We start from the raw sequence: 56,546 nt of genomic DNA, 5'->3' as shown, positions 1-56,546 counted from the left end.
CGGGACTACGCGGTGTATGTCGAGCCCAACGTGTGGATGCGGCACCCGCTGTGAGGCGGCCCCGCGCCGCACCCGAGTGCCCGACTCGGGGCGGCTACCACCCCAAGTCCCCGACTCGGGACGGCTACCGCCCGTACGGGTACCCCTGCTGATAGGGCTGGCCCTGCGGGGCCATGGCCGCTCCGTACGCGGGCTGGGCGGCCGGGATCTTCTTGTCGAACACCGCGCTCAGCAGCAGCACCGTCGCCGTCAGCAGGGTCACCAGGATGGCGATGCCGAACAAGGCGTCCCCGTCGCCGTCGGGCGTGATCACCGCCCACGGCAGGATCGCGCACTCGTACAGCGCGAACGAGCCGAAGGCCACCCAGTCCGAGGAGAGGCCGCGGCGGGTCGCCACGTACAGGAAGGGCACCCACACCAGGAAGCCCAGCGAGCCCCAGACCAGGGCCACCCATGCGAGCCGCTGGAACCAGCCGGCCGTCAGCTGTCTCTCCGCGCCCGCCCCGGTCGGCATCGTCGGCATTGTCATGTCGCCCCCCAAGTCACCAGGGGCCAAGGGTAGGACACGGAAAGGCCGCTGCAGAGCATCGCTTCTTTACTGTGACATGAGTGAATCTTGTGCCTATGGGGGCCCTGCGTTTCCCGATCGGTGACAGGCCGCGGGTTACCGTGCGTTCCGATCAGGTGCTGGACGTCGAGCCGAGGCCGTATCGTCGCACCGGATCAGGGGATTTCAGCCGGACACGACCGTACGCAGCGAGAGCGCCGTACGCGAAGAAGCGAACGATGGGGTGGGGATGGCCGAGCACCGGCAGTCCAGAAAGCGCAGATACATCACGTGGGGAGTGGCCGGCGCGGCCGTCCTCGCGGGGGCCGGGATAGCGGCCCAGACGTCGATGGCGGCCACCACCTGGCCCGCCCAGAAGACGTACACCGGCCGCGCCTTCGACGCCTGCACCGCGCCCTCGCTGGCCGCGATGAAGGCCTGGAAGACCGACGGCTACTACGGGGGCGCCGCCGTCTACGTCGGCGGCAAGAACCGCGGCTGCGCGCAGCCCAACCTGACGGCTTCCTGGGTGAAGTCGGTCAGCACGGTCGGCTGGAAGCTGATCCCGATCTACGTGGGTGCCCAGCCGTCCTGCCAGACCGGTTCCAGCCCCGAGAAGCTCACCGCCGCCACGGCCGCCTCCCTGGGCGCGACCGACGGCGCGGACGCGGTCGCCAAGGCCTCGGCGCTCGGCATGAAGGCCGGCAGCCCGATCTACCTCGACATGGAGCCCTACGACATCACCAACAAGGCGTGCAACGACGCCGTGTTGACGTATGTGCGCTCCTTCACCAAGACGCTGCGCGCCAAGACGTACCGGGCCGGCTACTACGGCTTCAGCAGTTCCAGCGCCAAGGCCGTGGCCACCGCGACGAACAAGACGGACCTGCCGGGCAACCTCTGGTACGCCCTGTGGGACAAGAAGGAGACCACGACCACCGACTGGCCGTGGGGCGCCACCCAGTACACCGACCACAGCCGTGGCCACCAGTACATGGTGAACAGCAAGGAGACCCGCGGCGGCTACACGATCACCGTGGACCGCGACGCGTGGGACGCCCCGGTCGCCATCGTCGGCTGAACCGGATCGTCCCCGTGAGGGGTGTCCCGCGCGCGCGGGGCTGAGCCCTCGCACCGAAGAGCGGGCGACGAGCGCGCGCGGCGGTGCCCGAAGTCCCGGTGAATCGTTGGTCGAATGGGTTGGCCCCAGCCGCACCACTGCCTAACATCGATCACCGCAAGACTTTGTGCACCGTCGCACAATCTCCTCGGGAGGTTTCCCTTGCACCGCCGTCGTCGCACCGCGCTTCTGCTGTCCGCCGCGATCGTGGCGGCCCCTCTCCTCGCCGCCTGCGGGAACGACGCGCATCCCGGCGCGGCGGCCGTCGTCGGCGACCAGCGGATCACCGTCGCGCAACTGGAGAGCCGGGTGAACGAGGTGCGCACGGCCCAGCGGGCCGCGGTCACCGACGACGCCCAGTACGCGCAGGCTGTCGCCCAGACCGGCTCCCTGGCCCGCGACACCCTGCACGGCATGGTCCTCGACAAGGTGCTGCACCGCGCCGCCGAGGACGCCGGCATCACCGTCAGCCGCCGGGAGGTCCAGGAGATGCGGGCCGGCCTGGAGCAGCAGGCGGGCGGCGCGAAGGGCCTGGAGACGGCGTGGCTCCAGCAGTACGGCATTCCGCCGCAGCGTCTCGACGAGAACCTCCGCCTTCAGCTGGAGGCCCAGAAACTTGCCACCGAGCTCGGCACGAACACCAGCCAGCCCGCCTTCTGGAGCGCGCTGTCCAAGGCGTCCAAGGCACTCGATGTGGATCTCAACCCGCGCTACGGGAACTGGGACGCGCAGAAGGTCGCCCGCGTCGACGCGAAGACGCCCTGGGTACGGGAGATCTCGGCGGCCGGGACGCAGCAGACGACGTGACGACGTGACGATGTGATCGTACGACCGGGCGGTCCTTCCTGTGGATAACTCGAGGGGCCGCTGACGGGCGTGGGTTACGTTCGGGGTGTGAACGCCATCAGCTCCGCAGCTGCCCCCGCCACGGACGACGCCCCCGGCCGCGTCGTCCTGCTCACCACCAGCCACCGCGTCGCCCCCGGCCTGCTGTCCTGGCCCGCCTGGCAGGCCCTGCGCACGGCGGACCGGGTGCTGTGCGCGGACGGCACGCATCCGCAGCTGCCCTATCTGCGCGACGCGGGCGTCACGGTCGAGGAGACCTCCCCGACCGCCGAGGAATTGCTCGACGCCTGCGCCGGCGGCCGCACGGTCGTGGTCGTGGCCACCGGCGAGGGCGAACCGGCCCTCACCGACGGTCTGGCCCGCCTGGCCGGCTCCGGCCGCGTGTCCATGCCCGACCTGGAACTGCTCCCCGCCTCCTACGACCTCCCGGGTGCCCGGCTCCTCGACCTCGTCCAGGTCATGGACCGGATCCGCGCCGAATGCCCGTGGTCCTCCCAGCAGACCCACAAGGGCCTGGCGAAGTACGCGGTCGAGGAGTCGTACGAACTGGTCGAGGCGATCGAGGACGGCGACCACGACGAACTCCGTGAGGAGCTGGGCGACGTCCTGCTCCAGGTCGTCTTCCACGCCCGCATCGCCGAGGAGGACGAGGAGTCCCCGTTCTCCGTCGACGATGTCGCGGGCACGATCGTCGCCAAGCTCATCCACCGTCACCCCCATGTCTTCGGCGACGCCACGGCCACCACTCCGGAGGAAGTGAAGGAGCACTGGCTGCGCACGAAGGCGGCGGAGAAGCGGCGGGATTCGGTGACCGACGGCGTCCCCCTCCACCAGCCCGGCCTGGCCCTCGCGGCGAAGCTGGTGTCCCGGGCCCGCACGGCACGCCTGGAGGTACCGCTGCCGTCGGCCGAGGGCATCGGCTACGAACTGCTGGCCCTGGCGGCACGAGCCGAGTCGGAGGGCGTCGACCCGGAGGCGGCCCTGCGCGCGGCGGCCCGGGCGTACCGGGACGCGATCCGGGGTGTCGAGGGGGTCGATGGTTAGTACGGTGAGCTCCTGATCCGGTCGTTCGTGGGGTGCGGGGGCTTGTATGGAACGGGAGTCGGAGGAGCTGGCGGCCTGGGCCGCGGAGGTGCTCAACCGGGGGCTGCTGTCGGAGAACCGGGAGGAGATCCGACGGGCGTTCGTCGGTTGGTTCGTGCGACATGGGGGAGCCGGGTCCGTTCCGGCGCAGATCACCTCTCCGTTCGAAGGCCCTGACCGCCCTGACGGCACTGACGACCCCGACGGTTCTGAGGGCCCCGACGCTTCCCGGCGCTCCGACGGCTCCGACGGCTCCGACGCTTCCAACGGCTCCAACGGGCTTAACGGCTCCGGTGGCTCCGGTGGCTCCCGTGGTCCTGAGGAGGCGCTCGTCGAGGTCGAGGGCCGGCACTTCGGGGCCTGGCTCCAGTCCGGGAAGGGAGGGGCGCTCACCGATCTGTTCGAGCTGATCGACCGCTTCGAGCAGACTCCTTGGCTGCCCGAGCCCACTTCCCACCGTGCCGGCCCCACAGCCCGGTCCTCCGGGCCCGCTGCCCAGGTGCCCGATCCCACCACCCGCTCTCCCGAGCCCGCTGCCCAGGTGTCCGGGCGCACTGCTCAGCACGCCGGGCACCCCACCCGCTCTCCCGAGTCCACTGCCCAGCTCTCCGGGCCCGCCGACCGGCAGTCCGAGCCTCCTGTGCAGCTCTCCGGGCACCCCACCCGGTCCCCCGAGCCCACCGCCCAGCTTTCCGGGCCCGCTGACCGGGCTTCCTTCGGTGACACCGTCGGCTATTACGGCGGCAACTACCTCGGCCCTGTCGTGGGCGTTCTGAACCAGCACACCTATGCCACGCCGCCCGGGGTCTTCGTGGTGCCCGACCCCGCAGGCTGGCCCACGGTGGAGGACGCCGACCTGGTGACCCTGGGCGTTCGGCCCGCCGGGCGGCGCTCGGCGGATCAGGGGCTGCCGCCGTACGTGCCCCGCGACATCGACGAGACGCTGCGGGGCTGGACCGCGCGGGACGGGCTGCTGGTGATCACGGGCGGCCCGCTCACCGGCAAGTCGCGGACGGCCTGGGAGGCCGTGGTCCGTGAGTCGGGCCCCGGAACCCGGGTGTACGCGCCGGCCCCCGGCACGGACCTGCGCGGACTGCCCGCCCTGCTGCGCGGCCGGCACGGCACGTACGTGCTGTGGCTGGACGAGTTGGAGGGCCACCTCGGCGAGCACGGCCTGACGGTGGGCCTGCTGGCCGAACTGAAGGCGCTCGGGGTCCCGGTGGTGGCCACCATGGGCGACGACGCCTACGACACGCACCGCTTCGAAGGGGGTACCGCGTCCCGCCTGATGACGCTGGCACGGTCGGAGCGGGTGAGATCGGGGTGGAGCGAGCGGGAGGTCGAGCGGCTGACCGGCCTGCGCGACGACCGGCTCCGCGAGGCACTCGACCGGCGCGGCGCCACCAGCGTCACCCAGTACCTGGCCATCGGCGCGGAACTCCGGGCGCAGTGGCAGCGGTCCGGACGCTCCAACAGCCCCCACCGGTACGGCCATCTGCTGATCCGGGCCGCGACGGATCTCGCCCGCTGCGGCGTCACCGGGGACATCCCCCGCCGGCTGCTGGAGGAGGCGTGCCGGAGCCACCGGGCGGGCCGGCCGGCGGAGCCCCCGGACACGGAGTCGTTCCAGGAAGCGGTCGACTGGGCCGTCCAGCCGCTGCACGGGGTCACCGGGATGCTGGTTCCGGGAGCGCCGCTCCGGGTGGGGGAGAGCGAGGAGACCTGGCGGCCGTACGGCTCGCTGGTCGCCGACGCGCAGCAGGAGGCCGAGAGGGCGGTCCCGGAGGCCGTCTGGCGCTGTGCGCTGGAGGGGACGAAGTACGACACCGGGGTGCACCTGAACGTCCGGGCGACCGCCCATGCCGTCTTCTCGGCGAGGGCACGGGACGGCGACGCCGGGGCGATGCACATGCTGAGCCTGCTCTCCGAGAACGAGGCGACGGCGCTGGACTGGCTGCGCAAGGCCGTGGACGCGGGGAAGACGGAACTGGCGGGACAGGTCGGCGAGCGGCTCCTCGGGCAGGGGGAGGCGGAGGAGGCGCTGCCTTATCTGCGGGCGGCGGCGGCGGAGGCGGCGGCGAAGCCCGACGGCCCGCGGGCGCGGCTGGTCGGGCAGGCGCACCTGGTGCTGGCCGAGCAGTGGCTGCGCACGGCCGCGGACAGCCGTGACATGGCGGCGACACACCTGCTGGGGGATCTGCTGCTCGGGCGTGGCGACCTCAGCGAGGCGATGGACTACTACATCAACGCCGAGATGGCGGGATACGCCCCCGTCGCCCGGAGCGCGGCCGTGTCCTTCCTGTTGAGTCACGAGGAGGAAGCCGCCGAGGTACTGCTGGCCCGCGCCGCCGCCGACGGCGACGAGCGGGCCGCGGATTTGCTGGCCGACATCCGCAAGCCGCGGCAGAGCCTGGAGGAAGCCGCCGACTACTTCGCCGGTGACGGCATGCTGGACGCCACGCACCAGGCCGTCGTCGCGGAGAAGGAGGGGTTCCCGGAAGAGGCCCGCCAGGGGTACGAGCAGGGTCATGCCCGGGGCGACGCCTACGCCGCCTACCGGCTCGCCCTGCTCCTCGAGAGGCAGGACGACCCCGGCGAAGCCGTCCTCTGGTACCGCAAGGCCGCCGGCATGGGGCACCCGGCCGCACGGAAGGCCCTCGCGGAGCGCGGCGAGGACACCGCTACGGTCGGGGAGTGACCGAGCAGCCCGACACAGACAATCCGGACCGCACCGCTCCCGAACTCTTCACCTGGGAGTTCGCGACCGACCCCTACCCCGCCTACGCCTGGCTGCGCGAGCACGCGCCCGTGCATCGCACCGTTCTTCCCAGCGGGGTCGAGGCCTGGCTGGTCACCCGGTACGCCGACGCGAAACAGGCCCTCGCCGACCAGCGGCTCTCCAAGAACCCGGCGCACCACGACGAACCGGCGCACGCCAAGGGCAAGACCGGCATCCCCGGTGAGCGCAAGGCCGAGCTGATGACGCATCTGCTCAACATCGACCCGCCGGACCACACCCGGCTGCGACGGCTCGTGAGCAAGGCCTTCACCCCGCGCCGGGTCGCCGAGTTCGCGCCCCGGGTCCAGGAGCTGACGGACCAGCTCATCGACCGGTTCGCCGCCGAGGGGAAGGCCGATCTCATCCACGACTTCGCCTTCCCTCTCCCCATCTACGCGATCTGCGACCTGCTGGGCGTCCCGCGTGAGGACCAGGACGACTTCCGCGACTGGGCGGGGATGATGATCCGGCACGGCGGGGGCCCGCGGGGCGGTGTCGCGCGGTCGGTGAAGAAGATGCGCGGCTATCTGCTGGAGCTCATCCACCGCAAGCGCGCGGAGCTTCCCGCCGACCCGGCTCCCGGCGAGGACCTCATCTCGGGTCTGATCCGTGCCTCGGACCACGGCGAGCACCTCACCGAGAACGAGGCCGCCGCCATGGCCTTCATCCTGCTGTTCGCCGGCTTCGAGACGACCGTCAATCTCATCGGCAACGGCATGTACGCCCTCCTCACCCACTCCGAGCAGCGCGAACGCCTCCAGCGGTCGCTCACCGAGGACGACGGGGACCGCGGCCTGCTCGAAACGGGAGTCGAGGAACTCCTGCGCTACGACGGCCCCGTGGAACTCGCCACCTGGCGGTTCGCGACCGAGCCGCTGAGCATCGGCGGGCAGGACATCGCGCCGGGCGACCCGGTGCTCGTCGTGCTGGCGGCCGCCGACCGTGACCCGGCGCGCTTCTCGGACCCCGACACCCTCGACCTGTCCCGCCGTGACAACCAGCATCTCGGCTACGGCCACGGCATCCACTACTGCCTGGGAGCCCCGCTGGCCCGGCTGGAGGGCCAGACCGCGCTGGCCACCCTGCTCACCCGGCTGCCCGATGTCCGACTGGGCGTGGATCCGGCCGAGTTGAGATGGCGCGGGGGGCTCATCATGCGCGGACTGCGGACTCTGCCGGTCGAGTTCACTCCGGCGCATTCCGGCTCATAACCGATCCGCATCTGATCGGATGTCAGCCGGAGTGTGACCGTTCGGCGGAGCAAAGGTGACCGACACTCAAGTCTGTGATCTTCACGTGATCTGCGCGGCATTAACTTGTGACAAGTGATCGTCTGCCGATACGTTCTCTCGTCAGCGCGACGCATCGGTTCCACCCGCCGCGCCGGTCAGTGCTGTCCAGAGAAAGGCCCCTCGCATGCTCTCCGGGAACGGTCGTCACCGTCGCCCCCGCCAGGCCCCGGCCCTCCTTGTCGCGGCCGGAGTGACGGGCTCCGCCATCGCCATCCCGCTGCTCGCCGCCTCCGGCGCCAGTGCGGCGGACGGCACGGTGTGGGACAAGGTGGCGCAGTGCGAGACCGGCGGCTCGTGGAGCGCCGACGAGGGCGGTGGCGAGTACGGCGGCCTGAACCTCACCCAGAAGGACTGGGAGGCGAACGGCGGCCTCGACTACGCGACCAGCCCCGACCTGGCCAGTCGCAGCCAGCAGATCGCCGTCGCGCAGAAGGTGCTCGCGGCCGAGGGGATCGGCGCGTGGGGCACCTGCGGGCTGACCTCCGGGCTCACCCAGGAGAACGGCGCGCTGAACGTGGACACCGGCGTGGCGGACGACTCGTCCGACTCATCCGGGTCCTCCGGATTGTCCGACCTGTCCAGGGGGTTGTCCGGATCCTCGGGCTCGTCGTCCGACGAGGACTCCTCGTCCGACTCGTCCGACTCGTCCGCTGATTCCTCCGGTTCGCCTTCGGCGTCCGCTTCCTCCCCTTCGTCCTCTTCCTCCGCCGCAGCGGAGGACTCCGGGACGTCCGGCGGTTCCGGCGGCCGGAGCGACGGCTCGACGGGCGACAGCTCGCCCACGGCGACCCCGGGTGCGGACGACTCGGACAAATACGTCCAGGACGAAGGTTCTTGGAGCCTCGTCGACACGGGCTCCCTCGGCTCGGGCAAGCACCGCGGCGCCACCGCGGACGAGGCCGCGACCAAGAGCGCGACCGACACCGGCGCGGACGGCACCACCACCGCCTCCGCCGGCCGGCACGCCGCGGCCACCTATGTCGTCCAGGAGGGCGACTCCCTCGCGTCCATCGCCGACTCCCTTGGTATCGACGGCGGATGGCGCGCCCTCTACGCCGAGAACCAGGACCTCATCGGCGTCGACCCGAGCAACATCGCCGCCGGTCAGACCCTCGACACAGGGGTGGAATAGGGCGCAAAGCCCAAGAAAAACAGCGGGAGTTCACGTCACGCTTCGCGCCGAATGTCCGGTTTGGTGAAAGTGTGGGATGAGTCTCAGAAGCCCTGATCGTCTTTGAAATTCCGCCGATCGCGTGTCTACGGTCGAGGCCGCTCGGCAACCCGAGCCCCGGCCGTCGCAACGCCGAATCCTGCCAGCGGCGAACCGGGAACAGTCGTCGCGCAAGCGCCGTAGGCAGGAGCGGGGGACCCAAGGTAAGTGCCGCGCCGGTCGGTTGACCGGAACGGCTCGGGGTGAAGCCACACCTCCCACGGAGCAGCGCTCCGAAGGGCGAGGAAGTGGCCGGGCAACTCACACGGCCCGAACCCGACAGCTCACCTCGCAGGCGTCGGTGAGGGGATCCACCATGCTGTTTTCCGGTAAGGGCAAGCACCGCCGTCCGTCCAAGGCCACCCGCGTCGCCACGCTCGCCGGCGTCACCGGCGTCGCCATCGCCGCCCCGCTGATGGCGGCCGGCAACGCCTCCGCCGCCACCGCCTCCGAGTGGGACGCGGTCGCCCAGTGCGAGGCCGGCGGCAACTGGTCCATCAACACCGGCAACGGTTACTACGGCGGTCTCCAGTTCTCGGCGTCCACCTGGGCCGCGTACGGCGGCACCGCCTACGCCTCCACCGCCGACCAGGCCTCCAAGTCCCAGCAGATAGCGATCGGCGAGAAGGTCCTCGCGGGTCAGGGCAAGGGTGCCTGGCCGGTCTGCGGCACCGGCCTGTCCGGCGCCGCCTACAACGGCTCGAGCGCCGACTCCTCGGGCTCCGGCTCGTCCAGCTCCTCCGGCTCCTCCGGTTCGTCGAACAGCGGCAGCACCAGCAGCCGCTCGACCGACGAGCAGAGCTCCTCCCGCTCCACCGACCGCCCGGCCGCCTCCAAGACGGTCACCACCCCGACCGGCAAGAAGGTCAAGAAGGGTGACGGCGAGTACAAGGTCGTCAAGGGCGACACCCTCAGCTCCATCGCCGAGAAGCACAAGGTCAAGGGCGGCTGGGCGAAGCTGTTCGAGCTGAACAAGGACATCGTCACCGACGCCGACCTGATCTACCCGGGCCAGCAGCTCCACCTGAAGTGACATCGCGGGCTGAAGTGACACTGCGGCCTGCCGTGACACCGCGCCTGCCGTGACACCGTGCCTGTGTGACGCGGCATCCGAAGTGACACCTGGCCCCCAGAGAAGCCACAGCGCCCTCATATCCGAGGTCGGCACACTGAAGACCTCGTGAGGGTCTCCCCCCGTCCCCACGGGCTCCCCGCTCCGGTGCGTGTTCCCCCGTACGCACCGGAGCGGGGTTTCTCTTTGCCCGTTCGTCACTTCCTGTCGGCTTTTCTCGGCCACCCCCTTTGTTCCGGGCGGAAACAATAGGTACCGTCTGTCTGTCCACGGGACGGTCGGTCGGCTGCCGACGGTCCCGGGGCGGTTAGGCTCTAGTCGCAAGGCTCAGCAAGGGCTCATCAAGGCCCCTGGGCCCCGCACAACCAGCGTCACATCCCAAGAAGGAGATGCTCGTGCCGTCCATCGACGTCGTCGTAGCCCGGGAAATCCTGGACTCCCGAGGCAACCCCACGGTCGAGGTCGAGGTCGGCCTCGACGACGGCAGCACGGGTCGTGCCGCCGTTCCGTCCGGTGCCTCCACCGGTGCCTTCGAGGCCATCGAGCTCCGCGACGGTGACCCCAACCGCTACCTCGGCAAGGGTGTCGAGAAGGCCGTCCTCGCCGTCATCGAGCAGATCGGCCCGGAGCTCGTCGGCTACGACGCCACCGAGCAGCGCCTGATCGACCAGGCCATGTTCGACCTGGACGCCACCGACAACAAGGGCTCGCTCGGCGCCAACGCCATCCTCGGCGTCTCGCTCGCCGTCGCGCACGCCGCCTCCGAGGCCAGCGACCTGCCGCTGTTCCGCTACCTGGGCGGCCCCAACGCGCACCTGCTGCCGGTGCCGATGATGAACATCCTGAACGGCGGCTCGCACGCCGACTCCAACGTGGACATCCAGGAGTTCATGATCGCCCCGATCGGCGCGGAGTCCTTCTCCGAGGCCCTGCGCTGGGGTGCCGAGGTCTACCACACCCTCAAGAAGGTGCTGAAGACCAAGGGCCTGTCCACCGGTCTCGGCGACGAGGGCGGCTTCGCCCCGAACCTGGAGTCCAACCGCGCCGCGCTCGACCTCATCATCGAGGCCATCAAGCAGGCCGGTTACGTCCCCGGCGAGCAGATCGCGCTCGCGCTCGACGTCGCCGCGTCCGAGTTCTACAAGGACGGCGCGTACGAGTTCGAGGGCAAGTCCCGCTCGGCCGCCGAGATGACCGAGTACTACGAGGAGCTCGTCTCCGCGTACCCGCTGGTCTCCATCGAGGACCCGCTGTACGAGGACGACTGGGCCGGCTGGAAGGTCATCACCGACAAGCTGGGCGACAAGGTCCAGATCGTCGGCGACGACCTCTTCGTCACCAACCCCGAGCGTCTGGCCCGCGGCATCGAGGAGGGCTCCGCCAACGCCCTGCTCGTCAAGGTCAACCAGATCGGTTCGCTGACCGAGACCCTCGACGCCGTCGAGATGGCCCAGCGCAACGGCTTCAAGTGCATGATGTCCCACCGCTCCGGCGAGACCGAGGACGTCACCATCGCCGACCTCGCGGTCGCGGTGAACTGCGGTCAGATCAAGACCGGCGCCCCGGCCCGCTCGGACCGCGTCGCCAAGTACAACCAGCTGCTGCGCATCGAGGAGATCCTCGACGACGCCGCGGTGTACGCCGGCCGCAGCGCCTTCCCGCGCTTCAAGGGCTGAACCCTCCCGCGCGTCCGCTCCGCGGACCTCGGGCACGGCAAGGGCCGACGCCGCCGACCCTAACCGGGTCAAGGCTCCGCCAGTCGTACGTACGTCCCCGTACCGGTCCCGTACCGTGTGCGGGGACGTACGCACGTGTGAGACGGGAGGCGGGAAACAGTGGCCGTGAAGGACCGGGACCGTTTCTCCACCGCGACCAGGATCAAGCTGCTCGGCGAGCAGACCGCGGCCCGGGTCTACCGCTCCCAGACCAAGCGCCAGGCCCGCCGCTCCCGGCTCACCGGCCGTGCCGCGCTGCTCGCGCTCGTTGTGTGCACGCTGATCGTGGCCCTGGCCTACCCGATGCGCCAGTACGTCTCCCAGCGTGCCGAGATCGCCGATCTGGAGCGCGAGAAGCAACAGGCCGGCGAACGCGTCGAGCAGCTGCGCGACCTCAAGGCGCGCTGGCAGGACGACGCCTACGCCGAGCAGCAGATCCGGCAGCGGCTGCACTACGTGCTGCCGGGGGAGACCGGGTTCGTGGTGATCGACCCGGACGCGGCCAAGCAGTCCCGCGCCGACCTCGGGGCGGCCGACCGCCCCTGGTACTCGAACGTCTGGGACGGCGTCGACAAGTCCGACGCCTCCGACCAGTGAACCGACCGGCAGCCAGAACCGGCAGCCAGAACCCGCCCGGAGCCGGCCCGGAGCCGGTCCCGGGACCGGTGGCCGCAACCGGTAGCCAGAACCGATAGAAAGACAGGCATGGAAACGCCCCCGCCGACCACCCCGCGCACCGAGCCCACCGACGCGGACGTCGAGGCCTTCAAGCAGCAGCTCGGACGGCCGCCGCGCGGTCTGCGCGCGATCGCGCACCGCTGCCCGTGCGGTGAGCCGGACGTCGTGGAGACGGCCCCCCGCCTGCCCGACGGCACGCCCTTCCCGACGCTGTACTACCTGACGTGCCCGAAGGCCAACTCGGCCATCGGCACGCTCGAGGCGAACGGCGTGATGAAGGAGATGACGGAACGGCTCCAGGCCGACCCGGAGCTGGCCGCCTCCTACCGCGCCGCGCACGAGGACTACATCCGGCGCCGCGACGAGATCGAGGAACTGAAGAACTTCCCGAGCGCCGGCGGCATGCCGGACCGGGTGAAGTGCCTGCACGTGCTCGTCGCGCACTCCCTGGCGGCCGGCCCGGGCGTGAACCCCCTCGGCGACGAGGCCCTGGAGATGCTTCCTCAGTGGTGGCGCAAGGGCACGTGTGTGGTGCCCGCCGAGCGGGACGACACGAAGCCGGCCGCCCGATGACCCGGGTCGCCGCCGTCGACTGCGGCACGAACTCGATCCGCCTCCTCGTCGCCGACGCCGACCCGGAGACCGGCGAGCTGGTCGACCTGGACCGCCGGATGACGATCGTCCGCCTCGGCCAGGGCGTCGACCGCACCGGACGGCTCGCCCCCGAGGCGCTGGAGCGGACCTTCGCGGCCTGCCGGGAGTACGCGGCCGCCGTCAAGGAGTACGGCGCGCAGCGGCTGCGCTTCGTCGCCACGTCCGCCTCCCGGGACGCGGAGAACCGGGACGAGTTCGTGCGCGGGGTGCTGGACATCCTCGGCGTCGAGCCCGAGGTCATCACCGGCGACCAGGAGGCCGAGTTCTCCTTCACCGGCGCCACGAGGGAACTCAAGGGGCGCGCCGACCTGGCCAAGCCCTTCCTGGTGGTGGACATCGGCGGCGGCTCGACCGAGTTCGTGGTCGGCGACGACCGGGTGCGTGCCGCGCGCTCCGTCGACGTGGGCTGCGTACGGATGACGGAGCGGCACCTGGTCGTGGACGGGAAGGTCACCGACCCGCCCACCGCCGGGCAGATCGCGGCGATGCGCGCCGACATCGAGGCCGCTCTCGACCTCGCCGAGCGGACGGTCCCGCTGCGTGAGGCGCACACCCTGGTCGGCCTGGCCGGCTCGGTGACGACGGTCGCGGCGATCGCCCTGGGACTGGACGCGTACGACTCCACGAAGATCCACCACGCGAGGATCGGTCTCGACCGGGTCAGGAGCATCAGCGACGACCTTCTCCGCGCCACCCACGAGGAGCGCGCGGCGTATCCGGCGATGCACCCGGGCCGGGTGGACGTGATCGGGGCGGGCGCGCTCGTCCTGCTGGCGATCATGGAGCGGATCGGCGCGCAGGAGGTCGTCGTGAGCGAGCACGACATCCTCGACGGCATCGCCTGGTCGATCGCGTGACGCCGGCGGAGCCGCTACTTGCACTCTGCTGAGCAGGCAGGATGCGCGTATGAGCAGACCCGAGGGGCCCTTCGTGGCCCCTCGGACGCGTTCCGGGGGCACCCTCTCGGGAAAGTTCGTGAAGTTCTTCACAAGGAATTCGGCCCTGTCGGAGGACAGGGGCGTCCCCGTTGACCCTTCCGGGGGCCCTACACCCCTGTGAACGTGTTCAAAAGAGGCGTGCGCGGACGTATCGCGGAGGTCCGCGGAAGGGGTCTTCGGTGGCCCTCACGGAGCCCTTCCGAGCCCGGAGAGGCAGCTCACGCGGCATTGACAACGCCACGCCCTACACGCTGGTTCCCGCTCCGCGCCATGACGTGGATCACGCGGGTCGCGGAGGATAGCACACACCCCCCGGAAGCTTGTGAAGGGGCGCACGAGCGACCCCCCTCGAGCGGGTGGATACTCGATGGCATGAGCACCACGGAGCGTCCCAGGATCCTCGTAGTAGGCGGTGGGTACGTAGGCCTGTACGCAGCTCGGCGCATCATGAAGAAGATGCGCTACGGCGAGGCGACCGTCACGGTCGTCGACCCCCGGTCGTACATGACCTACCAGCCCTTCCTCCCCGAAACCGCCGCCGGCAACATCTCCCCGCGCCACGTCGTCGTCCCGCTGCGACGCGTGCTGCCCAAGGCGGAGGTCCTCACCGGCCGGGTCACCACCATCGACCAGGACCGCAAGGTCGCCACGATCGCGCCGCTGGTCGGCGAGGCGTACGAGCTGCCCTTCGACTACCTGGTGATCGCGCTCGGCGCGGTCTCCCGCACCTTCCCGATCCCCGGCCTCGCCGAACAGGGCATCGGTATGAAGGGTGTCGAGGAGGCCATCGGCCTGCGCAACCACGTCCTCGAGCAGCTCGACAAGGCCGACTCCACGACCGACGAGGAGATCCGCCGCAAGGCGCTCACCTTCGTCTTCATCGGCGGCGGTTTCGCCGGCGCGGAGACCATCGGTGAGGTCGAGGACCTGGCCCGGGACGCGGCCAAGTACTACAAGACGGTGTCCCGCGAGGACATGCGCTTCATCCTCGTCGACGCCGCCGACAAGATCCTTCCCGAGGTCGGCCCCAAGCTGGGCCAGTACGGCAAGGAGCACCTCGAGGGCCGCGGTGTGGAGATCTACCTCTCCACCTCCATGGACTCCTGCGTCGACGGCCACGTGGTGCTGAAGAACGGCCTCGAGGTCGACTCCAACACCATCGTGTGGACGGCCGGCGTCAAGCCCAACCCGGTGCTGGCCCGCTACGGCCTGCCGCTGGGCCCCCGCGGTCACGTCGACACGGCCCCGACCCTCCAGGTCCAGGGCACCGACTACATCTGGGCCGCCGGCGACAACGCCCAGGTCCCGGACGTCGCCGCCCGCAAGGCCGGTGTCGAGAACGCCTGGTGCCCGCCGAACGCGCAGCACGCGCTGCGACAGGCCAAGGTCCTCGGCGACAACGTGATCTCCGGCATGCGGGGCTTCCCGCAGAAGGAGTACTCGCACGCCAACAAGGGTGCGGTGGCGGGCCTCGGCCTCCACAAGGGCGTCGCGATGATCGTCATGGGCAAGATGAAGATCAAGGTCAAGGGCCGTCTCGCCTGGTACATGCACCGCGGCTACCACGGCATGGCGATGCCGACGTGGAACCGTAAGATCCGTGTCTTCGCCGACTGGACGCTCGGCATGTTCCTCAAGCGCGAGGTCGTGGCGCTGGGTGCGCTGGAGTCCCCGCGCGAGGAGTTCTACGAGGCCGCGAAGCCGGCGCCGGTCGCCGCGAAGCCGGCCGCCGAGAAGACCGAGAACGAGAAGGCCAAGGCCTCCTGACCCTCGGTCACCCGACCTGCGGTCACCCGACTCCGGTCACCTGACCCTCGGTCACCCGACCTGCGGCCTCCGGGCCACCGGTCACTGAAGCGCCGCCGAAGGGGCCGTCCGCCATCCGTGGTGCGGACGGCCCCTTCGGCGTGCGCCGAGCGTGTTCCCGAGCGGATGCCCGAGCCCGCCCCCGAGCCCGCCCCGAGCCCGCCCCCGGGCCCGTGACCGGGTGCGAGGCCGGCCCGAGCCGGCGGTCGCGCCGGGCCCTCGCGCCGAGCGCCGGCGGCGACGCGTGCCCTGTGCATGTATTTTGCCGAGCCATGACGGCCGCGCGGGACTGGACGGCGCGCTCTTCCGTGTTTACGTGGTGTCAGGACATTGCGGGATCACCCGTCACGGAGGTGTGCATCATGGCTGACGTCGCGCCGCGGCTCCATGCCCTCGTCGAGCAGTTGCTGGGAGCCCCCTTCCCGGTGCGCGTCCGCGCCTGGGACGGTTCGCAGGCGGGTCCGCCCGGTGCGCCGACCCTCGTGGTACGCAATCGCCGGGCCCTGCGCCGCCTCCTCTTCAAGCCCGGCGAACTCGGCCTCGCCCGCGCCTGGGTGGCCGGCGACCTGACGGTCGAGGGGGACCTGTACACCGCTCTCGACCTGCTCTCCGGCCTGATCTGGCAGCGCGGCGAGGACGCCCGTACGCTCGGCCGGGCGCTGCGCGACCCGGACTTCCGCGCGGCGGTGCGCGGCCTGCTGAAACTCGCCGGACCGCCGCTGCCGCCCGCCCCGCCGCGTGAGGAGGTCCGCAGGACCGGACACCTCCACACCCGCAGCACCGACCGACGCGCCATCAGCCACCACTACGACGTCGGCAACGACTTCTACGCGCTCGTCCTCGGCCCGTCCATGGTCTACTCGTGCGCCTACTGGGAGTCCGGGGACAGCACCCTCGAACTCGCCCAGCGCGACAAGCTCGAACTCGTCTGCCGCAAGCTGGACCTGAGACCGGGGTCGCGGCTGCTGGACGTCGGCTGCGGCTGGGGTTCCCTCGCCATCCACGCGGCCCGCGAGCACGGCGCGACCGTCGTCGGGATCACCCTCTCCCAGGAACAGGCGGCGTTCGCCCGCAAGCGTGTCGCCGACGCCGGGCTCACCGACAAGGTCGAGATCCGCGTCCAGGACTACCGGGACGTCACCGACGGGCCGTTCGACGCGGTCTCCTCCATCGGCATGGCGGAACACGTCGGCTCCGACACGTACCTGGAGTACGCGCAGGTCCTGTTCGCGCTGCTCCGGCCCGGCGGCCGGCTGCTCAACCACCAGATCGCCCGCCGTCCGCAGCGCGACGAGGCGGCGTACGGCGTGGACGCGTTCATCGACGCCTATGTCTTCCCGGACGGTGAACTCGCCCCCGTCGGCACCACGGTCGGCCAGCTCGAACGCGCGGGCTTCGAGGTCCGTGACGTCGAGTCGATCCGCGAGCACTACGCCCTCACCCTGCGCCGCTGGGTTGCCCGGCTGGAGGACGGCTGGGACCGGGCGGTCCACCTCACCGGCCCCGGTCGCGCCCGGGTCTGGCGGCTCTACATGGCCGCCTCGGCCGTCGCCTTCGAGCGCAACCAGATCGGCGTCAACCAGGTCCTGGCCGTCCGGACCCCCGGATCGGGCGACTCCGGGATGCCGCTGCGCGCCCGCACCTGGAACTGACGGCCGCCCGACGCACGAGGGGCCCCGCCGCGGCACGCGACGGGGCCCCGACCGGACCCGCCCTACTCGGACTTGATCGCGGCCAGCATGTTCAGGCGCGACGCCCGCCGGGCCGGCCACAGCGCGGCCAGGATGCCCACCCCGCCGGCCAGCAACAGGAAGACGGCCATCCGGGCCCACGGCACGACCAGTTCGTACGTCGGCATGCTGGTGCCGAGCAGCTCACCGGCGGCCCAGCCGAAGAACACGCCCAGGCCGATGCCGAGCACCCCGCCGAAGAGCGAGATCACCAGCGACTCCAGCCGGACCATCCGCTTGACCGAGCGCCGGTCCAGGCCGATGGCCCGCAGCATGCCGATCTCCTGGGACCGCTCGAAGACCGACATCGCGAGGGTGTTGATGACGCCGAGCACCGCGACGATCACGGCCATCGCGAGCAGCCCGTAGAGCATGTTCAGCATCAGCGTGAACATCTTCGCGATCTCGTCGGAGAGGTCCTGCTTGCTCTGGACCTTGATGGCCGGGTTGGCGCCGAGGGCCTTCTCCAGCCGGTCCTTCGTGGCGTCCGAGGTGCCGCCGGACGTCTTGACCATGACCCGCATGTCGGCCGGGTCCGCCAGGTGCGGGGTGAGGGCGGCGTTGTCCAGCAGGATGCCCTCGATCAGCTCGTTGCCCTCGTAGACCGCGGACACCGTCAGCTGCTGCTTCTTGCCGTCCTCGTAGTTCACCGTGAAGGACGAGCCGGCCTTCCAGCCGTGGGACTCGGCGGTGGCGTCGTCGACGACGACCTGCCCGCCGCCGACCCTGAACGAGCCTTCGTCGACCTTGAGGTCGGTCAGCGCGCCGATGGTGGAGCCGGTGACGCCGGTGAGGTACTCGGTCGTGCCGTCGATCCGGCCGGGCGCGTTGCGCATCGGGCTGGTGGCGGTGACCCCGTCGGTGGCCTTCAGCTTCTCGTCGATGTCGGCCGAGAGTTCGTTGCCGTTCGCCATCGACACCACGTAGTCGGCCCTGATCGCGGAGGACGCCATCTTGTCGATGGACTTCTGCAGGCTGCCCGCCATCACCGTCATACCGGTGATCAGGGTCAGACCGATCATCAGCGCGGAGGCCGTGGCCGCCGTACGGCGGGGGTTGCGCACCGAGTTCTGCCGGGCCAGCTTGCCGGACACCCCGAAGATCCGCAGGACGGGCGCGGCGGCCGCGATCAGCGGGCGGGACAGCAGCGGGGTCAGGATGAAGACGCCGATGATGAGCAGGACCGCGCCGAGACCCATGGGGGCCTGGCCGTCCGAGCCGCTCATCGTCGTCGCGGTCAGGACCACGGCGACGCCCGCCGCCGAGAACAGCGTGCCCAGCGTGTTGCGCAGCACCAGCGACTTGGTGCTCGCGGTCGCGTGCACACTGCTCATCGCGGCCACCGGCGGGATCTTCGCGGCCCGGCGGCCGGGCAGCCAGGCCGCCAGCATGGTGATGACGACGCCGACGACGAGGGCGGCCGCGACCGTGCCGCCCGAGACGACGAGCGGTCCGTCGGGGACGGTCGCCCCCAGCGTCCCCAGCAGCGAGCGCAGCCCGGCCCCGATGCCGATGCCGGCGACCAGACCGGTCACCCCGGCGACGGTGCCGACGACGAACGCCTCGATCAGCACCGACCGCGTGACCTGCCGGCGGGAGGCGCCGACGGCCCGCATGAGGGCGAGTTCCTTGGTGCGCTGGGCGACCAGCATGGTGAAGGTGTTGGCGATGATGAAGGTGCCGACGAACAGCGCGATCCCGGCGAAGACCAGCAGCCCCTGCTTCATCCCGCTCATCGAGGCGGAGATCATCTCCGCCTGGTCGTCGGCGAGTTGCCTGCCGGTGACGGTCTCGACCTTGCCCTTCGGCAGGGCGCTGTCCAGTGCGGACTTCAGGGCGCTCTGCGAGGTCCCGGTGGCGGCCTTGACGTCTATCTCGTCGTAGGTGCCGGTCTTGCCGAAGAGGGTCTGCGCGGTCGCCGTGTCGAACAGCGCGAGGCTGCCGCCGGCCGCGACGTTGCCGTCGTCGGTGGTGAAGATGCCGGTGATCCTCGGGCTGAGGACGGGACCGTCGACGGAGATCCTCACGGTGTCGCCGACCTCGTACCCGGCCCGCTCGGCCGTCCGGGAGTCGATGACGACCTCGTCGGCGCCGCTCGGCGCGTGCCCGGTGGTGAGCGGGTACCGGGCGTCCTTGTCGCCCCAGTAGTTGCCGCCCTGCGACTGGAAGCCGCCGCCGACGAGCTTGCCGTCCTTGTCGGCGATGGCGGTGAAGCCGTTGACGACGCCGATGGCGGACGCGGCGCCCGGCACCTTCGCGCTCTGTTCCAGCAGCGCCTGGGTCAGCTCGGGCGTCTTGACGATGCGGTCGCCGACGTCGTCCTGGGCCTCGGCGGTGACGGCGACGTCGACCTGGTCGAAGCCCTTGGCGGAGCTCTTCTGCAGGGCGCCGGAAAGGGTGTTGGTGAAGACCAGGGTCCCCGACACGAAGGCCACGCCGAGCATCACGGCGAGCACGGTCATCAGGAGCCGGGCCTTGTGCGCGAGTACGTTGCGCAAGGCGGTACGGAACACGGGTTCTTCTCAGTTCTGCTCGTCGGCGAGCGGTCGGTCCCGGTGGGGGATCAGCTGGTGCGGCCCTTGGCGTCGAACTGCTTCATCCGGTCGAGCACCGAGTCGGCCGTCGGGCCGTACACCTCGTCGACGATCCGCCCGTCCGCCAGGAAGATCACCCGGTCCGCGTAGGCGGCCGCCACCGGGTCGTGGGTCACCATGACCACCGTCTGCCCCAGTTCCCGCACCGAGTTGCGCAGGAAGCCCAGCACCTCGGCGCCCGAGCGAGAGTCGAGGTTTCCGGTCGGCTCGTCGCCGAAGATGATGTCGGGCTTGGAGGCGAGGGCACGGGCGACGGCGACCCGCTGCTGCTGACCGCCGGAGAGCTGCGAGGGCCGGTGGCTCAGCCGGTCGGCGAGCCCCACCATGCCGATGACCTTTTCCAGCCACTCCTTGTCCGGCTTGCGGCCCGCGATGTCCATCGGGAGCGTGATGTTCTCGATCGCCGTCAGCGTCGGCAGCAGGTTGAACGCCTGGAAGATGAACCCGATCTTGTCCCGGCGCAACTTGGTGAGCTGCTTGTCCTTCAGCGTGCCGAGCTCGGTGTCACCGATGCGCACCGAGCCGGAGGAGAAGCTGTCGAGGCCGGCCACGCAGTGCATCAGCGTGGACTTGCCGGAGCCGGACGGGCCCATGATCGCGGTGAACTCGGCCTGCCGGAAGTCGACCGAGACCCGGTCCAGAGCGACCACCTGGGTCTCGCCCTGTCCGTAGATCTTCGACAGGTCCGTGGCGCGTGCGGCCACGGCGGTGGTCCGTTCGGCGAGGGGGCTGGTGGTCACGGGCGTGGCTCCTGACGGGACGACGGCAAGTCTTGGGGACGTGAACCATCGTCCCGGCCGCCGACGGCCGTGTAGTCACCCGCTGTTCCGGTTCCGAGGGCAGACTCGGGTCGGACGGTGGACCGCCGTGTCATACCTGGGGATGACGTCCGTCCCTGAGGGCCAGGTCGTCAAGAACCGGTGGAGCAACCTCGTTCGGACGGTGAAATTCCGTCATTCCGCATACGCAAGCGGTTGCCACGCGCGAGGCTACTGGCAAGTGCAGATGGCCAGTTCCAGGTGCTGATGCACCCTCAGACGTCAATAAAATAAGACAACATCGGTCCGCTGTTCCGCTGTTCGAGGGACGGATCCCGATAGGGTCGGAAGCTCCAACGGAGCCGTCAGGCCTGCCCAGATGGTGGAATGCAGACACGGCGAGCTTAAACCTCGCTGCCCCTCCGCGGGCGTGCCGGTTCAAGTCCGGCTCTGGGCACTTCCGACGTCTCGGCGATCGCTGCATCCTCCATTGAGGCATTGACCGCCGCGGCGGTCGGCCCCTCCCCGTCCGTGCGTCTTCGCGCGTCGACCGTTGACACCCGGTGAACAGGAGCGCAGACTCACGTCCGAATACAGTGAAGAAAACTTCACTGTGCGAACAGTGAAGGGAAACGCCCGATGCGCTCCACCGTCGGCATCGTCGGCGCCGGCCCCGCCGGCCTCCTCCTCGCCCGTCTGCTGCACAACGCCGGCATCGACTCCGTCGTGCTGGAAAGCCGCGACCGGGCCTACGTCGAGCAGCGCCAGCGCGCCGGGATCCTGGAGCAGGGCACGGTGGACGTGCTGCGCGCGGCCGGCGCCGGGGAGCGCATGGACCGCGTGGGGCTGCGCCACGACGGCATAGAGCTGCGGTTCGCCGGGCGGCGGCACCGGGTCGACTTCCCCGCCCTCACCGGCGGCCGGTCGGTGATGGTCTACGCGCAGACCGAGGTGTGCAAGGACCTCATCGCGCTCCAGCTCGCGGACGGCGACCCGCTGCTGTTCGAGGCGGAGGCGTTGGCCGTCGAGGACGCCGGTACCGACCACCCGCGTATCCGCTTCCGCCACGAGGGCGTCGAGGACGTCCTCGAATGCGACTACGTGGTGGGCTGCGACGGCTTCTGGGGGGTCGCCCGGCAGGCGATCCCGGCCGCCTCGACCCGGGTCTTCGAGCGGACCTACCCCTTCGGCTGGCTCGGCATCCTCGCCGACGTGCCGCCCTCGCACGACGAGCTCGTCTACGCCCGCCACGACCGCGGCTTCGCGCTGCTGTCCATGCGCTCCCCGTCCGTCTCCCGCCTCTACCTCCAGGTGCCCGAGGGCACGGACGCGCAGACGTGGGGGGACGAGGAGATCTGGGACGAGCTGGAGCGCCGCTTCGAGACCGACGACGACTGGAAGCTGGAGCGCGGGGCGATCACCCAGAAGTCGGTCACCCCGATGCGCTCCTACGTGCACGAGCCCATGCGGCACGGCAGGCTCTTCCTCGCCGGGGACGCGGCCCACATCGTGCCGCCGACCGGGGCGAAGGGGCTGAACCTCGCCGTCGGCGACGTCGTCACCTTCGCGCGGGCGCTGACGCACCGCCGGGAGAGCGGGTCCACCGCTCTCCTGGACGCCTACTCCGAGACCTGTCTGCGGCGCGTGTGGCAGGCCGAGCGGTTCTCGTACGACATGACCACCCTCCTGCACCGTGCCCCCGACGCCACCCCCTTCGAGGGCCGTCTCCAGCTGGCCCGGCTGGAGCGGATCGCCTCCTCGCGCGCCGCCGAGACCGAGCTGGCCGAGGCGTACACCGGGTTCCCGTTCGGGTGAGCGGACGGCGGGTCCCGTCCGGGCCCGTCCGGGCCCGCCGGGTCTCCGTCCGGTACCGGCCATGTCGCGGCTCGGTCATGAATACCGCCCTCCTGTGCCGGGAATCACGACGCCACGTAGCGTGTTGGCCAGCAGGAAGAGGGAAAGATCCTCCCCAAGCACTAGGGTCAATCCTTTGCCTACCCATTACCCTTGAGCTCAAGGCCGCGCAGTGTGGCCACGGAGGAGTGCAATGAGGAGCAGAAACCCGGTCTTCTCGCGACGGGGGTTCAGCCGCGACAACGGCTACGCGGGCTTCAACGCCGCGCCGCAGGCCGGGGGACCCGCAGTCGGCACGCAGCAGGGCAACCCTTACGCCCAGCAGGCCGGCAACCCGTACGCGCAGAACCCTTACGCCCAGCAGGACCTCTCGTACGGCGCCCCGCCGCAGGCCCCGGCCGCCGCCGGCCGGATGACCATGGACGACGTCGTCGCGCGTACCGCGACCACGCTCGGCACCGTGGTCGTCACCGCGGTGCTGTCCTGGGTGCTGCTGCCCGTGGACGAGGCCAACCTCGGCAAGTCGTACGGCATCGCCGTCGGCGCCGGCCTGGTCGCCATGGTGCTGGCCCTGATCCAGTCGTTCAAGCGCCGCGCGGCCCCCGCGCTGATCCTGTCGTACGCCGCCCTCGAGGGCGTCTTCCTCGGCGTGATCTCCAGCGCGGTCTCCACGTACATCGCGGACGGCGTCGTCGCCCAGGCGGTGATGGGCACCATGGCGGTCTTCGCCGGTGTGCTCGTGGCGTACAAGGCGGGCTGGATCCGCGTCAACCGCCGCTTCTACGGCTTCGTGATGGCCGCCGCGCTCGGCTTCGTCCTGCTGATGGCCGTGAACCTGCTGTTCACCGTCTTCGGCGGCGGCGACGGTCTCGGCTTCCGCAGCGGTCCGCTCGGCATCGTGTTCGGTGTCATCGGCATCCTGCTCGGCGCCTGCTTCCTCGCCCTGGACTTCAAGCAGGTCGAGGACGGCATCGCCTACGGCGCCCCGCGCGAGGAGGCCTGGCTCGCCGCCTTCGGCCTCACGCTGACGCTGGTGTGGATCTACATGGAGTTCCTGCGACTCCTCTCGATCCTCAACAGCGACTGACCGACGCGACCGGGACCGACTCGGCCGGCCTCGGCCGACCGGTCCATCCGGACAGTGCGAAGGGCCCCGGGATCCGATCCCGGGGCCCTTCGCACTGTCCGTAGGGTGGTGTGTCGCTTGCGCGCTAGAGGAGTTTGCGCGCGGCCCTCCTCAGGTCGTACTCGTGGATGATCGCCTTGGCGTGGCCGTACGCGAGGTTGTGCTCGGCGCGCAGCCAGCTGACCTTCTCCTCGAAGCGGAGAGCGGGGCCTTCGTCGACGGTGCGCAGCCAGTCGGCGACTTCACGACCGGTGCAATGGGGGATGCGGGCCAGTATGTTGCGGTGGGTCTCCTCGGAGAGGACATGGGACATCGGCGCCTCCGGTAGCAAAGGGGATGTAGGCCGGTCCTTCAGGTCACGGTGCCTGAGTGTTCGCCCGTTGGCAACAGTGCCGGTGCGACGCGTAGTCTCGCGGCGTGGCTGATACGACGTCCCTCACCCGTGCGGTGGACCACTTCGCCGATCGTCTGCGCGCCGCTTCGCAGAGCCGGCTGCAGCGAGGTGCGGCCACGGAGGCGCTGGCGCTGGCCAGAGAGTTGGTCCGGCGCGCGCAGCTCATCGAGGAGCCCGGAGCGTCGCCGCGCGAGATGCCGGACGCCGGGATGTTCGCCGCCGCCGATCAAATCACCGTCGCGGCGCACGACTTGGCCCTCGTACTCACGGACGAGGGCCAGGTGGAGGAAGCTCTGGAGTTGGTGGCGCAGGCGCAGAAGCGGGCCGGGGTATGAGCCTCACAGGCTCGCTATGACCCGGTCGGCCAGGATGTAGACGTTCTCCGCGCCGCACTGGAACGTCAGGGTGTACGCGCCCGAGATGCCGGACCCGCCCAGCAGGAACGGCGTCTCGCCCGCGGTGAGGGCCGCGGCCAGGCGCTCCGCCGTCTCGCGGTGGCCCGGGGTCATGCACAGGGTGGTGCCGTCGCCGAAGACGTAGACGTCGAGGGTGCCGAGCGGGCCCGGGCGGACGTCGGTCAGTTCGACGCGGGACGCGGCCAGTTCCTCGAGCGTCGCCACCGTGCGCTCGTGGTCGTTCACGACCGGTGACTGGACCGGCACGAAGTCGGGGTGGGACGGGTGGCGGCGGCGGGCCGCGGCCAGTTCGGCGGAGTCCCCGGCGAACTCGTCGGCGTCCGCGGTCGGCTCGCTCACCGACTCCAGGGGCTCCAGGCCCACGAAGTCGGTCTGGCGGGGCAGGAACAGCTCACTGTCCGGAAGGCCCAGCAGGGTGGGCGCGTCGGAGGCGTCCCGGGCCTCCTGCGCCGCCCAGAAGGCGCGGGCCTCGGCCAGCTCCCGCTCCCGCTCCTCCGCCAGCGCGTCGGCGACGGCCGCGCGTATCTCGGCCGCGTCGGCGGTACTACGGGCGGCCGGCACGAAGCCGCGCAGCTCGGCGGCGGTCTCCTCGGCGTTCCTGGCATCCCTGGCGAGCTGGGCGTGCAGGGCGGCGACCTGCCGGCGCAGCTGCAAGAGGGTGCGCAGGACGGCGACGCCCACGGCGCCCGTGGCGGCCGTGGTGACCAGCAAGGCGATCGGCATGGCGCTCACTGACGTACTCCCGGTTCAAAGTCGACCCCCGACTTCCTACATCAGCTTGAAGGGTGGACTATCCAACTGTCAGTGCGTAACGTCACGAAACGGGCAGGAGTTTGGTCCTGGGGTTTGGTGTCGAACGCCGCTGAGCTGCGTAAATCCCTCCGGGGAGGGAGATAGGTCACATCCTGGGGGAGATTGGATCACAAAACGGCCCGGAGTCCAGGGGCTTTCCGGACTCCGGGCCGATCCGTCACCACAGGTGCCGAAGCGGTTACGCAGGGCCCCTGCCGGGGACCCGCGTCAGGGTGATCAGCTGAGGCGCTCGATGACCATGGCCATGCCCTGGCCGCCGCCGACGCACATCGTCTCCAGACCGAACTGCTTGTCGTGGAACTGGAGGGAGTTGATGAGCGTGCCGGTGATGCGGGCGCCCGTCATGCCGAAGGGGTGGCCGACGGCGATGGCGCCGCCGTTGACGTTCAGCCTGTCCAGGTCGATGCCGAGCTCGCGGTAGGAGGGGATCACCTGGGCGGCGAACGCCTCGTTGATCTCGACCAGGTCGATGTCGCCGATGCCGAGACCGGCCCGGCGCAGCGCCTGCTTGCTCGCCTCGACCGGGCCGAGGCCCATGATCTCGGGGGACAGGCCGGAGACGCCGGTCGACACGATGCGGGCGAGCGGGGTGAGGCCGAGCTCGCGGGCCTTGGTGTCGCTCATGACGACGACCGCGGCGGCGCCGTCGTTGAGCGGACAGCAGTTGGCGGCGGTGACCATGCCGTCGGGGCGGAAGACCGGCTTCAGGCCCTGGACGCCCTCCAGCGTGACGCCGGCGCGCGGGCCGTCGTCCTTGCTGACGACCGTGCCGTCGGGCAGCGTCACCGGGGTGATCTCCCGCTCCCAGAAGCCGTTCTTGATGGCTTCCTCGGCGAGGTTCTGCGAGCGGACTCCGAACTCGTCCATGTCCTGACGGGTGACGCCCTTGATGCGGGCGAGGTTCTCGGCGGTCTGGCCCATCGCGATGTACGCGTCCGGGACGAGGCCGTCCTCGCGCGGGTCGTGCCAGGTGGTGCCCTCCTGCGCGGCGACGGCCTCGGTGCGGGCCTCGGCCTCGGCGAAGAACGGGTTGCGCGTATCGGGCAGGCTGTCGGAGTTGCCCTTGGCGAACCGGGAGACCGTCTCGACGCCGGCCGAGATGAAGACGTCGCCCTCGCCTGCCTTGATGGCGTGCAGGGCCATCCGGCTGGTCTGCAGCGACGAGGAACAGTAACGGGTGATCGTGCAGCCGGGGAGGTGGTCCATCCCCATCTGCACCGCCACGATGCGGCCGAGGTTGTTGCCCTGCTCGCCGCCGGGCAGACCGCAGCCGAGCATCAGGTCGTCGATGTCCCTCGGGTCGAGCTCGGGGACCTTGGCGAGGGCCGCCTGGATGATCGTGGCGGTGAGGTCGTCCGGGCGCAGGTCCTTCAGGGAGCCCTTGAAAGCGCGGCCGATGGGCGAGCGGGCGGTCGAGACGATGACGGCTTCGGGCATCACGGCTCCATTGGCGAGGGGGTTCTTACGGGCACGGCTGTCTGGGAAGTTACCCGTACGTATGGGCTGGGTCACGGGGGTGGCGGTGTGACCCTGGCCGCAATTTACTAAGCGCTTGCTTTTCTCGCCTTCGTCGCCCCTGTCCCTTCCCGACCCCAGGGGCTCCGCCCCTTCGCCCCGGAGCTCCGGGGGCTGCCGCCCCGGGGTCCCCGCTCCGGGCCCCGGGTGGACCGGCTCCGGGCCTGGTCGGACCAGCTCCGGGCCCGGAGGGGCCTCGCTCCGGCCCCCGGTGGGCTGTCTCGTCCTCCGGGCGCCGGGTGGGTCTCGTCCTCAGACGCCGGTCGGGCTGATGGGGGACGTCGGTTCTGTCTCCGACACCCGGCGCCGACGGCGGCGCTTCAGCAGGGCCCAGGGGCCCCGCGGGCCGGTCGGCATCGCCGCGGTGACTTCCGTGCCGGCCTCCGAGGCCGCTTCCGCCGCTGCTCGGGCCACCGGCAGGAAACCCTCGCGGCGGGAGACGTCCGGGCGTTCCTCGTCGGCAGGCCAGAGGCCGAGGGCCGCGCAGACCGTGGGGAGGACCGCCATCGCCGCCGTTGCGTACCCCTCCGCCGAGGGGTGGTAGTGGTCGGGGCCGAACAGCTCGCGCGGGTTGGCCTCGAACTCGGGGCCCAGCAGGTCGCCCAGGGAGACCGTGCGGCCGCCCTGTTCGACGGCGCCGATCGTCTGGGCGGCCGCCAGCTGGCGTGAGGCCCGGCGGGCCAGCCAGCGCAGCGGCTGCTGGACCGGCTCGATCGTGCCCAGGTCGGGGCAGGTGCCGACGACGACCTCGGCGCCGGCCGTGCGCAGCCGTCGTACCGCCGAGGACAGGTGGCGGACCGAGCGGGTGGCCGGCATCCGGTGGGTCACGTCGTTCGCGCCGATCATGATCACGCAGACGTCCGGCACCTGGTCGCAGTCCGAGAGGACCAGCGCGACCTGGCGGTCCAGATCGTCGGACTGCGCGCCCGGGAGCGCCACGTTGCGCAGCTCCACGGGCCGTTCCGCGACCGCCGCCAGGCCGGAGGCCAGCAGCGCACCCGGGGTCTGCCCGGCACGGTGGACGCCCTGGCCCGCCGCCGTGGAGTCGCCCAGCATCGTCAGACGCAGGGGTTCCTGGCCGGGCCCGGGCGCGTCGTAGGCGAGGCCGTAGCGGCCCTCCGCCTGGGGGACGTGCGGATGCGCCCCGTTGTTCACCTGGCGTCGCGCCAGATGCACCTCCGCCACGACCAGCCCTACGGCCGCCGCCCCGGCCAGTCCGATGCCGCCGCCGCCGTAGGCCGCGCCGGCCGCGATGCGCCGGGCCACTCTCGCCCTCGACATGCTCGTCATGCCTCGACGCCACCTCCTCGTGTCCGTACACCCACTCCTTGCCCCGTACGCACCGTCGCCCAATCTCAACCGGGAGTGAACATGCCGACCCGGTCGCCGCCCGGGCCGTACCCTGGCGTAACCACTACGACCACTGTTTTTGCAAGCAACCGGAGACAACGGTGCGATTTCACGACTCGATGATCAGCCTCGTCGGCAACACCCCGCTGGTGAAGCTCAACAGCGTGACCAAGGGCATCCAGGCGACCGTCCTGGCCAAGGTGGAGTACTTCAACCCGGGCGGTTCCGTGAAGGACCGCATCGCCCTGCGCATGATCGAGGCGGCGGAGAAGAGCGGGGAACTCCTGCCCGGTGGCACGATCGTCGAGCCGACCAGCGGAAACACCGGGGTCGGGCTGGCCATCGTGGCGCAGCAGAAGGGGTACAAGTGCATCTTCGTGTGCCCCGACAAGGTGAGCACCGACAAGATCAACGTGCTGCGGGCGTACGGCGCCGAGGTCGTCGTGTGCCCCACGGCCGTGGACCCCGAGCACCCGGACTCCTACTACAACGTCTCCGACCGGCTGGTGCGGGAGACGCCGGGCGCGTGGAAGCCGGACCAGTACTCCAACGCGAACAACCCGCTCTCCCACTACCACTCCACCGGCCCTGAGCTGTGGGAGCAGACGGAGGGGCGGATCACCCACTTCGTCGCCGGCGTCGGCACCGGCGGCACCATCTCCGGGACCGGGCGCTATCTGAAGGACGCCAGCGAGGGCCGGGTCCAGGTCGTCGGCGCCGACCCCGAGGGCTCCGTGTACTCCGGCGGGTCCGGGCGGCCGTATCTCGTCGAGGGCGTCGGTGAGGACTTCTGGCCGACCGCCTACGACCGGACCGTCGCCGACGAGATCGTCCCGGTGTCCGACAAGGACTCCTTCCAGATGACCCGGCGGCTCGCGAAGGAGGAGGGGCTGCTCGTCGGCGGCTCCTGCGGCATGGCCGTCGTGGCCGCCCTGCGCGTCGCCGAGCGGCTCGGCCCGGACGACGTCGTCGTCGTCCTGCTGCCCGACAGCGGTCGCGGGTACCTGTCGAAGATCTTCAACGACGAGTGGATGGCCGACTACGGCTTCCTCGAGGACGAGGGCCCCAGCGCCCGCGTCGCCGACGTCCTCAACGACAAGGTGCACGGCGCCATCCCGTCCCTCGTCCACATGCACCCGGACGAGACCGTCGGCCAGGCGATCGAGGTGCTGCGCGAGTACGGCGTCTCCCAGATGCCGATCGTGAAGCCGGGCGCCGGTCACCCGGACGTCATGGCCGCCGAGGTCGTCGGGTCGGTCGTGGAGCGGGAGCTGCTGGACGCGCTGTTCACCCAGCGGGCCTCCCTCGACGACCCGCTGGAGAAGCACATGTCCGCCCCGCTGCCGCAGGTCGGCTCCGGTGAGCCGGTCGGTGACCTGATGTCCGTGCTCGGCACCGCGGACGCGGCGATCGTCCTCGTCGAGGGCAAGCCCACCGGCGTCGTCAGCCGTCAGGACCTGCTGGCCTTCCTGGCCAAGGGCGGGAAGTAACTTCCGGGGGGCATGGGCCGAAACCTCGGGGAAACCTCCGGTGAACGGCCCTCTCGGGCGCTGAACTTCCGTTTGCCTACCGAAATGGTGGACTTCGCGGAAGTGGTACGAGCGTGTCACGTCCGCGCAGCACTCGGTTAACACGCGTCCGGCATATTTATGGATGTCGGCAGGGCGGGAGCGGCTCCCCGCCCCACCGGCACCAAAACGGCGTCACGGACCTCCGGAGCGGCTCCCGGACCTCCACCGACGCCACGGACGCGCAAGCCCGGCCTGACCCGGCCCGCGTCCCTCGCGGGGACCGCCGTCGTCCCGCCCCCCGGTAACGGGGGTGCGGCGGTCCCCGCGCAAGCTTCCGTCACTCAGGGCCTGTCCACCGGACAGGCCCTGAGTCGTGTCCACGGGTCCTGTCCGCGGGTCGTCTCGCGGGTCCTGTCCACCGGTCGTGACACGGGTCGTGTCCGCCGGACCGGGACCGGGACTATGTCCGGACCGGTGTCGCCTTCCAGCTGCCCAGGAGCCGCAGCCGCTCCTCCGTCTCGGAGCCCGCCTCCGGGGTGTAGACCAGCAGGGACTGGTCCGGGTTCGCCGAGACCGCCAGCGTCTCGTACGGGAAGGTCAGCAGGCCCGCGACCGGGTGCTGGATCCGCTTCACCCCGTACGCGCACTCCCGGACCGGATGATCGGCCCACAGCCGCCGGAAGTCCTCGCTCTTCAGCGAGAGCTCCCCGACGAGCGCGGTCAGCCGCCGGTCGTCCTGGTGATGGCCCGCCAGCATCCGCAGATGCGCGACGCACTGGACGGCCACCGCCGACCACTCCGGGTAGAAGTCGTGCGAGCCGGGGTCGAGGAAGACGTGCCGCGGGATGCTGCGGCCCTCCGGGCCGGTGCGGCTGTAGCCGAAGACCGCGTCGGCGAGCGGGTTCCACGCCAGTACGTCCATCCGCTGGTCCAGCACGAAGGCCGGCGTGCGCTCCATGCTGTCGAGCAGCGCCCGGACGCCCGCGCGGACGCGGGGCGCTTCCGGCCGCCCGGCCGCCTTGCGGGGGCGGGCGACCGCGCGCAGATAGGCGTGCTCCGTGTCGTCCAGGCGCAGCACGCGCGCCACGGCGTCCAGGACCGCGTCGCTGACGCTCGGACCCCTGCCCTGCTCCAGGCGGATGTAGTAGTCGACGCTCACTCCGGCCAGCTGCGCCACCTCCTCGCGTCGCAGACCGGGTACCCGTCGGCGCCCGTGCGAGGGCAGTCCGACCTCCTCCGGCTGGATGCGCGCGCGGCGTGAGCGCAGAAAGTCCCCAAGATCCCCGTCCATGCGTTCGATGGTAGGGGAGCGGCGGGCCGCGAACCTGGTACTGGCAGACCCAGGAAAAGCGCATCCCTGGGTAGCGCGGACGTGGACGGCGAGGGTGGTGCGTGCCGCCGGGGAACCACCCCGGCCCGCCTTCCCGGGAGCAACGGATGTCGCACGAGAACCAGAACCGGTACGAGAACCAGAACCGGTACGAGAACCAGAACCGGTACGAGAACCAGGACCAGTACGGGAACCAGGACCAGAACCGGTACGGGAACCCGTACGCGAGCCTGGCCGGTCGTACCGCCGTCGTCACCGGTGCCGCCAGCGGTATCGGTGAGGCCGTCGCCGTGCTGCTCGCCGCCTCGGGTGCCCGGGTCGCCCTGCTGGCCCGGCGCGGGGACCGGCTGGAGTCGGTCGTCGAGAAGATCCGCGCCGACGGGGGAGAGGCCCTGGCGGTCGTCGCCGACGTCACCGACGACGCGTCGGTGGACGCGGCGGCCGCCAGGATCCGCGAGGCCTACGGGAACGTCGACCTGGTCGTCAACAACGCCGGGGTCATGCTGCCGAACCCTGTCGACGACGGCCGGATCGACGAGTGGCGGCGGATGCTCGACACCAACGTCACCGGAGTGCTGCGGGTGATCCGCGCCTTCACCGGGGACCTGGTGGGCGCCGCCGCCGGGGGACGGCCCGCGGACCTGGTGAACGTCTCGTCCATCGCCGCGCACATCACGTTCCCGAACTACGGGGTGTACGGCGCCACCAAGGCGGCCGTCACCTATCTGTCCCAGGCCCTGCGCATCGAGTTCGGGCCGCGTGACGTGCGGGTCACCAACGTGGAGCCGGGGCTGACCGAGACCGAGCTGGCGACGCACCTCGACAACGACGAACTGGCCGGGCAGCTGGACGGCATGTTCGACGCCGTCGGCGGGCTGTCCGCGGCCGAACTCGCGGACGTCGTCGCCTACGCCACCAGCCGCCCCCGGCACGTCAACCTGCGGCAGATCATGGTGCTGCCGACCCGCCAGGCGTGAACCCCGTTCCCCGTCACCCGTTACCCGGCCCCCAGCCCCAGCCCCGGGTCACTCCTCCCAGTCGCTGTCCTTCGAGGAGCTGCGGCGGGTGCCGAAGAGGCCGGGGTGGGAGCGGGCGGCCTGGACCACGTTGACGCCGACGATGCCCACCCAGGAGACGATCAGGCCCGGCAGGTGCGCGGTGCCCGCGCCGATCGCGGACAGCGGGATCGCCAGCACCAGCGAGACGATGCCGAAGCCGAAGCGCTCGCCCCACGAGTCCGTCGCCCCGGGCGAGCGGGCGTCCCGGGCCGCCACCATCTGCTGCTCCGCGAACTGCCGCCGCACCCGGCGCTCCACCGCGCCGTCGATGCGCTGGTCGACCTTCTCCAGGAACGAGTCCACCAGCGCGGACTCGTACTCCTCGCCCAGTTCCCTGCGGGTCGCCAGGGTGGCGTCGAGTTCCTTCTTGAGGTCCGTGTCGCGTTCCATGGTGGTCTCCCGTCCCGTCATGCGACCAGGCTAGGGAGCGGGGACTCCCGCCGCACTGGGGATAGCCCCCCTGTCGGGAGTCGGGTTCGCGGGAGCGCGGCGGAGAGCGGGGAGAGAGCCGGGGGAGAGCGGCGGAGAGCCGGGGGAGAGCGGGTGGGGAGCGGGGTCTGCTAGTCCTTCGTGAGCCCGTGCTGCTTCGCGTACGCGTTCGCGACGTCCTGCGGGTCCTTCTTGTCCTTGTCCACCTGGCGGTTGAGCTCGGTGAGCTGGGCGGTGGTCAGGACGTTGCCGAGCTTCGCGAGGGCCTTGCGGACGGTGGAGTCGGCCTTGCGGTCGGCGATGAGCGGGACGATGTGCTGGCCGGGGATCAGGTTCTCGGGGTCGGTCAGCACCACCCAGTCGTTGGCCTGGATGTCGGTGTCGGTGGTGAACAGGTTCGCCACGTCGACGTCGCCCTTCTTCAGGGCACCCTTGACCAGCGGGCCGGAGGAGTCGAGGGACCGGAACTCCTTGAACTCCACCCCGTAGACGTCCTTGAGGCCCACCGCGCCCACCTGGCGGGTCTTCACCTCGGGTGCCGCGCCCAGCACCAGCCTGCCGTTCTGCTTCTTCAGGTCGGCGAGGGAGGCCAGCCCGTACTTCTTCGCCGTCTCCTTCGTGACGACGAACGCGTCCGAGTCCTCGGCCATGCCGTACGGCAGTACCTGCAGACCGGCCGGGAGGGCGACGGCGAGGGCGTTCTGCATCGCGCCCTCCTCGGTGGCCGTCGCCTTCTGGTCGAGGTAGTGCAGCAGGGCGCCCTGGTACTCGGGGAGCAGGTCGATGTCGCCGCCCCTGAGCGCGGGGATGAGGATCTCTCGGGTGCCGAGGTTGGGGCGGACCCTCACCTTCACGCCGGCCGCTTCCAGGACGGCGGCGTAGAGGTGGCCCAGCACCTGGTTCTCGGTGAAATTGGCGGTGCCGATGGTGACCCCGTCCTTGCTGGAGCCGCCGCCGGCGGAGGTGGTGCCCTCGTTGTCGAGGGAGGTGATGCCGCTCGCGCAGGCGGTCAGGGCGGGGACGGTCGCGGCCGCGAACAGGCCGCCGAGAATCGTGCGTCGGTTCATTTCGCTGACTTCCCTAGGCGGTCTGTGCGGGGCGGTGTCGGAAGAGGAGGCGCTGCAGGCCGGAGAGCACCAGGTCCAGGGCGATGGCGACGGCGGCGACCAGGACCGCGCCGCCGAGCACCTGGACGAGGTCGCGCTGGGCGAGGCCGTCGAACACGTAGCGGCCGAGGCCGCCGAAGGAGACGTAGGCCGCGATGGTGGCCGTGGCGACGACCTGGATGAGCGCGAGGCGCAGGCCCGTCATGATCAGCGGAAGGGCCAGCGGCAGCTCCACCTGGAGCATGACCTGGTGGCCGCGCATGCCCTGGCCGCGGGCCGCGTCCTTCACGTCCGGGTCGACGGCCGTCATCCCGGCGTAGGTGTTGGTGACGATCGACGGGACCGCGAGGGCGACCAGTGCCACGTACACCGGCAGCATCGACAGTCCGCCGGCCAGGAAGACGAGGACGACCAGGCCGACGGTGGGCAGCGCCCGGCCGAAGGAGGCCAGGTTGATCGCGAGGAAGGCGCCCCGGCCGGTATGGCCGATCAGCAGGCCGAGGGGGAGGCCGATGGCGGCCGCGATGAGGGTGGCCAGCAGTGAGTACTGGAGGTGTTCGGCGAGGCGGTGCGCGATGCCGTCCGAGCCGGACCACTGGGCGCCGCTGGTCAGCCAGCCGCCGAGGTTCTTGAACAGTTCGTACATCAGGCTCGCCGCCTCTTCCACGGGGTGAGGAGGTACTGGACGCCGACCAGCAACGCGTCGGCGACGACCGCGAGCAGGATCGTGAGGACCACTCCCGCGATCACCGGCGTCGGGAAGTTGCGCTGGAAGCCGTCGGTGAAGAGCTGGCCCAGTCCGCCGTCACCGATGTAGGTGGCGACGGAGACCAGGGAGATCGACATGACCGTCGCGATGCGGACGCCCGCCATGATCACGGGCAGCGCGAGCGGGAACTCGACGGTGAGCAGCGTGCGCAGGAGGCGCGTGCCCATCGCCTTGGCCGCCTCCTTGGTCTTCGCTGGGACCGAGTCGAGGCCTTCGACCGTGTTCCGCAGCAGCACGACCAGGGTGTAGACGGTCAGGCCGATGACGGTGGTGGTGCGGGTCAGTCCGCTGACCGGCAGCAGCAGGACGAAGATCGCGATCGACGGGATCGTGAACAGCACGTTCGACAGACCGAGCAGGAAGCCGCGCAGGACGCGGATCCGGTGGGCGATCACCGCGAGGGGGAGGCTGATCAGCAGTCCGAGGAGGACGGCGGTCAGGGCGGCCTGGAGGTGGGAGACCGTGAGGGTGGTCAGGTCGTCGGTGTGCCCGGATATCCAGGACCAGTCGATGCTCATGCGGCCACCCGTGCCTCGGTGTGGGCCCGGCCGGCGTGGGTGTGGATGTCGTCGCGGGACGTCACGCCGGTGAGGACGCCTGCCTCGTCGACCCGCGCGACCAGTCCGCTGGGCGCGGCGACCGACTCGTTGAGCGCCGACAGCAGGGAGTCGGAATCCCTGAGCGGCCGGACGGGTACGTCGGTTCCGGCGGTTCCGGCGGTTCCGGCGTTTCCGGCGGTTCCGGCTGCGGTCTTCGACGTCCAGCGCAGCGGCTTGCGGGCCTCGTCGAGTACGAGGCTCCAGGCGCCGCCCTCGGGGGCCGGGCCCTGCGGGACGTCCGCGAGGGTCTTCAGCGAGAGCAGCTTCAGACCGCGCTCGGCGCCGAGGAAGTCGGCCACGAAGTCGTCGGCCGGGCGGGCCAGCAGCTCGGCGGGCGAGGCGCACTGGACCAGGTGGCCGCCGGTGCGGAACACGGCGATCCGGTCGCCGAGGCGGACCGCCTCGTCGATGTCGTGCGTGACGAAGACGATGGTCTTGTTCAACTCCTTCTGGAGTCGGAGAAGTTCGTCCTGGAGCTGGGTGCGGACCACCGGGTCGACCGCGCCGAACGGCTCGTCCATGAGGAGCACCGGAGGGTCGGCGGCGAGCGCGCGGGCCACCCCGACGCGCTGCTGCTGGCCGCCGGACAGCTGGTGCGGGTAGCGCTTCCCGGCGTCGGCGGACAGGCCGACGGTCTCCAGCAGTTCGGCCGCGCGGGCGCGGGCCCTGCGGCGGCCGTGGCCCAGCAGCAGCGGCACGGTGGCGATGTTGTCGAGCACCGTGCGGTGCGGGAAGAGCCCCGACTGCTGGATGACGTATCCGATGGAGCGGCGCAGTTCGGCCGCGTCCTGGCGGGTGACGTCCTTGCCGCCCACCCGGATGGTTCCGGAGGTCGGGTCGACCATGCGGTTGATCATCCGCAGGGTGGTCGTCTTGCCGCAACCGGAGGAACCGACCAGTACGGTCACGCCGCCCTCCGGCAGGTGGAGGGAGAGGTCGTGGACTGCCGTCGTGCCGTTGGGGAAGCGCTTGTGGACCGCGTCGAACTGGATCATGAGTTGTCCCTTGCCCGGCTGTATAACGTCATGCAGAGTTCTCGGTAGGTGAATAGCTTGTCAACGGTTCGGTGTTAATCCGAGGTAACGGATGACCGGCAGGCAAGATCGAGTGTCCGGATTGATAGGAGTTCGTGGACTTATGTCGTCTCGGATGATGGACGCCCCTTCCGGGGTGGGCTCCGCTCTCGTCGTCCTCGACGGGGTCGCCCTCGGCGTCGCGGACGTCGCCCGCCTCGCCGACCGGGCCGCCCGCCCGGTCCCCGGCACCGAGGCGGCGAAGCGGATGACCGAGTCCTGGGACGCCGCCCGCCGGATCGCCGCCACCGGTCGCGTCTACGGCCGCTCCACCGGGGTCGGCGCCAACCGGAACGAGGACGTGCCCACCGAGGCGGCCGCCGAACACGGCCTGCGCCTGCTGCGCAGCCACGCCGGCGCCATCGGCGAGGAACTGCCCGCCCGCCAGGTCCGGGCCATGCTCGCCGTCCGCGCCAACCAACTGCTCGCCGGCGGCGCCGGCCTGCGGCCCGGCGTCGTCACGGCGCTGTGCGAGGCGCTGGAGAGCGGGGCGTATCCGGTCGTCAACGAGTTCGGCTCGGTGGGGACCGGCGACCTGGCGGCGCTGGCACAGGTCGGGCTCGCCCTGGTGGGGGAGCACCCGTGGCGCGGCACCGGGATCCCCGAACCGCAGCAGCTCGACAACAACGACGCTCTCGCGCTCATCAGCAGCAACGCCCTCACCCTCGGCCAGTCCGCCCTCGCCCTGCACGAACTGCGCGGGCTCCTGGAGGCCACCCAGGTGGTCGCCGCGCTCTCGCTGCTCGCCGTCGACGGCTCGCACGAGGCGTACGCCGCCCCGGTGCACGCCGCCCGCCCGCACCGGGGTTCCACCGAGGTCGCCCGCCGTATGCGGGAGTTGATCGGCGCGCAGGACCGGCCCACGCCACCCCTCGGCAGGATCCAGGACCCCTACGGCTTCCGCTGCCTGCCGCAGATCCACGGCCCCGCGCACGACGCCGCCGACGCCCTGGAGGAGGTGGTCGGCATAGAGATCAACGCGGCCGCCGAGAACCCGCTCATCTCCCCCGAGGACATGACCGCCTACCACCACGGCGGCTTCTACCAGGCCCAGCTCGCCCTCGCCCTGGACCACTTCAGGTTGGCGCTGACCCAGGTGGCACGGCTGTCCACGTCCCGCCTGTCGACCCTGAACGAACCGGCCTACACCCGGCTGCGCCCGTTCCTCGCCGACCCCGAGCCCGCCTCCTCGGGCGTGATGATCCTCGAGTACGCCGCCGCGGCCGCCCTCGGTGACCTGCGGGCCTTCTCGGCACCCGCCTCGCTCGGCCACGCTGTACTCTCCCGGGGCGTCGAGGAACAGGCCAGTTTCGCCTCGCTCGCGGCCCGGCAGACACTGCGCGCCTGTGCCGCGTACCGTCTCGTCGTGGGCTGCGAACTCGTCGCCGCCGTACGGGCGCTGCGCCAGCGCGAGCTGCGGCCCGAGCCGGGACTTCCGGCGGGCCGGGCGCTGGAGCTGGCCGAGGCGGTGCTCGACGCGGAACAGGCCGACCGGCCGCTCACGGACGACGTGCGGGCGGCGGCCGGGCTGCTGGACCGGTTCACGGACATCTGGAGGGGGAGCGGGGCATGAGCGCGGAGACGGGGATCGGTGAAGGGGTGCCGGGTCCAGGGGTGCCGGGTCCAGGGTTGTCGGGGCCGGCGGCATCGGCTCCGGGGGGACCGGGTCAGGAGGGACCGGGTCAGGGGGTGCCGGGTGCCGGTGGGCCGGACAGTCCCGCCGCTCGGCTGCAGGCGCTCTTCGAGGGGCACCGGCTGACACCGACCCAGCGGCGCATCGCGCACAGCATGGTGCGGCGCGCCTCCGACGTGCCGTTCCTGTCCAGTGTGGAGCTGGCCGAACTCGCGGGTGTCAGCCAGCCGTCGGTGACCCGCTTCGCGGTCGCCCTCGGCTTCGACGGCTACCCCGCCCTGCGCAAGCACCTGCGCGAGGTCGCCCCCGCCGAACAGACGGCGGGACCGGCCTCGTACAACGAGTACCAGCAGGCCGTCGAGGCCGAGATCGAGAACCTGCGGCACCTCGCCGAACTGCTCGCCGATCCCCGGCCGGTGCAACGGGCGGGCCGGCTGCTGGCGGCCTCACGTCCGCTTCCCGTGCTCGGGCTGCGGGCCGCCGCCTCCCAGGCGTACGGGTTCGCCTACTTCGCCGCCAAGGTCCATCCGGACGTACGGCTGCTGAACGAGGGCGGCACGATGATCCACGACCGGATCGACGCCGCCGTCCGGGCGGGCGCCTCGGCCCTGCTCTGCTTCGCGCTGCCCCGGCATCCGCGCGAGGTCGTCGACACCCTCGGCTACGCCCGGGAGGCGGGGCTGAGCGTGGTGACGGTCGCCGACTCCGCGTTCGCGCCGGTCGCCAAGGTCTCCGACCTGCTGCTGCCGGCCGCCGTCGGCACCGGCCTCGCCTTCGACACGGCGTGCGCGCCGATGCTGCTCGGGCGGGTGCTGCTGGAGGCGATGTGCGACGACCTGCCCGACGCGCAGGCCCGGCTGGAGGAGTTCGACGCGCGGGCGGCGGCGCGGGGCCTCTTCGTGGAGTAGGCCACCGCTCGCGGAGGGGCGCGATTTTTCGGGTGTTCTCTCAGACTCGTCTCACGTTCGCTCACTAGTCTGAACGGTCACGAAACTGTGCCGGAGAGACCAGGAGGCGGACGTGGCGCGCGGAGGGCAGGGGCTGGCTCGGGTGGCCGTCGTCGTACGGGCCGGAGCCGCGCCGTTGTGGTGGTGCGGGGTGTTCGCGGCGGGGGTCGGGGTCCTGGTGCCCGGCCTCACCGGGCGGCGGATCGGGGTGCTGGCCGGGGCCGCCCTGTTCATCGTCACCGTCGCCGTGGTGGCTTGGCGCGGCCGCAGGCGGATCACCGGACTCGGCCAGGGTGCCGCCCGGGCCGGCAAGCACGACGTGCTGCAGGACCGGGCGGTGACCGTGCGCACCTGGCGGCGCGGGCACCGCTGGTGGCTGCTGCTCGCCTTCGTGGCGGCGCTCGGCAGCTCCTTCGCGGTCCCCGCGGCCGCCGGACTGCTGCTCGCCGGCTGGGGGACGGGACTGCGGCTGAAGGCCGCCTGGCTGGGGCGGCGCGAGCGGGCCGAGGACGCACTGCTGTGGGTACGCGTCGACTGGCTGGACCGGCGCGGCGGACGCCCGGCGGGCAAGGCCGTCAAGGCGTACCGCAGTACCGGCATCGCGGCCGGCGACGCGGCCCCGGGCGGGTCCCGCCGCCGCACCGCGGCACTGGTCTAGGCACGCACCGGACCGGACGGGATCGGACGGGATCGGACGGGATCGGACGGGACCGGAGGGGACCGGACCGGTGCGTCCGGCCGGTCCGGTCCGATCCCGTCCCGTCCGGCTATACCTCGAGGTCCTCCTCGATCTTCTTCAACTGGTGGCGGGCCATCGCCAGGTTGGCCCGCTTGGCGTCCAGGACCAGGTACATGAAGAGCCCGTTGCCGCCGCGGCCGCTGATCAGCCGGATCAGGTGGTACTGGTCGTTCAGCGTGATCAGGATGTCCTCGATCTGGCCCTTGAGCCCGAGGTGCTCCATGGTGCGCATCTTGGCGCGCACCACGTCGGTGTTCCCGGCGGCGGCGACGTTCAGGTCGAAGGTCTTGCTGCCGCCCATCGTGCCCAGTGCCATGCCGCTGGTGTAGTCGACGAGTGCCACGCCGGTCGCGCCCTCGATCGAGGCGAGGCACTCTTTCAGTGTGGTTTCGGTGTTGGCCATGCTGTGCTCCTCGGTTCCTTCTCAACTTTCCGTGGTGGTGCGCGCGTTGGTCGTCGCCGATCCGCGCGCCGATCTGGTCCGTACGATGGGTGGCTTGGCGGGCGTCCGGACGGGCGCCTTAGCGGGGGTCTTCGCCGGCGCCCTGGCCGGCGGTGTCGCGGCGGCCTGCGCCTCCCGCGCCTTCGCCTCCCACGCGTCGACGAGCTCTCCGATGCGGGCCCCGGCCCGGCGGCCCTCCAGATGCAGCCGGCCGACGTTGACGCGGTCCTGCGCGAGCAGGGTCAGTACGGCGCTCTCGCCGGCCGCGTAGGTCGCGACGTAGCCGTAGACCCCGCGCACGAGCAGCTCGCGGAAGTCGCCCTGGCCGGTCGTGTCCGCCATCCGCACCGCGACGCCGAGGGCGGCGGCGGTCAGGGCGGCCACCACCTCCGGCTCCACGCCGGGCGTGTCGTGGGCGAGGACGAGACCGTCCACGCCGGCGGTCAGGGCGCCGGTCAGCTGGGGCACCCGGGCCCGCAGCCGCCGGAGTTCGTCGAGTATCTCTGGCTCGGACACCATCAGCTCGCTCCTCTCGGCGCGCGGTCGCTGCCGTTCAAAGGGCCTCCAGCGCATCCCTGAGCCTCTTCAGCAAGGTGATGTCGGGGTCGTTGACACGGGGCAGGGTGATGCCCGGTGGCGGGGCGGGGGCGGGGGCGACGGGACTCGCGACGGGACCCGCGGCCGGCCCGCCGTGGAGCGGGTGCGCGGCCGGCGGCGGGCGGTGCTGCCGGGGCGGCGGGAAGAGGGCGGTCAGCAGCCCCGCCGCCGCCAGCCGCCGGACGTCCACCAGGGTGTGGAAGGCCTGCCGGCCCAGCTCCCGGGCTATGTCCGACGCGGTCCGTACGCCGTCCACCGAGGCCAGTACCGCGCTCTGCCGGGCGGTCGGCGCGGGCGCCGCGACCGTCTCGGCCCGCCGCAGCGGCGCCCCGTCGGTCAACGGGTCCGGCCACAGCCGGTGCAGCAGCTCACGCCGGCGCAGCGTCTCGCGCTCGACCGCCGCGACCGGGACCGGCCGGAGCGCGCCCAGCCAGTGCCCGGCGCCGTACCGGAAGCGGCCGGGGGTGCTGCTGGGGGTGAGCGCGAAGTACGCCGCGTCGAAGAGCGCCTCCAGATGGCACAGTTCCAGCGCGCCGCGCGGGACGCGGCCGGCGTCGAGCAGCAGCCGGGCGACGCCGTACTCCTCGTCGGCCCGGTCGACCGCGTCCTGCCAGACGGCGGGGGCGAGGGTGCCGTGGGCCAGGAGGAGCACGTCGAGGCCCGGGGCGAGGGGGCTCTCGGCGTGCACCACACGGCCCTCGGCGAGGTAGAGCGAACCGCGCTCGCGCTCCAGGACGCCGGTCGCCCGTTCGGCCGCGAGCCGGGTCAGCATCGGCGACAGTCCGCTGCCGCGCTCCCGGGCCGCCGTCTTCTCCCGCACGGGCAGCCGGGGCGGCGGGGTCGTCCCCTGCGGGGTCGTTCTCACCGCGGTCACCCCAGCACCAGCCGTCCGGCCATCTCGCCCAGCCGGATCCGGGCCAGCGCGAGGTTGCCGTCCGGCCGGGCCAGCCACACGTGCAGGAACACGCTGCTGTCGAAGGACGTCGGTACGAAGCGGAGCACGTGGTAGCTGTCCCGGTTGCTGATGATCAGGTCCTCGACCGGGGGATCGGCGAGCCCGCCCCCGCCCTCGCCCCCCTGGCCGTCGGAGCCGTCGTGGCCGTCGGGTGCGAACGCCCGCTGCTCGGCCGTGAGCCGGGCCACCTCGGCCGCCTCGGCGGCCGCCGCCTCGTGGTCGCCGCCGGGGAACTCCCCGACCGCGCCCAGGGCCAGCCCGCTGGTCCAGTCGACCAGCGCGGCACCGCGGGCACCGGGCAGCCGCATGGCCTCCAGGAGACACTCGTCGATTCCGGGCACCGTTGGGCTCCCCTCCTGCCTTCGGTTCGGCTGAGTGATGAAGAAGCTACGCAACGTAGGCGCCGAGGGGTGAGTCTTCTGGCATTTTCCAGCGGAACATGCGGCGAGGCGGCTAACGTGGGTCGACTGACCCCGTTTCGGGCCGAATCGGCGTCCCGTGCGCCCCTTCTCCACCGTTCAACACCGGCCCACCGGCGCGCGTCAACGGCGCGTATGCCCCTGCGGGGTGGTGAACGCGAAAACGCGCGCCCCTTCCTCTGTGACGGTCCACCCCCGCATGCCGTGACCCCGATGCCGCGGTCCGATGTATTGACTAGTCCTATTCATCAAGTCAGGATGTGAATAACAACAGCAACAACTGTCGGGATCACCCATCCGCAAGGAGGCAGACCATGTCAGGACCCCGCCCCGTACGAGCGCCACGCGGTACGGAACTGAGCGCCCTGGGATGGCAGCAGGAAGCCGCCCTGCGGATGCTCCAGAACAACCTCGACCCCGAGGTCGCCGAACACCCCGACAAGCTCGTCGTCTACGGCGGCACGGGCAAGGCGGCCCGTGACTGGCGCTCCTTCGACGCGATGGTCCGCACCCTCAGGACCCTCAAGCAGGACGAGACCATGCTCGTGCAGTCCGGCCGCCCGGTCGGCGTCATGCAGACCCACGAGTGGGCCCCGCGTGTCCTCATCGCCAACTCCAACCTCGTCGGCGACTGGGCCAACTGGGAGGAGTTCCGCCGGCTGGAGCAGCTGGGCCTGACCATGTACGGCCAGATGACCGCCGGTTCCTGGATCTACATCGGCACCCAGGGCATCCTCCAGGGCACCTACGAGACCTTCGCCGCCGTCGCCGCGAAGAAGTTCTCCGGCACCCTCGCCGGCACGATCACCCTCACCGCCGGCCTCGGCGGCATGGGCGGCGCCCAGCCGCTCGCCGTCACGATGAACGACGGCGTGGCGATCTGTATCGACTGCGACCCGCGCGCCATCGAGCGCCGCATCGAGCACCGCTACCTGGACGTGAGGGCCGACAGCCTGGACCACGCGCTCCGGCTGGCCGTCGAGGCCCGCGACCAGCGCAAGCCGCTCTCCATCGGCCTCCTCGGCAACGCCGCCGAACTCGTCCCGCAGCTGCTCGCGGCGGGCGCCCCCATCGACATCGTCACCGACCAGACCTCCGCCCACGACCCGCTCGCCTACCTGCCGACCGGGATCGCCTTCGAGGACATGGCCGACGCCGCCGAGAAGGACCCGGCCGGCTTCACCACCCGGGCCCGCGAGTCGATGGCGAAGCACGTCGAGGCCATGGTCGGCTTCATGGACGCAGGCGCCGAGGTCTTCGACTACGGCAACTCCATCCGTGGCGAGGCCCAACTCGCCGGTTACGACCGCGCGTTCGCCTTCCCCGGCTTCGTCCCCGCCTACATCCGCCCGCTGTTCTGCGAGGGCAAGGGCCCCTTCCGCTGGGCGGCGCTCTCCGGTGACCCGGCCGACATCGCCAAGACCGACAGGGCGATGCTCGACCTCTTCCCGGAGAACGAGTCCCTGGCCCGCTGGATCAAGCTGGCCGGTGAGCGCGTCCACTTCCAGGGCCTGCCCGCCCGGATCTGCTGGCTCGGCTACGGCGAGCGCGACAAGGCCGGTGAGCGCTTCAACGACATGGTGGCGTCGGGCGAGCTGGCGGCCCCGCTGGCCATCGGCCGCGACCACCTCGACTGCGGTTCCGTCGCCTCCCCGTACCGCGAGACCGAGGCGATGCTCGACGGCTCCGACGCGATCGCCGACTGGCCCCTGCTGAACGCCATGGTCAACGTGGCGTCCGGGGCGTCCTGGGTGTCGATCCACCACGGCGGCGGCGTCGGCATGGGCCGCTCCATCCACGCCGGCCAGGTCTCCGTGGCGGACGGCACCAAGCTCGCCGGCGAGAAGATCCGCCGTGTCCTCACCAACGACCCCGGCATGGGCGTCATCCGGCACGTGGACGCCGGATACGACATCGCGGAATCGGTCGCGGACGAGCGGGGCGTGCGGGTGCCCATGCGTGAAGGTGACGACGCGTGACCTTCCACAGCATGTGGGCGGAGCTGCTGCCGGTCGGCCGCAGCTCCGCCTCCGGCGGCTACCGCCGCTACGCCTGGACCGCAGCCGACACCGACTGCCGGGAGTGGTTCAGGGAACAGGCCGGGACACGGGGCCTGACGTACGAGGTCGACCGCAACGGCAACCAGTGGGCGTGGCTCGGGGACCCGGCGGCCGGCGACGCGGTCGTCACCGGCTCGCATCTCGACTCGGTGCCGGACGGCGGCGCCTTCGACGGGCCACTGGGCGTGGTGTCCTCCTTCGCCGCGCTCGACGAACTCCGCGCGCGGGGCGTCACGTTCACCAAGCCGCTCGCCCTCGTCAACTTCGGTGACGAGGAGGGCGCCCGCTTCGGGCTCGCCTGTGTCGGCTCCCGGCTCACCGCGGGCCGGCTCACCCTGGAGCAGGCCCACCAGCTCACCGACGGCGACGGGATCACCCTCCCGCAGGCCATGGCGGCCGCCGGCCACGACCCCGACGCCATCGGCGCGGACCCGGAGCGGCTCGCCCGGATCGGCGCCTTCGTGGAGCTGCACGTCGAGCAGGGGCGCGCCCTCGACCTGAGCGGCGACCGGGTCGGCCTGGCCAGTGCCATCTGGCCGCACGGACGCTGGCGGTTCGACTTCCGGGGCGAGGCCAACCACGCCGGCACCACCCGCCTCGTGGACCGGCGCGACCCCATGCTGCCGTACGCCGAGACCGTGCTGGCCGCCCGCCGCGAGGCCCGGCTCGCGGGCGCCGTCGCCACGTTCGGCAAGATCTCCGTCGAGCCGAACGGCGTCAACGCCATCCCCTCCCTGGTGCGCGGCTGGCTCGACTCCCGCGCCGCCGACCAGGACGCGCTCGACACCGTGGTCGGCGGTGTGGAGAAGGCCGCCCGCGAGTACGCCGAGGCCCACGGCATCGACCTGGACGTCGTCCGCGAGTCGTTCACGCCCGTCGTCGAGTTCGACCACGCCCTGCGCGACGAACTCGCCCGCATCCTCGGCAGCGACACGGACCTCAAGGTCCCGGTCCTGGGCACCGGCGCCGGACACGACGCCGGAATCCTCTCCGGGACCATCCCGACCGCCATGCTGTTCGTGCGCAACCCCACGGGCGTCTCGCACTCCCCGGCCGAGTTCGCCGCCGAGGACGACTGCGTGGCCGGGGTGCACGCCCTCGCCGACGTACTGGAAGGACTGGCCTGCCGGTGACCCCCACGCAGCGGACACGGACGTACTGGCTGGAGCACGCCTGGCTCGACCCGAACGTCGAGCCGGGCGTCGCCCTGGAGGTGACGGACGGCCGCATCTCCGCCGTCCGGACGGGCGTCGACACCCCGCCGCCCGGCGCCGAGATCCTGCGCGGCCTCACCCTCCCCGGCCTGGCGAACGCCCACAGCCACGCCTTCCACCGTGCCCTGCGCGGCACCGTCCAGGTCGGCTCCGGCACCTTCTGGACCTGGCGCGAGGTCATGTACTCCGTCGCCGACCGGCTCACCCCGGACACCTATCACCAGCTGGCCCGTGCCGTGTACGCCGAGATGGCGCTGGCCGGCATCACGGCCGTCGGCGAGTTCCACTACCTGCACCACGCGCCCGGCGGCACCCCCTACGCCGACCCCAACGCCATGGGCGAGGCCCTGATCGAGGCCGCCGCGGAAGCCGGTGTCCGCATCACCCTCCTCGACACCGCCTATCTGTCCGCCGGCTTCGGACAGCCCCCCAACGCCCACCAGCTCCGCTTCTCCGACGGCGACGCGGACGCCTGGGCCGAACGCTGTTCACTTCTCAAGGAACGGGATCACGCGAGGATCGGCGCGGCCATCCACTCCGTACGGGCCGTGCCCGCCGGGCAACTGGCGACGGTGGCGCGCTGGGCCGAGGAGCGCCGGGCGCCGCTGCATGTGCACCTGTCGGAGCAGACCGCCGAGAACGACGCCTGCCGCGCGGCCCACGGCCGGACGCCCACCCAACTGCTCGCCGAGCACGGTGTCCTCGGACCGCGCACCACCGGCGTCCACAACACCCATCTCACCGACGCGGACATCGCCCTCCTCGGCCGCTCCGCCACCGGCACCTGCATGTGCCCGACGACCGAACGGGACCTCGCCGACGGCATCGGCCCGGCCGTCGCCCTCCAGGCCGCGGGCTCACCGCTCTCCCTCGGCTCCGACAGCCACGCCGTCATCGACCTGCTCGAAGAGGCCCGCGCGATGGAGCTGAACGAGCGGCTGCGCACCCGCACCCGGGGTCACTGGACGGCCGCCGCCCTGCTGCGCGCCGCCTCCGCCGACGGCCACGCGGCCCTCGGCAACCCGGACGCGGGCACCCTGGAGACCGGCGCGGCCGCCGACTTCACGACCCTCGCGCTCGACTCGGTCAGGACGGCCGGCCCGGTGCCCAGGCTCGGCGCCGAGACGGCCGTATTCGCGGCGACCGCGGCGGACGTACGGCATACGGTCGTCGCCGGGCGTCACGTCGTACGCGACGGGGCGCACACGCTCGTACCGGATGTGCCGCAGGCCCTCGCGCGGGCCGTGGCAGCCCTGCACGCCTAGCGACCACCACCGGCTCCCGCCCCCACGAGGACACGACGATGAGCAGCAGCACCGGCACGACCGGCACGACCACCGTCATCACGAACATCGCCACGCTGGTCACCAACGACCCCTCCCTCGGCGACACTTCCCCGCTCGGTCTGGTCCGGGACGCGGCCGTCGTCATCGAGGGCGACCGCGTCGTGTGGACCGGTGAATCAAGCAAAGCACCGGCCACTGACAACCGGGTCGACGCCGGCGGCCGGGCGGTCCTCCCGGGCTTCGTCGACTCCCACTCCCACCTGGTCTTCGCGGGCGACCGCACCGAGGAGTTCAACGCCCGGATGTCGGGCCGCGGTTACACGGCGGGCGGCATCCGCACGACGGTGGCGGCCACCCGGGCGGCCACCGACGGGGAACTGGAGGCGAACCTCACCCGTTTCCTCTCCGAGGCACTCCGCCAGGGCACCACCACGTTCGAGACCAAGTCGGGCTACGGCCTGACGGTCGCCGACGAGGCCCGCGCCCTGCGCCTCGCCGCCGCCCACACCGACGAGGTCACCTACCTCGGCGCCCACATCGTCTCCCCCGACTACGCCGACGACCCGGCCGGTTACGTGGCCCTGGTCACCGGCGAGATGCTCGACGCCTGCGCCCCGCACGCCCGCTGGATCGACGTCTTCTGCGAGAAGGGCGCCTTCGACGGCGACCAGGCCCGCGCGATCCTCACCGCGGGCAGGGCGAAGGGACTGCACCCCCGCATCCACGCCAACCAGCTCTCCCACGGGCCCGGCGTGCAGCTGGCGGTCGAGCTGGACGCGGCCAGCGCCGACCACTGCACCCACCTCACGGACGCGGACGTGGACGCCCTCGCGAGCGGCGACACCGTCGCCACGCTGCTGCCCGGCGCCGAGTTCTCCACCCGGGCCGCGTGGCCGGACGCGCGCCGCCTGCTGGACGCGGGCGTCACCGTCGCCCTCTCCACGGACTGCAACCCCGGCTCTTCCTTCACCTCGTCGGTGCCGTTCTGCATCGCGCTCGCGGTGCGGGACATGGGGATGACACCCGACGAGGCGGTGTGGTCGGCGACCGCGGGCGGCGCCGCGGCCCTGCGCCGCACGGACGTGGGACGCGTGACCCCCGGCGCCCGTGCCGACCTGACCCTCCTGGACGCCCCGAGCCACGTCCACCTGGCCTACCGGCCCGGCGTGCCGCTCGTCTCGGGGGTGTGGCGGCGCGGCGTACGGGTCGTCTGAGCCGGCTCCGGCCCCTTGTCCCGGTCCGCCACCGTCCGACCCCATCCGGTGCCGAGGAGCACGAGCACCGCGCCCACGAAGCCGAGCCATCCCGGCCGGTCCCCGGCCAGCGCGATGCCCACGGCCGCCGCCCACACCGGCTCGGTGCCCAGCAGGAGGCTGACCCGGGACGGCGAGGTGCGGCGGACCGCCCACATCTGGACGAAGAACGCGAACAGCGTGCAGAACACCGAGAGGTAGACCAGCCCCAGCCAGTCGCCGCCGTCGAAGTCCGCCGCGGCCGCCCACGGCGGGGCGCCCGCCCCCGGCAGCGCCACCAGCACCGCGAACACGGCCACCGCGGAGCCCAGTTGGACCGTCGTCAGCGAGAGCGCGTCGGCACCGCGTACCGAGTCCATGCGCGCCATGGCCAGCACGTGCACGGTACGGGCGACGGCGGCGCCCAGCATCAGCAGGTCGCCGCCGGACGGTGCGGTGAACCCGGCGCCCTGGGTCAGGAGCGCCACGCCGAGCACCGAGAGCCCCGCCGCCGCCATGAACGCCCCCGGCAGCCGCACCCCGCGCATCCGGCTCTCCGCGAGCGGCGTGAACACCATGGTCAGGCTGATGATCAGCCCGGCGTTGGTCGCGGAGGTGTGGACGACGCCGTAGGTCTCCAGCAGGAAGATCCCGGCCAGGATCAGCCCCAGCACCCCGGCCCCGCGCCACTGCGGCCCGCTCAGCGCGCGCAGCCGCCGCCACCCCACGACCACCAGCACCGGCAGCACCACGGCGAACCGCAGCACCAGAACGGCCGGCACGGTGTCCGCCGTGGTGACGCCCTTGGCGGCGAGATAGCTGGAACCCCAGACGACGGCGACGAGCAGAACGGGAAGATCGGCGAGCCGCCCGAGCGCGGAGGGACCGGCGGCCGGGGTGGGCGAGACAGAGGCTGGTGAGGCAGGGGCCGGTGAGGCAGGGGCCGGTGAGGCAGGGGTGGAAGCAGGGGAGTCGGGCATGGGGCTCCTCATGAGCAGATGACGCGGCTGGCCCAGCGGCTCTGCTGGTCAGAGGGCTGGGCCAGAGTAGTCACCGACGGGAATCCGGCCAGGGGGTTTTCAGCATGAGGACACCCGGCGCCGCGTACACCCGCAGACCCGGCGGCGGGCACCGCGTCCGGCGCTCAGGCCGCCCCGGCCCGCCACAACTGGTCCGCGTCCTCGTCCAGCGGTTCCAGCGACACCCCGCCGCCCGCGTCCGCCGTCAGCGCCGTCAGGATCGCGATCGCCGGGCGGACGGTCCCGTCGCCGTCCACGGTGAACCGCAGGTTCGCCCCGTGATCGCCGTCCACGGAGGCGCACTCCCACACCCCCACGCCCTTCTCCACCGACCCCCTGCTGTCCAGACAGAAGTCCTGGTCGGCGTAGGACTGGAGCACCCCGCGCGCCGCGTCCACCCGCCACCGCTGGCTGGCCGAGCCGGAACACGGGACGGTCACCACGTCCGTGCCGTTGTCGAAGTCGCCCGCCACCTCCAGGCAGCGTCCGCTGTCCACGTTCACGACCTGGGCGAACGTCCCACCGGGGGCGCGGGCCGGTGACGGGGTGGGCTTCGGCTTCGGCGGGGCGCTGGTGCGGGAGGGGGACGGACGCGGCGTCGAGGACGGCGACGGGGAGGCGGCGGAGGAGACGGGCGGCGCGGAGACCGTTGCCGTCACGGTCACCGGCGGTACCGTCGACGGCCCGGTGACGACGGCTCCCGCCGCGTCCTGCGCGTCCCCCGAGTCTCCCGAGGTCAGCAGCAGAGCCACCGCCAGCGGCACCACCGCCACCCCCAGCGCGGCCGAGGCCAGCGCCATCCGCCGCGACGGCCGTCTCGCGGCCGTCGGTCTCCGGCCGCCGGACGGCTGCCGGTCGTCCCTCACGTACGCCGAGCCGCCCCACACCAGCAGCCCCTCCGCCAGCGCCCCGCGAGGATCGTCGCGCAGCGCGCACTGCTCCTCGTAGGCGGTCGCGCAGTGCGGACAGTGCGCCCTGTGGGCTTCGAGGTCGGCGCTGTGCCGCGGGGCGTCCGGCCGTACGGACTGCTCGATCAGCCGGCGGAAGTCCCCGCAGCGCGGGTCGTCGGAGGCGGCGAGCCGGTGCCGCAGGCAGGCCTGGGCCAGGAGGTGGAGGGCGGGGCCCGTGCCGTACGTGACGTCCTCGGGGGTCAGGCCGAGCAGCAGGGCCGTCCGTTCGGCGGGCTCGCGTTCCACGACGCCGTACCAGACCAGTCCCTGCGTACGGGAGGGCAGCGAACGGAACGCGGTGAGCAGCGGCGGCACCGGGCCGCCGGGGGCCGCCGTGTTGAGGACGAGCAGCAGCCCCGCATCCAGGCCGCCGGCCCGGTCGTCGAGGGCCCAATCGGTGGCCACCTGCCCGGACAGCAGCAGGAGGCGGTGGCGCCAGGACCCGCCGGGGTCGTTGCCACGGGCGGTCTCCCGGGCGGCGAGGGTGAACGCCTCGGCCGCGAGGCGCCGCGCCGCGGCTTCGCCGGTCGTGCAGCGGCGGGCGTAGGCCAGCACCGCGGGATGGTGCCGGGCGCGGAGTGCGCGCAGCGCCGGGTACGCGGCGGCGGGGGCGGCGCGGAGCCGGTCGGTGAGGTACGCGTCCGAGGCGTCGGCGCTCAGGTCGCCGCCACCGCGACCGCCGCCGTGACCGCCGCCGACACCGTAGTCGTCACCGTCACCGTTCGCGTCGCCGTCCACGTCGGCACGGGCCATGGGGGTCGCCTCCTCGCCGGATGCGCAGCGCGCCCGGCTGCTGACGTACCGGTCAGTCTGTGGTGGAGGTGACCCTAGTGGCCCAAGGGGTCCCGTGGGGAGGTTTCCGGCGGTAACGCGAGAGGGCGCGAGCGAGGGCGCGGGAGTGGGCCGAGGTGAGGGGCCGGGGTGACACCGGCGTCCGTGCCCGGGAGAGCACCCGGACACGGACGGGACGGGTCACCCATCGACTCACTCCTCGACCGTCAGCCCCTTCCGCAGCCGCACCAGGGTCCGCGACAGCAGCCGCGACACGTGCATCTGCGAGATGCCGAGCTCCTCGCCGATCTCCGACTGGGTCAGGCCGGCGACGAAGCGCAGGGAGAGGATCTGCCGGTCACGGGACGGAAGCTCCGCGATCAGCGGCTTCAGCGACTCCACGTACTCGATGCCTTCGAGTCCGTGGTCCTCGTAGCCGATGCGGTCGGCCAGGGCGCCTTCGGAGTCGTCCTCCTCCGGCTGCGCGTCCAGCGACGAGGCCGTGTACGCGTTGGACGCGGCCATGCCCTCGACGACCTCCTCGTTGGAGATGCCGAGACGCTCGGCCAGCTCCACGACGGTGGGCGCCCGGTCGAGCTTCTGGGCCAGTTCGTCGCCCGCCTTGGCCAGGTCGAGCCGGAGCTCCTGGAGGCGGCGCGGGACGCGCACCGACCACGACGTGTCGCGGAAGAAGCGCTTGATCTCGCCGATGATGGTTGGCATCGCGAAGGTCGGGAACTCGACGCCGCGCGACAGCTCGAAGCGGTCGATCGCCTTGATCAGGCCGATGGTGCCGACCTGGATGATGTCCTCCATCGGCTCACTGCGGGAGCGGAACCGGGAGGCGGCGAACTTGACCAGCGCGAGGTTCAGTTCGACGAGGGTGTTGCGCACGTACGAGTACTCGTACGTGCCTTCTTCGAGAGACTCGAGCCGTGCGAACAGGGTCTTGGATAGAGCCCGTGCGTCGACGGCTCCGACCTCGTCGTACGGGGGGATCTCCGGAAGTCCGGCGAGGGCGTCGGTGGGGTCGACGTCCGGTGCCGCGTCCTGCGCGATGGGTTTCAGATGTTCTTGTTCCGGAGGGGGTGTCGACGTCGCTCCGCGGGTAGGCGGTGCGTCGAGCCGGGGTGACATGATGTCCTCCATCGTTCTCGGCGTATGGCTGCCGAAGCCAGTGAGTGCACTGCGGTGTGCGGCGCCTCCAAAGCCGGCCGTGTCGGTTACGTGCTTCTCCTAGCCCTACCCGCTTTACTTGCCCCGCCGCAAGTGCATTTTGTCCGAGTGTGTCCGTTTGTGTGCGATTGTTCGGGTGTTGAGGTGCGGGTCGAGGGCGTAGGGTGCGAGGGCGTCAGCAAGCAGTCAACGACCCCAGGAGAAGAGACGGCATGGACCGCGGGACGGTCGGCAGCGCACAGTCTGGCCGGCTTCTGGTCGAGGTGCGGCAAGAGGGCTCCAGCGCCGTGGTGACCCCGGCGGGTGAGTTGGATCACCACACCGCCGATCTGTTGCGTGAGCCACTCGAGGACTGCCTTTCCAAGGGCATCAGTCGCCTTGTGGTGGACTGCACCCGTTTGGAGTTCTGCGACTCCACCGGGCTCAACGTGCTGCTCGGCGCCCGCCTGAAGGCGGAGGCGGCCGGTGGCGGGGTCCATCTGGCGGGCATGCTGCCCGTGGTGGCGCGGGTCTTCGAGATCACCGGTGCGGACGCGGTGTTCACCGTGCACGCCACGGTCGAAGAGGCCCTGGGCGACGGGCACGACGGGCGTGACGAGGACGGCTGAGCTTCGCCGTCCGCCGGAAACGGGTGCGAACGGACGTGAACGGGGGGTGTTCCGGCGGTTCTCTCGGGCAGGAGACATCCTGAACCCGAACATGTCGGCGGCAATGCCGACGCGAACGCCGTCCGCCTACGTACAGACTTGCAGTGATCCGACTTGTGAATTGTGAACCGGTGAATCGGGGAATCGGTGAGGTGAAGCGCTGATGAGCACCACCCGGCCTTGTTCGCCGGGCGACCGCGGCCCGGAGCCCGGCGACGCTCCTGGGGCGTCCCAAGCGGGCGCACCGGCAGTCGAGGCGTCCCAGGGGGGCGCGGCGACCGTGGCGTCCAGGTCGCCGGGCGGCCGCCAGGTACGTCGGCTGAGCTTCGACGGCGCCAGCGGGGTCGTCCCGCTCGCCCGCGACTTCGCCCGCCAGGCGCTCTACGCGTGGGCCTGGCTGCCCGCGGCCACCGCCGACCAACGGGCCGCCGCGGAGGACGTGCTGCTCGTCGTCTCCGAGCTGGTCACCAACGCGTGCCTGCACGCCGAGGGGCCGGACGCCATGGTCCTCAGCTGTGACAACAAGGTGATCCGCGTCGAGGTCTCGGACCGCGGCACGGGCCAGCCGGCCCCCCGCACCCCGCACCGGGCCGGCCGCCCCGGCGGCCACGGCATGTTCATCGTCCAGCGTCTCTGCCTGGACTGGGGCGTCGTACGGACCCCGGACGTCGCAGGCAAGACGGTCTGGGCCGAACTGGGCGCCCCGGCCTGATCGCCCGAGGGTCCGGGAACCTTCCACCCCGGGCCCACGGAACCTTCCACCCCCTGGGGCCGACCTCCGGCCGACCGAACTCGTGCGCCGACTTCCGGCCGAGCAGGCTTGCCTTCGGCCGAGCGGTCCTCGGGGGCCATCTCCGGCCGAGCGGTCCTCGGGGGCCATCTCCGGTCGAGCGATCCTCGAGGGCTGCGCCCGGCCTGCCGGGCCCGGCTCCCGGGTCCGACGTTCGGCGGGGGTTTCGGGCGTCCTCTGGCGCACTGAACGCGCGCGCCGGATCGCCACAACTCCGGCACGTACCTTCTCTTCCCTCCTCATCGCCCCGGGCGTACCTTGACGGCTCAATCTGATGCCTCGTCAGTAAGGGCGGGGCGGTGGGAGTGAGGGGACGGGACCGTGTCGTACCGGAAGCGAACCGCCGCGCTCGCGACTGCCGCGGCCCTGGCCGGCTCGGCGGTGTGGATGGCCGCCCCCGCGGCCATGGCCGAGGTCGTGAACGTCAACTACGCCTGCAAGACGCCCATCGGCGACAAGAGCGCCGTGTCGCCCATCGACATCAAGGGCGTCAGGAGCGGCAGCGGCTACAAGATCACCATGTCCTGGCAGAAGGGCGTCTCCTCCAGCCCCGTCGAACTCGGCGCGGGTTCCATGAAGCCGAGCGCCACGATCAGACTGGGCGGCGCCGACACCGGCACCCTCGCGGTCACCGGCCCCGCCAACCAGGCCGCGATCCCCGAGAACACCCCCATCAAGATCAACGACCTGAGCGGCACCTACACCCCGAAGAAGACCGGAAAGGTCACCTTCACGGCCGGTGTGCTCACCATCAAGGCGCTCGGGACGACCACCACCTGCACGCCCACCAACAACGCCGGCCCCTCGCTGACCCTCGACGTGACCGCGTCGGGCGGCGCGGGCAACACGAGCGGCGGCAGCACGAGCGGCGGCAGCACGAGCGGTGGCAGCAGCGGCGGCGCCACGAGTGACGGCGGCTCCGGCGGCGGCCTCCCGCAGACCGGCCCCGAGGACTCCGCCATCGCCCTCGGCACCCTCGGCGGCACGGTGCTGCTCGCGGGCGCGGCCGGTGCCCTGTGGCTGACCCGGCGGGGCCGGACGGCACGCGTCCCCCGCTGACCGTCCCCCGTACGAGTGCTGGAGCCGCCGATGCCGTACGCCGCCGCCCGTGCCCTGCTGCTGACCCTGTCGTTGCCGCTGCTGCTCGCGGCCACCCCGGCCACCCCCGGCGGCTGGTCGGTCGCGCCCTCCGGTGGGGGACGGCCGTCCTTCTACGCGGAGGGCACGCCAGGGGCGGTCCTCCGGGACACGCTCTCCGTGACCAACAGGGGCACGCGGCCGCTCACCGTACGGCTGCGCGCCACCGGCGACGGGCTCCGCGTCGCCTTCGCCGAACCGGCCGTCGGTATCCCCGCCCGCACCCGCGCCGAGGTGCCCTTCACCGTGACGGTCCCGGCGGACGCGCCGCCCGGCGACCGCGTCGGCCGGCTCCTCGTACGGGACTCCACGGGCCGTGAGTCCGCCGTCCGGCTGCTGATCCGGGTCGACGGCCCGGAGCTGGCCGCGCTGACCGTCGAGCACGTGGCCGTCCGCGGCGACCGCATCACGTACGAGCTGGTCAACCGTGGCACCACGGCCGTCGTTCCGCGGCTCGCCGTGCACGCGGACGGTGTCCTCGGCGCCGTCCTGGACCGCGCCCCGCGCACCCTGCCCGTCCGGCTGCCCCCGGGCCGCCGTCTCACGCTCGACGAACCGTGGCCCGACCGTCCGGCCCTCGACGCCGTCACCGTCCGCCTCACGGTGACCGCGCCGGGCGCGGCGCGGGCCACCGGGCGGGCGTCGGCGCGGTTCGTGCCCTGGGGCGCGGCGGCTGCCACGGCGGCCGGCGTGCTGTCGGTCGCGGCGGCCGCGGTGGCCGTACGGCGACGCGGACGCCGGCGGGATGCGGCCACGGACGGGGCCGCGGCGACGGGAGCGCGGACATGAGGGGCAAGTCCCGGATCATGGCGCCGGTGCCGGCGCTGCTGCTGATGCTGCTCGCGCTCTCGCTGCCCTCGGCGGGCCCGGCCGCCGCCGCGGAGGGCAGGCCGGCCGTCACCCTCTCGACGGCGCAGGCGGGTACGGGCGGTTCGATCACCGTCAGCGGCACCGGCTGGCGGTCGCGCACGCTGCTGATGCTGCTGATCTGCGGGCGGGCGACACCGGCCCGGGGCGTGGTCGGCGGCACCAACTCCTGCGCCAACGCCGACGGCCGCGCCGTCACCACCGACGCCGACGGCCGTTTCAGCCGGGCGCTGCCGGTGACCGAGCCGCCGGTGCCGTGTCCCTGCGTGGTGCACGTGGCCACCGCGACCGGAGCGAAGGCGCAGGCCGACGCGGTGTTCCAGGTGGCCGGGCACCCCGTCGAACCGCTTCCCGCGCAGACGGCCGGCGGACGTCTGGCGGTGCTCAGCGACACCCGGCTCGACGGCTCGGGTTCCCTGTTGACCTGGTTCGGGGCGCCGCCCTCCCGCACGCTGACCTTCACCGTCGGCAACGTGGGCACCGCGGCCGTCGAGAACCCCGTCTTCCGCGTCGGCACCGCCCACGGGGTGTTCGCCCCGCAGTGGGACGAGCGGCAGTGGCACGGCACGCTCGGCCCCGGCGAGAAGGCCCGCGTCGAACTGCCCGTCGAACTCACCGCCGGTGCCCACGGCGACTACACCGTCTCCCTCGAGTACGGCGGGAAGGTCCTCGCCGAACAGCCGTGGGGGGTGGGCCGTCCCTGGGGCGTGACCCTGTTCTGGATCCTGCTCTGCCTGGTGGTGCCGGCGGCGGTCTTCCGCATCGGGATGGCGGTGGTGGACCGGGTACGCCCGCGCCCCGCCGTCCGACGGTCCCCGCCCGCCCCCGGGCACGGGCGCAGCGCCCCCGGGCGGGGACGCGGACGCGGCACGGCGGTCGCGCCCCCGAGGCCCGGGCCCCCCACCCCGAACACGACCCTGCCGTGGTTCACCCCGGACACCGGTCCGGGCCCGGCGGGCCGGCTCTCCGCACCGCACGAAGACCATCCGACGAGTCCCACGACTCCCACGACTCCCGGCAGGAAGGGATCCACGTGAGTGAGAGAGCCGTATCACCTGACCGTGCGCCCGCGCGGAAGCGAGCGGCAGCGGCGGGCGCCGCCGTCCTGTTGACCGGGGCGGCCGTCCTGCTGGGCGTGAGCGCCGGGCAGGCCCAGGCCGCCGAGGTGGCGTACGCCACCAAGTGCGTTCCGCCCTCGGGCATCGGTCTGCCCGACGTCAACGGCACCACCAAGGTCGAGATCACCGCACCGGCGACGGCGAAGGTCGGCGACACCGTCGACGTCGTCTGGAAGTTCACCCAGGCCGCGTCGAAGAACCCCGACATCATCGACCTGCCCGCGAACTCGGTCCAGCCGTCCGGCACCCTCAAGGCGGCCGGCGCGCAGACCGCCGACATCGCGATGCAGGGGCCGCGCGAGAACCCGGCGATCCCCAAGGGCGGCGCGATGACGCTGTCCGACATGAAGGGCACGCTGAAGCTGACGGCGGCCGGGCAGGT

At 71.8% G+C, this 56,546-nt stretch carries 52 protein-coding genes, 1 tRNA gene and 1 riboswitch (2 of these 54 only partly in view); of the genes, 33 read left to right on the top strand and 20 right to left on the bottom strand.

Going from position 1 to position 56,546, the window contains the following annotated elements; all coding sequences use genetic code 11:
• On the top strand, positions 1–54 hold the final stretch of the coding sequence (locus ASD48_RS07495) for a hypothetical protein (RefSeq protein WP_057600574.1). Its footprint begins 690 nt before the window's first position; the window shows 54 of its 744 coding nt (coding positions 691–744); its start codon lies off the left edge, out of view; it ends in the stop codon at positions 52–54.
• Between the two features lie 70 nt (positions 55–124).
• Here the strand turns inward: ASD48_RS07495 and ASD48_RS07490 are convergent, their stop codons facing one another.
• Entirely contained in the window at positions 125–514 is a 390-nt protein-coding gene (locus tag ASD48_RS07490; protein WP_242432524.1) for a hypothetical protein, read from the bottom strand.
• 283 nt (positions 515–797) lie between these two features.
• Here ASD48_RS07490 and ASD48_RS07485 point away from each other — a divergent pair, with 283 nt between their 5' ends.
• From ASD48_RS07485 to ASD48_RS07425, 13 genes are all read left to right on the top strand, one after another.
• The gene (locus ASD48_RS07485) at positions 798–1,628 is read left to right on the top strand and encodes a glycoside hydrolase domain-containing protein (RefSeq protein WP_057600573.1); all 831 of its coding nucleotides are present in this window, start codon (positions 798–800) and stop codon (positions 1,626–1,628) included.
• A 201-nt stretch (positions 1,629–1,829) separates the two neighbouring features.
• Positions 1,830–2,474 carry a SurA N-terminal domain-containing protein gene (locus tag ASD48_RS07480; RefSeq protein ID WP_057600572.1) on the top strand — a complete coding sequence of 215 codons (645 nt, stop codon included), beginning with the start codon at positions 1,830–1,832 and terminating at the stop codon, positions 2,472–2,474.
• Positions 2,475–2,561: 87 nt separating this feature from the next.
• Positions 2,562–3,557: a nucleoside triphosphate pyrophosphohydrolase gene (locus ASD48_RS07475; RefSeq protein WP_199875657.1), complete on the top strand. Its 996-nt coding sequence runs from the start codon at positions 2,562–2,564 to the stop codon at positions 3,555–3,557.
• Between the two features lie 46 nt (positions 3,558–3,603).
• A complete protein-coding gene (locus tag ASD48_RS07470; RefSeq protein WP_057600571.1) occupies positions 3,604–6,294 on the top strand; it encodes a hypothetical protein in 2,691 nt (896 codons plus the stop codon).
• On the top strand, positions 6,291–7,586 hold the full coding sequence (locus ASD48_RS07465) for a cytochrome P450 (protein ID WP_057600570.1): 1,296 nt from the start codon (positions 6,291–6,293) through the stop codon (positions 7,584–7,586). The genes ASD48_RS07470 and ASD48_RS07465 overlap by 4 nt, the downstream gene beginning before the upstream one ends.
• A 205-nt stretch (positions 7,587–7,791) precedes the next feature.
• Positions 7,792–8,799, top strand: a complete 1,008-nt coding sequence (locus tag ASD48_RS07460; RefSeq protein ID WP_057600569.1) for a transglycosylase family protein — start codon at positions 7,792–7,794, stop codon at positions 8,797–8,799.
• A gap of 204 nt (positions 8,800–9,003) precedes the next feature.
• Positions 9,004–9,190: riboswitch (cyclic di-AMP (ydaO/yuaA leader) on the top strand.
• 3 nt (positions 9,191–9,193) lie between these two features.
• On the top strand, positions 9,194–9,910 hold the full coding sequence (locus ASD48_RS07455) for a transglycosylase family protein (RefSeq protein WP_057600568.1): 717 nt from the start codon (positions 9,194–9,196) through the stop codon (positions 9,908–9,910).
• A gap of 428 nt (positions 9,911–10,338) precedes the next feature.
• Entirely contained in the window at positions 10,339–11,625 is a 1,287-nt protein-coding gene (eno, locus tag ASD48_RS07450) for a phosphopyruvate hydratase (protein WP_057600567.1), read from the top strand.
• 159 nt (positions 11,626–11,784) lie between these two features.
• Positions 11,785–12,261, top strand: a complete 477-nt coding sequence (locus ASD48_RS07445) for a septum formation initiator family protein (RefSeq protein WP_057600566.1) — start codon at positions 11,785–11,787, stop codon at positions 12,259–12,261.
• Between the two features lie 108 nt (positions 12,262–12,369).
• Positions 12,370–12,915 carry a DUF501 domain-containing protein gene (locus ASD48_RS07440; RefSeq protein WP_057600565.1) on the top strand — a complete coding sequence of 182 codons (546 nt, stop codon included), beginning with the start codon at positions 12,370–12,372 and terminating at the stop codon, positions 12,913–12,915.
• A complete protein-coding gene (locus tag ASD48_RS07435) occupies positions 12,912–13,853 on the top strand; it encodes a Ppx/GppA phosphatase family protein (RefSeq protein ID WP_057600564.1) in 942 nt (313 codons plus the stop codon). The genes ASD48_RS07440 and ASD48_RS07435 overlap by 4 nt, the downstream gene beginning before the upstream one ends.
• A gap of 453 nt (positions 13,854–14,306) precedes the next feature.
• Positions 14,307–15,701 carry an NAD(P)/FAD-dependent oxidoreductase gene (locus tag ASD48_RS07430; protein WP_054244164.1) on the top strand — a complete coding sequence of 465 codons (1,395 nt, stop codon included), beginning with the start codon at positions 14,307–14,309 and terminating at the stop codon, positions 15,699–15,701.
• Positions 15,702–16,102: 401 nt separating this feature from the next.
• Positions 16,103–17,392, top strand: coding sequence for a cyclopropane-fatty-acyl-phospholipid synthase family protein (locus ASD48_RS07425; RefSeq protein WP_057600563.1), 1,290 nt, complete (start codon positions 16,103–16,105; stop codon positions 17,390–17,392).
• A 62-nt stretch (positions 17,393–17,454) separates the two neighbouring features.
• Here ASD48_RS07425 and ASD48_RS07420 read toward each other — a convergent pair whose 3' ends face one another.
• Both ASD48_RS07420 and ASD48_RS07415 read right to left on the bottom strand, forming a co-directional pair.
• Positions 17,455–19,983, bottom strand: coding sequence for an ABC transporter permease (locus ASD48_RS07420; protein ID WP_057600562.1), 2,529 nt, complete (start codon positions 19,981–19,983; stop codon positions 17,455–17,457).
• 50 nt (positions 19,984–20,033) lie between these two features.
• Positions 20,034–20,804, bottom strand: a complete 771-nt coding sequence (locus ASD48_RS07415; RefSeq protein WP_057600561.1) for an ABC transporter ATP-binding protein — start codon at positions 20,802–20,804, stop codon at positions 20,034–20,036.
• A 391-nt stretch (positions 20,805–21,195) separates the two neighbouring features.
• Between ASD48_RS07415 and ASD48_RS07410 the strand changes: the two genes are divergently transcribed.
• The 3 genes from ASD48_RS07410 to ASD48_RS07400 all read left to right on the top strand — a co-directional run bounded on the left by ASD48_RS07410 (position 21,196) and on the right by ASD48_RS07400 (position 23,763).
• Positions 21,196–21,279: transfer RNA gene (locus ASD48_RS07410), tRNA-Leu, on the top strand.
• Between the two features lie 182 nt (positions 21,280–21,461).
• Positions 21,462–22,637 carry a 4-hydroxybenzoate 3-monooxygenase gene (locus ASD48_RS07405; protein WP_057600560.1) on the top strand — a complete coding sequence of 392 codons (1,176 nt, stop codon included), beginning with the start codon at positions 21,462–21,464 and terminating at the stop codon, positions 22,635–22,637.
• Positions 22,638–22,869: 232 nt separating this feature from the next.
• The gene (locus tag ASD48_RS07400) at positions 22,870–23,763 is read left to right on the top strand and encodes a Bax inhibitor-1/YccA family protein (RefSeq protein ID WP_057600559.1); all 894 of its coding nucleotides are present in this window, start codon (positions 22,870–22,872) and stop codon (positions 23,761–23,763) included.
• Positions 23,764–23,887: 124 nt separating this feature from the next.
• On the opposite strand, the gene ASD48_RS07395 is transcribed toward ASD48_RS07400, so the two are convergent.
• Positions 23,888–24,115 carry a DUF4287 domain-containing protein gene (locus ASD48_RS07395; protein WP_020128488.1) on the bottom strand — a complete coding sequence of 76 codons (228 nt, stop codon included), beginning with the start codon at positions 24,113–24,115 and terminating at the stop codon, positions 23,888–23,890.
• 134 nt (positions 24,116–24,249) lie between these two features.
• Here ASD48_RS07395 and ASD48_RS07390 point away from each other — a divergent pair, with 134 nt between their 5' ends.
• The gene (locus ASD48_RS07390) at positions 24,250–24,531 is read left to right on the top strand and encodes a hypothetical protein (protein ID WP_057601057.1); all 282 of its coding nucleotides are present in this window, start codon (positions 24,250–24,252) and stop codon (positions 24,529–24,531) included.
• 3 nt (positions 24,532–24,534) lie between these two features.
• Here ASD48_RS07390 and ASD48_RS07385 read toward each other — a convergent pair whose 3' ends face one another.
• From ASD48_RS07385 to ASD48_RS07375, 3 genes are all read right to left on the bottom strand, one after another.
• Positions 24,535–25,344, bottom strand: coding sequence for a hypothetical protein (locus ASD48_RS07385; RefSeq protein ID WP_057600558.1), 810 nt, complete (start codon positions 25,342–25,344; stop codon positions 24,535–24,537).
• 297 nt (positions 25,345–25,641) lie between these two features.
• Positions 25,642–26,862 (bottom strand): acetyl-CoA C-acetyltransferase, encoded by a 1,221-nt coding sequence (locus tag ASD48_RS07380; protein ID WP_057600557.1) that lies wholly within the window; start codon positions 26,860–26,862, stop codon positions 25,642–25,644.
• A 330-nt stretch (positions 26,863–27,192) separates the two neighbouring features.
• Entirely contained in the window at positions 27,193–28,230 is a 1,038-nt protein-coding gene (locus ASD48_RS07375) for an SGNH/GDSL hydrolase family protein (RefSeq protein WP_079073646.1), read from the bottom strand.
• A gap of 161 nt (positions 28,231–28,391) precedes the next feature.
• Here ASD48_RS07375 and ASD48_RS07370 point away from each other — a divergent pair, with 161 nt between their 5' ends.
• On the top strand, positions 28,392–29,780 hold the full coding sequence (locus tag ASD48_RS07370) for a cystathionine beta-synthase (RefSeq protein WP_057600555.1): 1,389 nt from the start codon (positions 28,392–28,394) through the stop codon (positions 29,778–29,780).
• A gap of 481 nt (positions 29,781–30,261) precedes the next feature.
• Here ASD48_RS07370 and ASD48_RS07365 read toward each other — a convergent pair whose 3' ends face one another.
• Complete coding sequence (locus ASD48_RS07365) at positions 30,262–31,092, bottom strand: helix-turn-helix transcriptional regulator (protein WP_057600554.1); 831 nt, start codon at positions 31,090–31,092, stop codon at positions 30,262–30,264.
• A 146-nt stretch (positions 31,093–31,238) separates the two neighbouring features.
• Here ASD48_RS07365 and ASD48_RS07360 point away from each other — a divergent pair, with 146 nt between their 5' ends.
• Positions 31,239–32,108, top strand: a complete 870-nt coding sequence (locus tag ASD48_RS07360) for an SDR family oxidoreductase (protein ID WP_242432523.1) — start codon at positions 31,239–31,241, stop codon at positions 32,106–32,108.
• A gap of 48 nt (positions 32,109–32,156) precedes the next feature.
• On the opposite strand, the gene ASD48_RS07355 is transcribed toward ASD48_RS07360, so the two are convergent.
• From ASD48_RS07355 to ASD48_RS07335, 5 genes are all read right to left on the bottom strand, one after another.
• On the bottom strand, positions 32,157–32,579 hold the full coding sequence (locus tag ASD48_RS07355) for a hypothetical protein (RefSeq protein WP_057601055.1): 423 nt from the start codon (positions 32,577–32,579) through the stop codon (positions 32,157–32,159).
• A gap of 170 nt (positions 32,580–32,749) precedes the next feature.
• Positions 32,750–33,685: an ABC transporter substrate-binding protein gene (locus ASD48_RS07350; protein ID WP_057600553.1), complete on the bottom strand. Its 936-nt coding sequence runs from the start codon at positions 33,683–33,685 to the stop codon at positions 32,750–32,752.
• 13 nt (positions 33,686–33,698) lie between these two features.
• Positions 33,699–34,370, bottom strand: coding sequence for an ABC transporter permease (locus ASD48_RS07345; RefSeq protein ID WP_057600552.1), 672 nt, complete (start codon positions 34,368–34,370; stop codon positions 33,699–33,701).
• A complete protein-coding gene (locus ASD48_RS07340; protein WP_057600551.1) occupies positions 34,370–35,011 on the bottom strand; it encodes an ABC transporter permease in 642 nt (213 codons plus the stop codon). The genes ASD48_RS07345 and ASD48_RS07340 overlap by 1 nt, the downstream gene beginning before the upstream one ends.
• On the bottom strand, positions 35,008–36,087 hold the full coding sequence (locus ASD48_RS07335; protein ID WP_057600550.1) for an ABC transporter ATP-binding protein: 1,080 nt from the start codon (positions 36,085–36,087) through the stop codon (positions 35,008–35,010). The genes ASD48_RS07340 and ASD48_RS07335 overlap by 4 nt, the downstream gene beginning before the upstream one ends.
• A gap of 142 nt (positions 36,088–36,229) precedes the next feature.
• On the opposite strand from ASD48_RS07335, the gene ASD48_RS07330 reads away from it, so the two are divergent.
• From ASD48_RS07330 to ASD48_RS07320, 3 genes are all read left to right on the top strand, one after another.
• Entirely contained in the window at positions 36,230–37,738 is a 1,509-nt protein-coding gene (locus tag ASD48_RS07330) for an aromatic amino acid ammonia-lyase (RefSeq protein WP_057600549.1), read from the top strand.
• A gap of 116 nt (positions 37,739–37,854) precedes the next feature.
• Positions 37,855–38,706, top strand: a complete 852-nt coding sequence (locus ASD48_RS07325) for a MurR/RpiR family transcriptional regulator (protein WP_057600548.1) — start codon at positions 37,855–37,857, stop codon at positions 38,704–38,706.
• A 112-nt stretch (positions 38,707–38,818) separates the two neighbouring features.
• A complete protein-coding gene (locus tag ASD48_RS07320; RefSeq protein WP_079073645.1) occupies positions 38,819–39,403 on the top strand; it encodes a hypothetical protein in 585 nt (194 codons plus the stop codon).
• Between the two features lie 109 nt (positions 39,404–39,512).
• On the opposite strand, the gene ASD48_RS07315 is transcribed toward ASD48_RS07320, so the two are convergent.
• Genes ASD48_RS07315 through ASD48_RS07300 form a run of 4 tightly spaced genes read right to left on the bottom strand, consistent with a single transcriptional unit; the run spans position 39,513 to position 41,819 of the window.
• Positions 39,513–39,887, bottom strand: coding sequence for a hypothetical protein (locus tag ASD48_RS07315; RefSeq protein WP_020128504.1), 375 nt, complete (start codon positions 39,885–39,887; stop codon positions 39,513–39,515).
• Positions 39,888–39,908: 21 nt separating this feature from the next.
• Positions 39,909–40,445 carry a roadblock/LC7 domain-containing protein gene (locus ASD48_RS07310; protein ID WP_057600546.1) on the bottom strand — a complete coding sequence of 179 codons (537 nt, stop codon included), beginning with the start codon at positions 40,443–40,445 and terminating at the stop codon, positions 39,909–39,911.
• A gap of 34 nt (positions 40,446–40,479) precedes the next feature.
• Positions 40,480–41,397, bottom strand: coding sequence for a hypothetical protein (locus tag ASD48_RS07305; protein WP_057600545.1), 918 nt, complete (start codon positions 41,395–41,397; stop codon positions 40,480–40,482).
• Positions 41,394–41,819, bottom strand: coding sequence for a hypothetical protein (locus tag ASD48_RS07300; RefSeq protein ID WP_057600544.1), 426 nt, complete (start codon positions 41,817–41,819; stop codon positions 41,394–41,396). Before ASD48_RS07300 ends, ASD48_RS07305 begins: the two co-directional genes overlap by 4 nt.
• Positions 41,820–42,211: 392 nt before the next feature.
• Between ASD48_RS07300 and hutU the strand changes: the two genes are divergently transcribed.
• The 4 genes from hutU to hutI are packed head-to-tail and all read left to right on the top strand — an operon-like array spanning position 42,212 to position 47,671.
• A complete protein-coding gene (gene hutU / locus ASD48_RS07295; protein WP_057600543.1) occupies positions 42,212–43,876 on the top strand; it encodes a urocanate hydratase in 1,665 nt (554 codons plus the stop codon).
• Positions 43,873–45,090 carry an allantoate amidohydrolase gene (locus tag ASD48_RS07290; protein WP_057600542.1) on the top strand — a complete coding sequence of 406 codons (1,218 nt, stop codon included), beginning with the start codon at positions 43,873–43,875 and terminating at the stop codon, positions 45,088–45,090. Before hutU ends, ASD48_RS07290 begins: the two co-directional genes overlap by 4 nt.
• Entirely contained in the window at positions 45,087–46,436 is a 1,350-nt protein-coding gene (locus ASD48_RS07285) for a formimidoylglutamate deiminase (protein ID WP_057600541.1), read from the top strand. Before ASD48_RS07290 ends, ASD48_RS07285 begins: the two co-directional genes overlap by 4 nt.
• A gap of 38 nt (positions 46,437–46,474) precedes the next feature.
• The gene (hutI, locus tag ASD48_RS07280) at positions 46,475–47,671 is read left to right on the top strand and encodes an imidazolonepropionase (protein WP_057600540.1); all 1,197 of its coding nucleotides are present in this window, start codon (positions 46,475–46,477) and stop codon (positions 47,669–47,671) included.
• Here hutI and ASD48_RS07275 read toward each other — a convergent pair.
• The 3 genes from ASD48_RS07275 to ASD48_RS07265 form a co-directional block, all read right to left on the bottom strand.
• On the bottom strand, positions 47,611–48,669 hold the full coding sequence (locus tag ASD48_RS07275; protein ID WP_057600539.1) for a DMT family transporter: 1,059 nt from the start codon (positions 48,667–48,669) through the stop codon (positions 47,611–47,613). The genes hutI and ASD48_RS07275 overlap by 61 nt on opposite strands.
• A 164-nt stretch (positions 48,670–48,833) precedes the next feature.
• Positions 48,834–50,411: an RICIN domain-containing protein gene (locus ASD48_RS07270; RefSeq protein ID WP_079073644.1), complete on the bottom strand. Its 1,578-nt coding sequence runs from the start codon at positions 50,409–50,411 to the stop codon at positions 48,834–48,836.
• A 231-nt stretch (positions 50,412–50,642) separates the two neighbouring features.
• On the bottom strand, positions 50,643–51,578 hold the full coding sequence (locus ASD48_RS07265) for an RNA polymerase sigma factor SigF (RefSeq protein ID WP_079073643.1): 936 nt from the start codon (positions 51,576–51,578) through the stop codon (positions 50,643–50,645).
• A gap of 239 nt (positions 51,579–51,817) precedes the next feature.
• Between ASD48_RS07265 and ASD48_RS07260 the strand changes: the two genes are divergently transcribed.
• From ASD48_RS07260 to ASD48_RS07235, 6 genes are all read left to right on the top strand, one after another.
• The gene (locus ASD48_RS07260; RefSeq protein WP_057600538.1) at positions 51,818–52,213 is read left to right on the top strand and encodes an STAS domain-containing protein; all 396 of its coding nucleotides are present in this window, start codon (positions 51,818–51,820) and stop codon (positions 52,211–52,213) included.
• A gap of 202 nt (positions 52,214–52,415) precedes the next feature.
• Positions 52,416–52,964 (top strand): ATP-binding protein, encoded by a 549-nt coding sequence (locus tag ASD48_RS07255; RefSeq protein ID WP_057600537.1) that lies wholly within the window; start codon positions 52,416–52,418, stop codon positions 52,962–52,964.
• Between the two features lie 399 nt (positions 52,965–53,363).
• Positions 53,364–54,101, top strand: a complete 738-nt coding sequence (locus tag ASD48_RS07250) for an LPXTG cell wall anchor domain-containing protein (protein WP_057600536.1) — start codon at positions 53,364–53,366, stop codon at positions 54,099–54,101.
• A gap of 30 nt (positions 54,102–54,131) precedes the next feature.
• Positions 54,132–54,968 (top strand): hypothetical protein, encoded by an 837-nt coding sequence (locus ASD48_RS07245; protein ID WP_057600535.1) that lies wholly within the window; start codon positions 54,132–54,134, stop codon positions 54,966–54,968.
• Positions 54,965–56,083, top strand: a complete 1,119-nt coding sequence (locus tag ASD48_RS07240) for a hypothetical protein (RefSeq protein ID WP_057600534.1) — start codon at positions 54,965–54,967, stop codon at positions 56,081–56,083. Before ASD48_RS07245 ends, ASD48_RS07240 begins: the two co-directional genes overlap by 4 nt.
• Positions 56,084–56,151: 68 nt before the next feature.
• Positions 56,152–56,546 carry the 5' portion of a hypothetical protein gene (locus ASD48_RS07235; protein WP_057601052.1) on the top strand. The gene runs 868 nt beyond the window's last position, so the window shows 395 of its 1,263 coding nt (coding positions 1–395); it begins with the start codon at positions 56,152–56,154; its stop codon lies off the right edge, out of view.

Origin of the sequence: Streptomyces sp. Root1310 (assembly GCF_001426425.1) — a bacterium.
Classification (GTDB): domain Bacteria; phylum Actinomycetota; class Actinomycetes; order Streptomycetales; family Streptomycetaceae; genus Streptomyces.
This window is presented reverse-complemented; position numbering and strand designations above follow the sequence as displayed.

Bases quoted from the DNA above. Each gene is read 5' to 3' on its own strand.
- ASD48_RS07440 (WP_057600565.1), top strand. From the start codon at position 12,370: ATGGAAACGCCCCCGCCGACCACCCCGCGCACCGAGCCCACCGACGCG.
- ASD48_RS07425 (WP_057600563.1), top strand. From the start codon at position 16,103: ATGGCTGACGTCGCGCCGCGGCTCCATGCCCTCGTCGAGCAGTTGCTG.
- ASD48_RS07435 (WP_057600564.1), top strand. From the start codon at position 12,912: ATGACCCGGGTCGCCGCCGTCGACTGCGGCACGAACTCGATCCGCCTC.
- ASD48_RS07345 (WP_057600552.1), bottom strand. From the start codon at position 34,370: ATGTACGAACTGTTCAAGAACCTCGGCGGCTGGCTGACCAGCGGCGCC.
- ASD48_RS07360 (WP_242432523.1), top strand. From the start codon at position 31,239: ATGTCGCACGAGAACCAGAACCGGTACGAGAACCAGAACCGGTACGAG.
- ASD48_RS07430 (WP_054244164.1), top strand. From the start codon at position 14,307: ATGAGCACCACGGAGCGTCCCAGGATCCTCGTAGTAGGCGGTGGGTAC.
- ASD48_RS07460 (WP_057600569.1), top strand. From the start codon at position 7,792: ATGCTCTCCGGGAACGGTCGTCACCGTCGCCCCCGCCAGGCCCCGGCC.
- ASD48_RS07400 (WP_057600559.1), top strand. From the start codon at position 22,870: ATGAGGAGCAGAAACCCGGTCTTCTCGCGACGGGGGTTCAGCCGCGAC.
- ASD48_RS07275 (WP_057600539.1), bottom strand. From the start codon at position 48,669: ATGCCCGACTCCCCTGCTTCCACCCCTGCCTCACCGGCCCCTGCCTCA.
- ASD48_RS07355 (WP_057601055.1), bottom strand. From the start codon at position 32,579: ATGGAACGCGACACGGACCTCAAGAAGGAACTCGACGCCACCCTGGCG.
- ASD48_RS07315 (WP_020128504.1), bottom strand. From the start codon at position 39,887: ATGGCCAACACCGAAACCACACTGAAAGAGTGCCTCGCCTCGATCGAG.
- ASD48_RS07330 (WP_057600549.1), top strand. From the start codon at position 36,230: ATGTCGTCTCGGATGATGGACGCCCCTTCCGGGGTGGGCTCCGCTCTC.
- ASD48_RS07375 (WP_079073646.1), bottom strand. From the start codon at position 28,230: ATGACGAGCATGTCGAGGGCGAGAGTGGCCCGGCGCATCGCGGCCGGC.
- ASD48_RS07340 (WP_057600551.1), bottom strand. From the start codon at position 35,011: ATGAGCATCGACTGGTCCTGGATATCCGGGCACACCGACGACCTGACC.
- ASD48_RS07255 (WP_057600537.1), top strand. From the start codon at position 52,416: ATGAGCACCACCCGGCCTTGTTCGCCGGGCGACCGCGGCCCGGAGCCC.
- hutU (WP_057600543.1), top strand. From the start codon at position 42,212: ATGTCAGGACCCCGCCCCGTACGAGCGCCACGCGGTACGGAACTGAGC.
- eno (WP_057600567.1), top strand. From the start codon at position 10,339: ATGCTCGTGCCGTCCATCGACGTCGTCGTAGCCCGGGAAATCCTGGAC.
- ASD48_RS07245 (WP_057600535.1), top strand. From the start codon at position 54,132: ATGCCGTACGCCGCCGCCCGTGCCCTGCTGCTGACCCTGTCGTTGCCG.
- ASD48_RS07485 (WP_057600573.1), top strand. From the start codon at position 798: ATGGCCGAGCACCGGCAGTCCAGAAAGCGCAGATACATCACGTGGGGA.
- ASD48_RS07270 (WP_079073644.1), bottom strand. From the start codon at position 50,411: ATGGCCCGTGCCGACGTGGACGGCGACGCGAACGGTGACGGTGACGAC.
- ASD48_RS07260 (WP_057600538.1), top strand. From the start codon at position 51,818: ATGGACCGCGGGACGGTCGGCAGCGCACAGTCTGGCCGGCTTCTGGTC.
- ASD48_RS07455 (WP_057600568.1), top strand. From the start codon at position 9,194: ATGCTGTTTTCCGGTAAGGGCAAGCACCGCCGTCCGTCCAAGGCCACC.
- ASD48_RS07350 (WP_057600553.1), bottom strand. From the start codon at position 33,685: ATGAACCGACGCACGATTCTCGGCGGCCTGTTCGCGGCCGCGACCGTC.
- ASD48_RS07265 (WP_079073643.1), bottom strand. From the start codon at position 51,578: ATGGAGGACATCATGTCACCCCGGCTCGACGCACCGCCTACCCGCGGA.
- ASD48_RS07490 (WP_242432524.1), bottom strand. From the start codon at position 514: ATGCCGACCGGGGCGGGCGCGGAGAGACAGCTGACGGCCGGCTGGTTC.
- ASD48_RS07470 (WP_057600571.1), top strand. From the start codon at position 3,604: ATGGAACGGGAGTCGGAGGAGCTGGCGGCCTGGGCCGCGGAGGTGCTC.
- ASD48_RS07310 (WP_057600546.1), bottom strand. From the start codon at position 40,445: ATGGTGTCCGAGCCAGAGATACTCGACGAACTCCGGCGGCTGCGGGCC.
- hutI (WP_057600540.1), top strand. From the start codon at position 46,475: ATGAGCAGCAGCACCGGCACGACCGGCACGACCACCGTCATCACGAAC.
- ASD48_RS07395 (WP_020128488.1), bottom strand. From the start codon at position 24,115: ATGTCCCATGTCCTCTCCGAGGAGACCCACCGCAACATACTGGCCCGC.
- ASD48_RS07405 (WP_057600560.1), top strand. From the start codon at position 21,462: ATGCGCTCCACCGTCGGCATCGTCGGCGCCGGCCCCGCCGGCCTCCTC.
- ASD48_RS07335 (WP_057600550.1), bottom strand. From the start codon at position 36,087: ATGATCCAGTTCGACGCGGTCCACAAGCGCTTCCCCAACGGCACGACG.
- ASD48_RS07380 (WP_057600557.1), bottom strand. From the start codon at position 26,862: ATGCCCGAAGCCGTCATCGTCTCGACCGCCCGCTCGCCCATCGGCCGC.
- ASD48_RS07365 (WP_057600554.1), bottom strand. From the start codon at position 31,092: ATGGACGGGGATCTTGGGGACTTTCTGCGCTCACGCCGCGCGCGCATC.
- ASD48_RS07240 (WP_057600534.1), top strand. From the start codon at position 54,965: ATGAGGGGCAAGTCCCGGATCATGGCGCCGGTGCCGGCGCTGCTGCTG.